The sequence below is a fragment of the Amycolatopsis sp. NPDC059235 genome, from assembly GCF_042754125.1.
Classification (GTDB): Bacteria; Actinomycetota; Actinomycetes; order Mycobacteriales; family Pseudonocardiaceae; genus Amycolatopsis; species Amycolatopsis albidoflava.
The window spans coordinates 1-42,882 of the sequence record NZ_JBHZAG010000082.1 but is presented as its reverse complement, the minus strand read 5'-3'; the positions used below and the strand labels follow the sequence as shown (position 1 = coordinate 42,882).

Here is a 42,882-nt window from a genome sequence, read left to right as displayed (position 1 = left end):
TGTCAAGGCATCTTTCCCGCCTTGACAAGCACCCCCAGACCGTCAGCACAATCAAGCTTCGGGGTGCCCCACGCAACCACCGTGCGCAATGTCGCCGCCAGGCGACGAGCCGTCACTCACCGCCCCCGCCGAGCCATCTCCTCGAGACGCCGAATCCGATCCTCAATAGGCGGATGAGTAGAAAACATCCGACTCAACCCGGCCCCAGGCCGGAACGGATTAGCAATCATCAAATGCGACTGCGAAACCACAGCCGGCTCAGGCGCGAGCGGAGCAGCCCGAGTCCCCCGCTCCAACTTCCGCAACGCCGAAGCCAAAGCCAACGGATCCCCAGTCAACTCGGCCCCAGAAGCATCCGCCTGATACTCCCGAGACCGGCTCACCGCCATCTTCACCACCCCAGCCGCGATCGGCCCGATCAACACCAACAACAGCGACATGAACGGATTACCCTCGCGATCATTCCCCCCAAAAAAGAACGCGATATTCGCCAACACACTGACCACACTGGCCAACGCCCCAGCCACACAAGAGATCAAAATGTCCCGGTTGTACACATGCGACAACTCATGCCCGAGCACCGCCCGCAACTCGCGCTCATCGAGCAACTCAAGAATCCCAGTAGTGCAACACACCGCAGCATGCTGCGGATTACGCCCAGTAGCGAACGCATTAGGCGCCGCAGTAGGACTCACATACAACGAAGGCATCGGCTGCCGAGCGGAAGTAGCCAGCTCCCGCACGATCCGGTACATCGCAGGCTGCTCGACCTCCGACACCGGCCGCGCGTGCATCGCGCGCAGGGCCATCTTCTCGGAGTTGAAGTACGCGTAGGCGTTCATCCCCAACGCCACGATCAGGCCGATCACCAGTGCCCCTCGGCCGAACAATCCGCTGATCCCGACGATGATCGCGGAGAGCAGACCGAGCAGCATCGCCGTCTTCAGCCCGTTGTGATGCTTGTGCACGCGCGCTCGCCTCCGTCCGCTCTGGCAGGTGCCGCAAGGTGGGTTACTCACTGGAAACAACGCGATCGGGGGACGCGAAGTTCCTTCGCCTGATCCTGGTCCGAGTTAGGGTCAGCGGGCAACCCAACCGACCGGGGCAGGTGAGCGATGCACGGTTCCCAGTTCTCCCGGCGAGGGCTGTTTACCCTGGTCAGCGCGAGTGCGGCGGTGCTGCTCGGCGGTACCGCCGCGGCGACCGGGCGGGTCAGCACCGTGCAGGTCGGCGGGACGATTTCGGCGATCGCGGTGAGTCCGGTCACCGGGCTCGTGTACGCGGCCGACCAGGCATCCGGCGCGGTTCTCGTGGTCGATCCGGACGCGGGGCGGGTCGTGTCCGCGCTCGCGGTCGGCGGGGAGCCGAGCGACGTCGTGGTGGACACCGACCGGATCTACGTCGCCAATCCGCCGGGCGGCACGGTGCTCGCCTTCGACAGCCAGACGCACCGGTTGCTGAGCGTCGTCGGCGCGGGGGCGGGCGCGTCGGCGGTCGCGATCGATCCGCAGGCCAACCTCGTGTACGCGGTGAGCGGCAAGACCGGCACGTTCGCGGTGCTCGACAGCATCAGTCTCACTCAGCAGGACCTGCTGCCCGCGCCGAAGCCGGGCCTCGCCGGGATCGCGCTCGACCGCGGCCGGCGGCGCGCGTATTGCACCAGCCCGACCACGAACTCGGTCGAGATCTGCGACCTCGACCAGGGGGCGTTCACCGCGAGCGTGCCGGTGGGCGCCTCTCCGACCGGGATCGGCGTGCACGAGCTGAGCGGCACGGTGTTCGTGGCGAATTCGGCGATCCATCACATGTCCATTGTGGACGGATCGGCGCGGGCGCAGGTCAAGACCGTGCTGCTGCGCAGCGAGGCGTCGTCGCTCGCGGTGCATCAGGCCAGCGACGTCGTGTACACCAACGGCGGGCAAAATGGACTGTCCCGTGTGGACGGACGAACGGAAACCCTTACCGGTGAGCTTGGTCTCGGCGTGAATCCGGGCGACGTGGCGGTGGATCAGCGCACGCGCACGGTGTACGTGACCGATCCGCTGCACGGCACGATTACCGTCGTGCGCGATTTCTGACCGCACACATGAAGTTACTCCAGGTATACGGTGTCGGATATGGAACTTGGTCTCCAGGTCCCCGACTTCACCCTGCCGGGAGGGACTGCCGCACTGGGCGGGAAGCTGGCCGACGCGGCGCGGGCGGCGGACGACGCCGGGTTCGCGTATCTCGCGGTGATGGACCACTTCTTCCAGATTCCCAGCGTCGGCCCGAGCGATCGCCCGATGCTTGAGGCGTACACCACGCTCGGCTATTTCGCCACGCACACCCGGCGCGCGGAACTGTTCACCTACGTCACTGGCGCGATTTACCGGCATCCCGGCCTGCTCGCGAAGGCGGTCACCACGCTCGACGTGCTGTCCGGCGGACGCGCCATGCTCGGCATCGGGGCCGGGTGGAACAAAAGAAGCCCGCGGACTCGGCTTTCCGTTTCCCTCCAGTTCGGGACCACAACCCGAGATCGCGCTGGTTTCTGGACTGAGCGATTTCGACGGCCCCCGGGCCGGCGAAATCGGGAGGGAAGAAACCAGCTTCCCGGCGATCTCGGCGCCACGGCGAAGCCGGGGCAATCAAACACAGCAAGCTCGACGTGCTCAAGCGGCACTGCGAAGCCGAGGGCCGCGACTACGCCGAGATCACCAAGACGGTTTACCACTACCTGGACATCGGCGCGTCCGGGGAGAAAACCGGCGAATTTCTCGCCGAGGCGCGAAGGTTGCACCGGCTCGGCGTCCAGGCAATGATCGGCCCGCTGCCCGGCGGCGCGGACCGGCGACGCATGGAGATTTTCGCGCAAGACATCATTCCGGCGCTTAAGGAGTTGGCATGAAACTCGGGTTGCATCTCGCTCAGCAGACCTGGCCGAACGGCCCGGCGGCGCTCGGCTCGGACCTGGCGCGGGTGGCCCGGACCGCGGACGAGGCCGGGTTCGAATATCTGTCGGTGATGGACCATTTCTTCCAGATTTCCGGCTACGGCCCGCCCGAGCACGAGATGCTGGAAGCCTGGACGACGCTCGGCTTCCTGGCCGCGCACACCGAACGGGTCAAACTGCTCACTCTCGTCACCGGCGTCATTTACCGGCACCCCGGGCTGCTCGCGAAAGCGGCCACGACGCTCGACGTGCTGTCCGGCGGGCGGGCGATCCTCGGCATCGGGGCCGGCTGGAACGAGGAGGAGTCCCGCGCGCTCGGGTTCCGGTTCCCGCCGATGAAGGAACGGTTCGAGCAACTCGAGGACGCGCTCCGGTACGTCCACCAGATGTGGGCCGAGGGCGACGAACCCTTTACTGGCACGCACGTCAGCGCCGAACGGTTGCTCAACAGCCCGCCGCCGATCCAGCGTCCGCACCCGCCGATCATGATCGGGGGCAGCGGCGAGAAGAAGACGCTGCGGTTCGTCGCGCAGTACGGCGACATCTGCAATTTGCTGCCCAACGCGGACCTTCCGCGCAAACTGGAAGTCCTGCGGCAGCACTGCGAGGACGTCGGCCGCGACTACTCCGAGATCACGAAAACCGCTTCGCTGCGGCTCGATACCGGTGAAAACGGCGAGAAAACCGGGCAACTGCTGGATGAACTGGGCCGGCTGTCGGAACTCGGTTTCAGCGTCGCGACCGGCTGGGCGCACGGCGTTCCGGACCCGGCGGTGCTCGAGCGGTTCGCCACCGAAGTGATCCCGGCGGCGGAAAAGCTGTGATCCGCTGACGAACGGGTGACGGCTGCGCCATCCGGTGCCAGCCGGTCACCCGTTCGTCACAGCACATGCCGCATTCCGCTGCGGTCATTGTCTCGGTTCCGAATCGACTCCGGTGAGCTTCCCGGCGCGCTGTAACGACGGCCGGGCGCGGATCGACCTGCCCTACGCAGATCGCGTCGCTACCGGAGGAGCCTGGTACATGACCACATGTCGACTCTGTGGTTCGGAAAGAACCGCCAGCGTGGTCGACCTCGGCGCGACCCCGCCGTGCGAGCGGTTCCTGACCGCCGCCCAGCTGGCCGAGCCCGAACCGACTTTCCCGCTGCATCTCGAAGTGTGCACGGAATGCTGGCTCGCGCAGCTCCCGCCGCTGCTCGACCCGGCCGACACTTTCACCGATTACGCGTATTTCTCGTCTTTTTCCACCTCGTGGGTCGAGCACGCGAAACGGTTCACCGACGCCGCCGTCGAACGGCTCGGGCTGACCGACCGGTCTTTCGTCGTCGAGGTCGCCAGCAACGACGGATACCTCCTGAAGCACGTCGTGGAACGCGGAATCCGTTGTCTCGGCGTGGAACCCTCGGTCAACGTCGGGCAAGCCGCGCGCGAGGCGGGGGTGCCGACGCACACCGCGTTCCTCTCCGAAGAGACCGGCCGGGAGGTGCGGGCCGAGCACGGTCCGGCCGACCTGGTCGTGGCGAACAACGTCTACGCCCACATTCCGGACATCCGCGGGTTCACCCACGGGCTGCGCGCGCTCGTCGCGAACGACGGCTGGGTGTCGATCGAGGTGCAGCATCTGCTCACGCTGATCGAAAAGAACCAGTACGACACGATCTACCACGAGCACTTCCAGTACTACACCGTCGAATCCGCGCGGCAGGCGCTGGCGACCGGCGGCCTGACCCTGGTCGACGTCGAACTCCTGCCGACGCACGGCGGGTCGATCCGGCTCTGGGCACGCCCGGCTGAAGCGGCCGGGGAGCCGAGCGCCCGGATGACCGACGTGCTGGCCCGGGAGAAGGCGGCCGGGCTGCACGAACTGTCCGGCTACACCGAATTCGCCGACCGGGTCACCCGCGTCCGGCTCGAATTGCTCGAATTTCTTCTCGCCGCCCGGAAAGCCGGGAAAACGGTCGTCGGGTACGGCGCGCCCGGCAAGGGCAACACCCTGCTCAACCACTGCGGCATCCGGCCGGACCTGCTGGCCTACACGGTGGACCGCAATCCGTACAAGCACGGCCGGTTCACGCCGGGCACCCGGATCCCGGTCGTGGAGCCGGACCGGATCGCGGCCGACCGGCCGGACTACGTGCTCGTCCTGCCCTGGAACCTGCGGGACGAGCTGACCGAGCAGCTTTCCTACGTCGGCGCGTGGGGCGGCAAGCTCGTCTTCCCGATTCCGCGCCTGGAAATCGTCGAGGTGGCAGTGAAGTGAAGGTCGTTCTGTTCTGCGGCGGTTACGGAATGCGGATGCGCAGCAGCGAGGCGTCCGACGTGCCCAAGCCGATGGCGATGGTCGGTCCCCGGCCGCTGATCTGGCACGTGATGCGCTACTACGCGCATTTCGGGCACACCGAGTTCGTGCTGTGCCTCGGCTACGGCGCGCACCACATCAAGGACTTCTTCCTGCACTACGAGGAAACGACGTCCAACGATTTCGTGCTGCGCGGCGGGAAGCCGGAACTGCTGTCCACCGACATCGCCGACTGGACGATCTCCTTCGTGCAGACCGGCATCGAATCGCCGATCGGCGAGCGGCTCCGCCGGGTGCGCGACCATCTCGACGGCGACGAGATGTTCCTCGCCAACTACGCCGACGTCCTCACCGACGCGCCGCTGGACGCCATCGTCGAGCGATTCGCGAACACCGACGCGGGCGCGTCGATGCTCGTCGTGCCGCCGCAGTCGTCGTTCCACTGCGTCGAGATGGACGAGGGCGGCCTGATCGGCGCGATCACGCCGGTCAGCGAACTCCCGCTGTGGGAGAACGGCGGCTATTTCGTGCTGCGGCAGGAGATCTTCGACCACATCCCGGAGAACGGCGACCTGGTCGCCGACGGCTGCGGCGAGCTCGCCAAGCGCGGCCGGCTGCTCGCCTACCCCTATCGCGGGTTCTGGAAGCCGACCGACACGGTCAAGGAACGCTACGCACTCGACGCCGCTTACACGCACGGCGACCGGCCGTGGGCGTTGTGGGAACACGAAAAGGTGCACTCGTGATCCGCCTCGGCGCCGAGCTGAAGAGCATCGTCGTGCTCGGCGCGCATTGCGACGACATCGCCATCGGGGCAGGCGGCACGCTCCTCGAGATCTGCGGACAGCGTCCCGGGCTTCAGGTCGACGCGCTGGTGCTGTCCGGCGGCGGCACCGACCGCGAGACCGAGGAACGCGCCGCGCTGGCCGCGTTCTGCCCGGGCGCCGAGCTGAACGTCACGGTGCTCAAGCTGCCCGACGGCCGCCTCCCCTCGCATTGGGAGGAAGCCAAGAACGCGCTCGAAGACCTCCGCCGCCGCACCGATCCGGACGTCGTGTTCGCGCCGCGCACCATCGACGCGCACCAGGACCACCGCGGGCTCGCCCAGCTCGTGCCCACGGTGTTCCGCGGTCATCTGACGCTGGGCTACGAGATCGTCAAATGGGACGGGGACCTCGGACGGCTGCCCGCCTACGCGCCGCTGTCCGACGACGTGATGCAGCGCAAGATCGAACTGCTGCACGAGCATTACGGCTCCCAGCAGCACCGGCCGTGGTACGACCGCGAAGCCTTCCTTGGCCTCGCGCGGATCCGTGGAATCGAATGCCAAGAACGCTATGCCGAGGCGTTCGAGGCGAACAAACTCGTCATCGACCTAAGGGGCTGAAGGCATGCGCGTGCTGCTCACGGGGCACACGGGATATCTGGGCACGGTGATGGCGCCGGTGCTCGCCGCGGCGGGACACGAGGTCATCGGCCTCGACTCGGGCTTGTTCGCCGCTTGTGTGCTCGGCCCGGCCCCGCAGGACCCGGTCGGGCTGGCCGTCGACCTGCGGGACGTGAAAGCTCAGCACCTGCAGGGTTTCGACGCGGTGATCCACCTCGCCGCGCTGTCCAACGACCCGCTCGGCTCGCTCGCGCCCGAACTGACCTACGACATCAACCACCACGCGTCGGTCAAGCTCGCGCAGCTCGCGAAAGACGCCGGGGTCTCCCGGTTCCTCTACGCCTCGACCTGCTCTGTCTACGGCGCTTCCGGCGGCAGCGGCCTGGTCGACGAGGACGCGCCGCTGCGGCCGGTCACGCCGTACGCGGAGTCGAAGGTCCGGGTGGAGGACGAGGTTTCGAAACTGGCCGACGAAGGCTTCACGCCGGTGTACATGCGCAACGCCACCGCGTTCGGCTTCTCGCCGCGGCTGCGCGCCGACATCGTGCTGAACAACCTGGTCGGCCACGCTTACCTGTCCGGCGAGGTCCTCGTGCTCTCCGACGGGACGCCGTGGCGGCCGCTGGTGCACGCCGACGACATCGCCCACGCCTTCACCGCCGCCCTCGAAGCGCCGCGCGAAGCCGTGCACAACCAGGCGTTCAACATCGGCACCGAGCGCAACAACGTGACGGTCGCCGAGATCGCCGAAGAGGTCGTCGCGGTGGTGCCCGGTTCCAAGCTGCGGATCACCGGCGAGGCCGGGGCCGACCCGCGCTCCTACCGCGTCGATTTCTCCCGGTTCCGCGAGGCGGTCCCGTCCTTCGACTGCAAGTGGGGCGTGAAAGACGGGGCGCTGCAACTGTTCGACGCCTACCGCCGCAACAGCCTCACCCAGGAACAGTTCCAGCGCCGCTTCACCCGGCTGAACTGGTTGAGCGACCGGCAGGCCGCCGGCGCGGTCGACGCCACCCTGCGGCACGCCTGATGCGCACGGGGCCCGAGATGCACGCTCTGGTGGAACGGTTGTACCCGTTCTGCCGGAGCATCACCGGCGACGGCGTACGGCAGACCCTTGCCGTCATCGGCGAGCACCTCCCGCTCGACCGGTACGAGGTGCCCAGCGGCACCGAGGTGCTGGACTGGACCGTGCCCGCGGAGTGGAACATCCGCGACGCCTTCGTCGCGGATTCCTCCGGGCGGCGGGTGATCGACTTCCGGAAGTCGAACCTGCACGTGGTCGGCTACAGCGTCCCGGTCGACCGGGTGGTCAGCCTGACCGAACTGCGCACGCACCTGCACACGCTGCCGGAGCAGCCGTCGTTGATCCCGTACCGCACCAGTTACTACTCCCCCACCTGGGGGTTTTGCCTCGCCCAGGACGTGCTCGACACGCTGCCCGAAGGCGATTACCACGTCAAAATCGACTCGACGCTCGCCGACGGACACCTCACCTACGCCGAGCACGTCGTGCCGGGCGAGGTGTCCGACGAGGTGCTCGTCTCGTGCCACCTCTGCCATCCCTCGCTGGCCAACGACAACCTCGCCGGCATCGCGGTCGCCGTCGCGCTCGCGCAGGCGCTGGCCGAGGAGAAGCCGTACTACACCTACCGCTTCCTGTTCATGCCCGGCACGATCGGCGCGATCACCTGGCTGGCGCGCAATTCCGAACGCATCGAGCAGGTCAAGCACGGCGTCGTGCTGGCCTGCGCCGGCGATCGGGGCTCGCTGACCTACAAGCGCAGCCGGCGCGGGGACGCCGATATCGACCGCGTCTTCGCGCACATCCTCAAGGACAAACCGCACGAGATCCGCGATTTCTCCCCGTACGGCTACGACGAGCGCCAGTTCTGCTCCCCCGGCTTCAACCTCGGCGTCGGTTCGCTCACGCGCACGCCGTACGCGGGCTACCCGGAGTACCACACCTCGGCGGACAACCCGTCTTTCGTCGACCCGGACTCGATGGCCGACACCCTCGACACACTGCGGACAGCGTTTTCCGTGCTGGACCGCAACCGGCGCTACGTGAACCTCAGCCCGTACGGCGAACCGCAGCTCGGCAAGCGCGGACTGTACGACTCGCTCGGCGGGCGCAGCGACGCGAAACAAGCCCAGCTGGCCATGCTGTGGGTGCTCAGCCTCTCCGACGGCGACCACAGCCTCCTCGACATCGCCGAACGGGCGGACCTGCCGTTCGGTGCCGTAGCCGCGGCGGCCGATGCCCTCCAGGCCGCCGGACTGCTGAAGGAGTGAGGCCGTGCCGTCGATCCTGCGTTCGCGAGCCGTCCGCGCGATGGCGGGACGGCTCAGCTGGGGCCTTGGGGACCAGGCCGTTTCGAGCCTGACCAACTTCGTGGTCGGGCTCTACGTCGCGCGCTCGCTCGGCGCGACGGCGTTCGGCCTGTTCAGCATCGCGTGGGTGACGTACGGCGTCATTCTCAACATCTCGCGCGGCCTCGCCACCGACCCGCTGATGGTGCGCTTCTCCGGCGTCGCCAGGGCGAGCTGGCGGACCGCGGTGGGCCAGGCGGTCGGGACCGCTCTCGTAGTGGGTGTCGCTTCCGGGTTGGTGAGTGTCCTTTTCGGACTCGTGGTCGGCGGTTCGCTCGGGGCCGCGTTCGTCGCGCTCGGGGTGGTGCTGCCGTTCCTGCTGGTGCAGGACGCCTGGCGGTTCGGGTTCTTCGCACAGGGCACTGGGCACAAGGCGTTCCTCAACGACGGGATCCAAGCCGTCGCGTTGTTCCCGGCGCTGGTTTTGGCCGCGCGCTACGACACAGTGGTCGCGTTCCTGCTGGCCTGGGGCTGTTCAGCCGGGGTCGCCGCCGCGTTCGGCTGGGTCCAGACGAGCGTGCTGCCGCGGCTCGGCGGCGTGCGCGCGTGGCTGCGGGATCACCGCGACCTTGGCGTGCGGTACCTCGTGGAGAACGTCAGCAACAGCGGTTCGTCGCAGCTGCGGGCGTACGGGCTGGGCGCGATTTCCGGGCTGGCCGCGGTCGGCACGGTGCGCGGCGCGGAACAGCTGCTCGGGCCGTTTCTCGCGCTGCTCATGGGACTTTCCCTCGTCACTGTCGCCGAGGGGGCGCGGGTGCTCCGGCAGTCGCCGCATCGGTTGTGGCACTTCTGCGTGGTGCTCGGCGCCGCACAGGCGGCCGCTGCCTTGATCTGGGGACTCGGACTGTGGTTCTTCGTTCCCGAAGACGCCGGACGCTTCGTGCTCGGCTCGCTGTGGGACAGCTCGTCGCTGCTGGTCCCGGCGGTCACGATGGCGGTCGTCGGCGCGAGCTTCACCACCGGCGCGACGGCCGGGCTCCGCGCGCTCGGGATGGCGCGGCGGAGCTTGCGGTCCCAGCTGATCGCGTCCGCCTGCTACGTCGTGTTCGGCCTGATCGGGGCCGGGCTCGGCGGTGCGGCCGGCTCGGAGTGGGGCGTCGCGGCCGCCACGCTCACCGGTTCGGCCGTGTGGTGGTGGCAGCTGCGCAGCGCGCTGCGCGACCACTTCGCGGCGGTGCCGGAGTTTCCCGCCGCGTCAGGTTCATTCAGCCAAGCAGAACTCCATTCGGCTTCCGAGGAGATGAAACCGGCATGAGCACGGCGCCCCGGCTGACCATCGGTCTGCCCGTCTACAACGGAGAGGAATTCCTCAGCGAAGCACTCGACGCGCTGCTCGGGCAGACCTACGAGGACTTCGAACTGATCATCTCCGACAACGCGTCGCAGGACGGCACGGAAGAGATCGCCCGGAAGTACGCGCAGGAGGACTCGCGGATCCGGTACCTGCGCCAGCAGCGCAACATCGGCGCGACCCCGAACCACAACATCCTGCTCGACCAGGCGCGCGGCGAGCTGTTCAAGTGGGCGTCGCACGACGATCTCTACGGCCGGGACCTGCTGGCGAAGTGCGTCGAAGCGCTCGACGCGCGGCCGGAGATGATCCTCGCGCACTCGCACCAGGCGATCATCGACGAGAACGGCGCGGTGACGGTGCCGCTGGATTACCGGCACAAGACGGATGCGCCGCGACCGTCGGTGCGGTTCAAGAGCCTGCTGTTCGAGCCGGGCGGCGACGATTTCTACGGCGTAATGCGCACGGCGGTGCTGCGTCGCGTCACCCCAATGGACAGCTACCACCACGCGGATCGCACCTACGTGGCGGAGCTGGCGCTGCACGGGCCGTTCTATCAAGTGCCTGAGCTGCTGTATTTCCGGCGCGACCACCCGGACCGGGCCGAGCGCGCGAACCCGAGCAAGCGCTCCCGGTGCGCGAACCTCGATCCGAAGCGCGGCAACGCGATCTTGAACCCGACCGCTCGGCTGCTCGCCGAGTACGTCTGGGGTTTCGTGCACGGGATCCGCTCCGCGCCGCTGTCGTCCGGCGAACGCCGCGCCTGCTACCTCGCGCTGGTGGAATGGTTCGCCAGCCGGGCCCGGCCCGGCGGAGGCGGGGAACGCGTCGAGGACCGGGCTCCGGTGCACGCGGCCGAGCTCAACCTCACTGTCGACCGCGTGGTCGCCGGGCGCGAACGGCGGGTGCCGTGACCGTTCGGGTCGGGGTCTTCGGACTTCTCGGTTCAGGCAACCTCGGCAACGACGGCTCGCTGGAGGCGGTACTCGGCTTCCTGCGGGCTGAACATCCGTACGCGAAGGTGTCCGCGTTCTGTGGTGGGGCGGACACCATTCGCGCGCGGTACGGGATCCCCGCGGTGCGGCTGAACTGGTACAGCGGCGAGTACCGGCACGCGTCCGGGCTGCGGTCGATCGCGACCAAGGCCCTCGGGAAGGTCGTCGACGTCTTCCGCACGGCCTGGTGGGTGCGGCGGCAGAACGTGGTGATCGTTCCCGGGATGGGCGTGCTGGAGGCGACGCTTCCGTTGCGGCCGTGGGGATTCCCGTACGCGCTGTTCCTGCTTTCGCTGTGCGGACGGCTGGGTCGCACGAAGGTCGCGCTGGTGAGTGTCGGAGCTGATCGGATCCGGGTGCCAGCGACGCGGTTTCTGGTGCGGTATGCGTCCCAGCTCGCGGCCTATCGGTCCTTCCGCGATGAACTCTCGCGTTCGGCGATGGCGGACATGGGCGTGCGGGTCACGAATGACCGCGTTTATCCCGATCTTGCTTTCGCCTTGCCGACTCCGGCCGCGATCGAGAATCCGCGGGCGGTGGGCATCGGCGTGATGGCGTATTACGGCAGCAACGACGATCGTGCGCGCGGCGACGAGATTTACCGGGCGTACGTGGACGCGATGACCGAATTCGTGCGGTATCTGGTCCGCCAGGAGCGTCCGGTCCGGCTCTTCATCGGGGATCGGATGGACCTCGAAGTGGTGGATGAGATCGTCGAAACGGTCGACTCGCCGCTGCTCTCCGCGGCCGTTCCCGGCACCCTCGACGAGCTGATGCGCTCGATGGCCGAAGTGGGCACAGTCGTAGCCACGCGGTACCACAATGTGTTGTGCGCCTTGAAGGTTGGGAGGCCGACGGTCGCGATCGGATACGCGAAGAAGAACGACGTGCTGATGGCCGAAATGGGGCTCGGCGAGTTTTGCCAGGAGGCCCGCGCGGTCGACGTGCCGCGGCTGATCAAACAGTTCGAGGAATTGCAGCGGCGAGCGCCGGAGCTCAAGGCGGAACTCGCCGCCCGCAACGAGGAATGCACCCAGCAGTTGAAGGACCAGTTCACCCTGTTGTCGAGGTCGCTCATTCCCGTGGAGGTGTCGTGAAAGCCGTTCCCGTGCCGTCGATTTCCGGCGTGTGGCTGTTCCGGCCGACGCCGCACCGAGACGATCGCGGCTTCTTCTCGCGGACCTTCGACGCCGAGGTCGCCCGGTCGGCCGGCATCGATCCGGACGGATTCGCGCAGGACAGCGTGTCCCGCTCGGTCCGCGGCGTGGTGCGCGGGATGCACCTGCGGTCCGGGGCCGGCGAGGCGAAACTGGTGCGCTGCTCGTTCGGCGAGGTGTTCGACGTCGTGGTCGACCTGCGCCGGGACTCGCCGACTTTTCTTTCCAGGGAAACGTTTCACCTCTCCGGCGACACCCAGGAGAGCATCTACATCCCGGCCGGATGCGCACACGGTTTCCAGGCGCTCAGCGACGTCGCCGACGTGTCGTACCGGATCGACCGCGCGCACGACCCGTCCGAGGACGTCGCCATCGCGCACGACGACCCGGAGCTCGCCATCCCGTGGCCGCTGCCCGCGGCTTTGCTGTCCGAACGCGACGCGTCGGCCCCTTCACTGGCCGATGCCTTGAGGTGACCCGTCATGGACCTGCCACTCTCCCGAATCGCGAACGAACGCCTGCATCGCGCTATCCCCGGCGGTGCGCACACCTACGCCAAAGGCGAGGACCAATACCCCGAACATCTCGCACCAGTCATTTCGCACGGCCGCGGCGCGTACGTCTGGGACGTCGACGGCAACCGCTACCTCGAGTACGGCTCCGGCCTGCGCGCGGTCAGCCTCGGTCACGCGCATCCACGCGTGACCGCCGCCGTGCGCGACGTGCTGGAACGGGGCAACAACTTCGTCCGACCGTCCATTGTGGAGCTTGAAGCGGCGGAGCAGTTCCTGGCGACGGTGCCGACCGCGGACATGGTGAAGTTCGCGAAGAACGGCTCCGACGCGACGACCGCCGCCGTCCGGCTCGCCCGCGCCGCTACGGGACGGCCGCTGGTCGCCCAATGCGCCGACCACGCGTTCTTCTCCACCGACGACTGGTTCATCGGCACGACCCCGATGTCGGCCGGGATTCCCGCCGCGACCATGGCGATGACCGTGCCCTTCCCGTACGGCGACCTCCCGGCGACCGAGCAAATGCTGCGCCAGTTCGGCGGGCAGGTGGCGTGCCTGATCCTGGAGCCGACCAAGGGCGTGGCTCCGCCGGACGGCTATCTCGCCGGACTGCTCGACCTCGCGCATCAGCACGGCGCGCTGGTGATCTTCGACGAGATGATCACCGGATTCCGGTACTCCGAGCACGGCGCGCAGGGCTTGTACGGCGTGACGCCGGATCTCTCGACGTTCGGCAAAGCGCTCGGCAACGGCTTCGCGGTCTCCGCGCTGGCCGGTCGACGGGATCTGATGGAACTGGGCGGCCTGCGCGATTCGCGGGACCGGGTGTTCCTGCTGTCGACGACCCACGGCGCGGAGACCCCGTCGCTGGCCGCGGCAATGGCGGTGATGGACGCCTACGCGGCGGAGGACGTGACTGCTCGGCTGCATGCGCTCGGTGCCCGGCTGGCTGCTGGTGTGACCGAGGTGGCGGCCGCGCACGGGGTCGGCGAGCAAGTGCTGGTGCGGGGGCGGTACAGCAATTTGGTGTTCGCGACCCTCGACGGGGATGGTCAGCCGTCGCAGGAGTACCGGACGCTGTTCCTGCGGTGCCTGCTGGAGAACGGGATTCTTGGGCCGTCCTTTGTGGTCAGTGCGGCGATGACGGAAGAGGACATCGACCGGACTGTGGAGGCGGTCGCTTCGGCGTGCGTGGTGTACCGGAAGGCGCTTGAGGCTGGAGATCCGTCGCCGTGGCTGGGCGGGCGGCCGGTGAAGCCGGTGTTTCGCCGGAAGGCTTAGCGGTCGGCGATCCGGTCGATCCAGTACCCCGTGACCGGCACGATCGCCAGCGCGGCCGCGAAGCCGCCGATCGTGTCGGTCGGGTAGTGCGCGCCTAGCCCGACCTCGGCCCAGGCCATCAGGAAGCCAGCCACCAACGCGAGACCCAGCAGCCACGCCACCGCAGCGAACCGGCTTAACCGGCCGGCCAGGACGTAAGCGCCGGTCAGTGCCAAGGCGGTCGCGAAGGCGGTGTGGCCGCTGGGGAACGACAGGTAACTGCCGTGAATAGTCCGGCCGGTCAGCGGTTTCAGCACCGAGGTCACCCCGACCGTGAGGCTGCAGCCGACCACGGCCAGTACCGCCGTTCGCGGGCGGTGGGTCAGCAGGCAGCCGCCGATGACCAGGAGCAGGATCAGCACCGCGCCCAAGGGTTCGCCGCAGAAGTCGATCGCGGTCGCGAAGTACCACCATGGGTCGGGAATGAGGTCCGGGCCGGGCAGGAGCGGGGCGTCGAACGCGCTCGGCACCGAGTGTCCGGCGAAGCGGACGCCCAGCGCGATCAGCGCCACGAGCCCGAGCACGGCCAGGACCAGCGACGGCGTGCGCAGAACGATCGGAAGCGCCAGGGGCGAGGTCTTCAGTCGGTCGCGCACACCGTCCTTCATACCGCTGAAATCGCTTCCTCGTAGCCGTCGAGCAGCCGTTTCAGCCCGACTTCCGGAGTGAAGTCCGCGTCGTACCGCTGCCGCGCGGCCTCGCCCATCTTCTGGTTCAGCTCGGCGTCGGCCACCTCGCACAAAGCTGAGGCCAGCGCCGCCGCGTCGCCGGGAGTGTGCAGCAAGCCGGTGACGCCGTCGGTGACCAGCTCCTCGAACGCACCGTGCGCGGGCGCGACCGTCGGCACCCCGGCGGCCATCGCCTCCACCACCACGAGACCGAATGCCTCAAGCCACGTGGACGGCACCACGACCGCCGCCGCGCGGGCGATCAGTTCCTGGCACGAAGCCCGGTCCTGGAGCCCGACGTACGACACGTTGTCCCGACCGGCAGCCCAAGCCGCGACGTCGTCGGACAGCGGCCCGGTCCCGGCGATCAGCAACGGCAGCTTCCCGGAGTACTGCTCCCACGCCGCTTTGAGCAGCGGGATGCCTTTCTCCTCGGTGAGCCGTCCCAGGAACAGGAGGTGCTCGCCTTCGCCGACGCGACGCCGTCCCTCGTCCGGGACGAAGTTGTGCTTCACGGTCATCCGCGCGGCTGGCATCCCCGCGTCCACGAGCAAGCGGCGCTGGGCGTCGGAAATGCAGAAGAACCGCGTCACGCCGGTCCGCCAGCGGTCACGGTTGACCAGCAGATTCACCGCTATCGGCACAGTCGCGGCGGCCGAATCGCGGTAGCAGCCGTGCCGGACCGCGGGGACGGGCAGGCCGCCGACGCAATCGGTGCAGATCCGGCCGTCGCGGTAGAGCGTGCCGGGCGGGCAGACGAGGCCGTAGTTGTGCAGCGTCGCGACCACCGGCACGCGCGCGTCGGCGCACGCGGCCAGCACCGACGGGGACAGCAGCGGGAAGGTGTTGTGGACGTGCACGACGTCCGGCCGCTCGACCTCCAGGCGTGCCCGCAGCTCTGTCCGCGACGCTCGGTTCCACGGCACTTGCAGCGGCACCAACGCCTTGCGTGCCAACGGCATCGAGGCGATGTCGTCACTGTGCCGCTCGAACCGCTGGACATCGATCCCGGCCGAGGACAGCAGTGCGACCTCGGCGTCGACCACGTTGTTCTCGCCGCTCGGCTGCTCGGACCGATAGCGGTTGTGCACCACCAGAACCTTCACGCCAGCCTCTCCCTCGCTGGAGCCTCGCCCGCGGCCAGCAACGACGCCGCCACCGCCAGATGCAGCAGATACGGCGACGCGTCGCCGAGCCCGGCCTCGGTGTAGGACGCGGAAATCACGTAAGCGATCAGGAAAATCGCGGACGCCCTCGCCACCGACGGCGGCCGCAGCACCGCGATCGCGACCAGCACCAGCAGCATCGCGGCGACGATCCCGATCCCGACGAAGCCCTGCTCGTGGTAGATCGCGAGCCAGCTGTTGTCGATCGGCAGGCCGTCGTAGGACTTGTCGGTGAGGCCGACGCCGAAGATGTACTCGAATCCGGTCCGCGGCGCGGACAGCAGCGCGTCCCACACCTTCGCGCGGCCGGTCAGGCTGGAGAAATCGTCGGTGCTCTGCCCGCGCAGGAACCACGCCTGCAGCAGGCCGCCCAGCACCACCGCGGCGAAGCCGGCCACGAGCACGATCCCGGCGAACACCTTCCGCGCCCGCGCGCTGACCAGCCCCAGCGACAGCAGCGCGACGATCAGCCCGGCGACGAGCCCGAGCGTCGCGGTGCGGGTGTGCGTGAGCAGCAGCAGCCCGAGCGACGGCACGACGACGATCAACGCGCTCTTGGCGTCCGTCTTCTTGCCGAGCCACATCAGCACCGCGAGCCCGGCGATGACCGCCGCGTACTGCCCGACCTGCGGCGGCGTCAGCGGCCACACCGCCCCGGAAAGCCGGCCGCCGTAGATGTCCGGCATCGCCTTGCCCGGCGCGATCGCCAGGCCGAGCACGACCGAGGCCAGCACCGCGCCGAACATCCGGATGTGCGCCCGCACGAACGCGAACGACCCGTCCCACCAGCCGCTGAGCAGCCAGAGCGTCGCGACGAACACCGAGAACCGGAAGCACCGGAACAGCGAGCCGTACCCGGATTCCAGGTGCACGCTGGCCACGATGCTCGTGAGCAGCAAGAAGGTCAGGAGCAGCAGATACGCGCTCGGCCGGATCCGGATCCGCAGGTTCAGCACCAGCGCGAGCAGGAACGCGGTCATCAGCGCGCCCATGGTGACCAGCTGGATCACCGTGCGCGGCAACGGGATCACCGTCTGCGCGCCGGTCGAGCCGAGCGTGTTGAGGACGAGCAACGCCCAGGCCGCGCCGACCGCTTTCGGCGCCGATTTCGTTACGGCGGGCAGCGTGGCGGTCAATTCGGCCATGTCAGCCCCCGTTCGGCTTGTAGCTCGAATTCGCGTCCTGGTGGTACGGCGCGCTCTGCCATTCGCCGATGCCGACGATGTTGCTCATTTCCTTGGCGACGAACGTCCACGGACCGGCGTACGCGTTGTCGTGCCAGGAATTGTCCTGCTGGAACGTGATCGCCTGCTGGATCACCGCGCCCTGGTACGGCGACCAGTTCGGATAGCTGCCGAAATTGGACAGCACGCCCATCCGGCCGCACACCTCCTCGCAGCCGAGCGCCTTCGAGTTGAGGGTGAACTGGTTGTGCTGCACCACGACCCGCTGGGTCTTCCATCGGCAGTCGCTGTACAGCGGTTTCTTCGCGATCGCCGGCGCGGAACAGGTCGCGACGTTCGGCACGAGCTTCGTGCACGAGCCGCTGGAGGTGTTGGCCGGGCTGTTGCAGAACCGGTCGGCGTTCTCCCACAGGATGATGCCGTTCCAGTTGTCCTGCAGCACGTTTCCGGAGATTTCGAGATTGCTCGTGCGGGCCTTCAGCCGCGGTTCGCCGCCGGACTCGGAAACGTAGATCGTGGCGGCCGGGAACGGGTCGCCGCGGTCGGCATGCGCACGGCCGTCGAGCAGGTTGTTGCGGCGGATCGTGTTGTTGCGGATGATCGCGTTGTAGCTGGTTTCGTAAATGATCGCGGCACTGTCGTTGTTCTCGATCAGGTTGCCCTCGATCAGGAAATCGTTGTTGTTCGTGTCGGCCCACAACCCGGTGCCGCGGTTGTCGTGCACCCAGTTGCCGACGACGTCCGCGCCGTCCACCGCCCAGAACTTCATGCCGCCGGTGCAGCCGCACTCCGGGACCTTGGACTCCCAGTTCCCGGTGTTGTTGCCGGTGATCTCGGTTCCGCGCAGCACCAGCCCGGTCACCACGGCGTTGCCGGAGTAGGCGTTCAGGCCGTACTGGCCGTTGCGCCGCAGGCAGCTGTCGAGGATCTGCTGCTTGGGCCCGGCCATCAGCCCGGCCCCGTCGTTGTCCTGCACGGTCAGGTGCTGGATGACCCAGCCCGGGCCCGAATCGTGGTTGACCACGCCCTCGTCGCGCGGCGCGGTGAAGCCCTGCACGGTGAACGATTCGAGCCGGACGTCCTTGGCCGGGCCGGCGAAGGCGTACCGGTTCTTCTTGCGCCCGTCGAACACCGCGCCGGGAGCGCCGAGGTAGACGTCGCCGTCCTTGGGCTGCACCTGGGCGTACTCGTCGTCGGTGAGCCGGTGCGTGCCGGGCGCGAGCCAGAACGTGGTGCCCGCCGGGGAGTTCTTCGTCTTGGCCGACAAGTCGTCCACCACAGCCGGATCCACCTGGACGGCCCCGGCCGGCGCGGTCGCCGGGCCGGGCGGCACGTGATCGCAGACCGCGGCGACCGGGCCCTGCGGCGTAGTCGATCCGGTGACCGGAGCTGGCGCGGCTCCGGACGAGCTGCACGAAGCCAGGGCGAGCGGGAGCAACGCTCCCAGCAGCGGCACCAAAATCCTTCGCACGGTGGATCCTCTCGACATCAGGGCAGGCGGAGCACGGTGGTCAGCGGCCCGGTGACGGGACCGGAGCCGACGAGCGTCGTGGCGGGTTCGCGGCGGCCGAAGCCGGGCGAATACCAGCCCAGCGGCGGATTCGTCTCGCCTCGGTGCGCGGTCCAGGCGAGTTGCGGCGGCAGTTCCAGCGTCGCGGTGCGGCCGGGCCAGGTGAGCTGCGCGGTGTTTCCGTCCAGCTCGGCCGACAGCAGCGGCCCGAGGTGGAAGGCGAGTTTGGCGGGTCCGCCGCCGGTTACCTCGTCGACCACGGTCAGCGTCCGGCCGGACAGCTCGACGGTGCGGCGGTGCAGCGCCGGGGCGTAACCGTCGTGTTCGGCCTGCCATTGGGTGGGCGTCGCGGCGAGGGTGCGCGAGTTGGCGTGCCGCGTCCACAGGAACGGGCCGCCGGAAGTCGACTGGTCGACCCCGCCGAACTGCAGCGTGTTGTGGCCGAGCGTGGAGCGGAAGTACGCCCGCCACTCGGGTTCGCCGTGGTAGCAGTACGTTCCCGGGTCGGCGAGGATGTCAACGCCGTCGTGCCGGACCTCAATGGACAACGCGTCGGCGTGCGCGTGCGCGGCGATGGCGAGGAAGCCGTGTGGACCGCTGTCGCAGCGACACCAGATCTCCGGGCCGTTGTCGCTGCGCAGAATGGTCATGCCCGCGTCGGAGAAGACCGGGCGCTCGCGGGAGTTGTCCAGCTGCGGAACTCGGGAGCGCAGCGCTGCGAACAACGCCGTGCGCACGTCGTCGTCGGGCAGCTTCGGCCACCACTCCGCGCGGCCGAACAGCGCGTCGCCGGTGGCGAGCAGCGAATGCCAGCGGTCCGTCTCCGGTCCGTCCACGATCAGGCCGAAGCCGTCGTCGGCGTCGCCTTGGCGCGGCGGGCGTCCGGCACAGTCCACAATGGCCGCGAGGGCGTCGCACATCGCTCGCAGTTCCAGCCAGGTCGAGCGCGGCAGTCGCGGTCCGGCCTCCAGCGCGGCGGCGAGGCCCAGCTCCAGCACGAGACCGTGGTACTCCGTGGCCAGCTCGCGGTTCAAGCCGGAGGTGAAGGTGTTGGCCCGTAAATGCGAGTCCAGCGAGCGAATCGCGTCGGATCGCCAGCCGGCGGACTCCGGGTACCAGTCGAACGCGCACGACGCCGCCAGCTGCCCGGCAGCCTCGGCGAGGACGTGGTTGTTGGCCGAAGTGCCCCGGCTCGGGAACGCCGCCAGCCACCGCTGGTGGTGCCAGATCTGCCGCAACGCCTCGGGGTTGTCCTCGAACAGCCCGGGCGCGCCGGACCAGCCGTCCAGCAGCCGGCGCACCCACACCCACGACAGCAGCCGGATCCCCAGCTCGATCCCGCTCAGCCAGTGCACGCCGCGCATCGGCGGATTGGCCGCCCACCACGACTTCAGGTGATCAGCCACGCGGTGCGCGTAACGATCGTCGCCGGTCACCTGGTACGCCGCGGCCAGCACGGTCAGGTGCTGATGCCGCGAGGGTTCCCAGATCTGCTTGATGTCGCCGATCGCGTTCTCGTCGCGGTACGGGATCTCGAAGGAATACCGGTCCCCCGGCGCGCGACGGCGGGTCTTCGGATCGAACGCCCAATCCGGCGCGACGAGGTCGTCCCGTGCGACGCCGAAATACTCGGCGTGCCCGTCCATCAGCCGATCCGCTGCCGCGACCAGCCTTTCCCGGCCGGTCGCGGGCACCTCCGGCTCGGCGGGCCAGGCCGGGAACGTCCGGGTCGCCGCCCAGGTCGGCTGCCGCTGGGATTCGCCGCGCCAGCGCTGCTTGCGCACGACGTCGCCGACCCGGCCGACGATCTCCGCCGGCCCCATCGCGGACAGCCGGCGCAGGTACCAGGACGGGTCCATCACCGCTCCAACCGCACCGGCGCGCCGGTCTCCAGGCTCCGGTGCACGGCCAGCGTCGCCAGCGTCGTGGACACGAGCGAGTCGAGGCTGATCGGCATCGCGACGCCGGTCTTCAGCGCGGTGATGAACGTGTCCAGTTCGGCCTGCTGGCCCTTGTCGCGGGCCTTCGGCAGCCGCGAACTGGTCCAGCGCTTGCGCCCGAACACCGAGGCGCGGACGAAATCGTCGAATTTCAGCACTTTCCCGTCGGCGAGCACCTCAAGCGTTTCCTTGGGGAACGCGGTGCTGCCGCTGGTGATGTAGCTGATCGACGCCGTCGAGCCGTCGGCGTAGCGCAGCAGCACCTGCAGGTCGTGGTTTCCGGGGGTGCCGGTGGCGTACACCGAAACCGGGTCGCTGCCGAGGAACCAGCTGACCGTGTCGATGAAGTGCCCGCCCTCGCCGACAAACCGGCTGCCCTCGGAATCGGCCTGGTTGTACCAGCTGTTCGCGTCGAGGCGGCCCGCGTTGACCAGGTACCGCACCGAAGCCGGGCCGACCCGCGGGCCGAACTGGTTCTTGGCCTCGACCAGCAGCGGCGCGAACCGCCGGTTGAACCCGACCTGCAGCCGGTCGTTGCCCGATTCCGCGACCGCGTCCACGATGCCGCGCAGTTCCTTCTCCGACAACGCGAGCGGCTTCTCCACGAAGACCGCCTTACCCGCCAGGAGCGCCCGCCGCGTCAGCTCAGCGTGCGAACTGTGCCTGGTCACCACGAAGACCGTGCTGACCTGGTCGTCCTCCAGCAACGCGTCGACGTCGGTGCTCGCGGAGACGAAACCGAACTTGCGCTTCGCGTTGGTCCCGGAGAGCGCGGAGGTGGTGACGACGTCGGTGAGCAGCACGCGTTCGTCCCCGGCCAGGTGCGGCAGGATCATCGACGACGCGTAGTTGCCCGCACCGATGAACCCGATCCGCAAGTCCCGCAACGGGTCCGGCCGCTTGTCGACGGCCGGGGCCGCCGGAACCGTGGACACCACGCTTTCGTCCTCGGCAGGCGGCGCGTCCGGGTAGCGGAACAGCACCGCGACCGCCTTCAGCTCGCCCTCGTTGAGCGCCCGGTAGGTCTCGACCGCTTTCGCGAAGTCCGCGGTGTGGCTGATCAGCGGCGACACGTCGAGTTTGCCCCGCGCGGCCAGGTCGAGGAAGCACTCGAGGTTGCGCCGTTCCGTCCAGCGCACATAGCCGATCGGGTAGTCCCGGCCCTCCAGCTCGTAGGACGGGTCGTAACGGCCGGGCCCGTAGGAGCGGGAGAACCGGACGTCGAGTTCCTTTTCGTAGTAAGCGTTCCACGGCAGGTTCAGCGAGATCTTGCCGATGTCCACCACCCGGCCGCGGTCGCGCGCGAGCCGCGCGGCCAGCTCCACCGGATCGTTCGACGCCCCGCCCGCGGCGAGATACACCTGGTCGACGCCGTGTCCGCCGGACAGCTCGGCCACCGCCTGGTCGATCTCGCCGGACGCCGGATGCCCGCAGGCCAGCGCGCCCAGCTCCCGCGCTAGTTCGCAGCGCTGCGCGTCCGGGTCCACGCCGACGACGCGCGCGCCGGTCGCCACCAGCAACTGCACCACCAGCTGCCCGATCAGGCCGAGCCCGATCACCAGCGCGAGGTCGCCGAGCTGCGGTTCGCCGCGCCGGACGCCCTGCATCGCGATCGCGCCGACCGTCGCGAACGCCGCCTGCCGCGGCGAAAGCCCGGCCGGCACCTTCGCGTACAGATTCTTCGGCACCCAGTTCAGCTCGCTGTGCAGCGCGTGCTCGTTCCCGGCGCACGCCACGAGGTCGCCGACCACGACGTCGTCGATGCCCTCGCCGACCTGCTCGACCACGCCGCACAGCGAATAGCCCAGCGGCGTATAGGAATCGAGCTTCCCGGACACCTTCCGATACGTCGCGGCGAGGCCGTTCGTCGCGACGCTCTGCATGACCTTCGCGACCTGGTCCGGCCGCGACCGGGCCTTGCCCAGCAACGACATTCCCGCCTCGGACACCTTCATCATCTCGGTGCCGGTCGAGATCAGCGAGTACTGGCTGCGGACCAGCACGCCGCCCGGTTTGCACGCCGGCACCGGGACGTCGAGCAGGGCCAGCTCGCCGCTCTTGTAGTTCTGCACTACCTGTTTCACTGGACTCCTAGCCGCTCGCCGCGGAGGGCCCCGCGGTACCAGTACTCGAGGGTCAGCACGTGCCAAAGATGTTTCGCGCGGTCCTCGCGCCCGGCGGCGTCCTCGGCCACCAGCTTGCGCAAGGCGTCGCGCTGCAGGAAACCGGACTCGACCAGGACGCCGTCCTCGATGACCTCGCGCACCAGCGGCGCGAGATCCCGGCTCATCCACGCCCGCAGCGGAGCGCTGAACAGGCCCTTCGGCCGGTACACGATTTCGTCGGGCAGGATCGCGGTGGCTGCCTTCTTCAACGCCACCTTGCCTTGGCGTCCGGCGATCTTCTCCCGGCCCGGCACTCGGAACGCGGCCCGGACCACTTCAATGTCCACAAAGGGCGTTCGCACCTCGGTGGACACGGCCATGGTGGACCGGTCGGTGTAGGTGAGATTCAAGCCCGGCAGGAACATTCGCGCGTCGGCGAGGCACATCCGGTTGACCTGGTCGGTCAGCTTCGTGTCGTAGTAGATGTCCGCGTGTTCGGTGAGTACATCGTCCACTTCGGACTGAAGATCCGGCGAGACCAGGTCGAGCAGCTCGGCCCGGTCGTACATGGTGTAGCTGCGCCGGAACGCCGTTTCCTCCGGAAGGTCCGCAAAGGACAGAAACCGCTTCGCGAACCGCACCGACCGGTAACCGCGCGTGGACGACGCGACCGGCAGCCGGTCGACCGCCGCCCCGATCGCCCGGCGGGCCACGCCCGGCACCCGCCGATACCGCAACGCGAGCAGGTTCGCCAAATGCTTCCGGTACCCGGCGAACAGCTCGTCCGCGCCCATCCCGGACAGCAGCACCTTCACGCCGGCCTCGCGGGCGGCCGAGCAGATCAGGTACGAGTTGATCGCCGCCGGGTCGCCGATCGGCTCGTCCAGGTGGTGGGTCATCCGCGGCAGCAGATCCTGGACGTCCGGCGCGATCTCGATCTCGTGCAGGTCCACGCCGAACTGGCGGGCGACGATCCGGGCGTAGCGCAGGTCGTCCGGCATTGCCTCGAATTTCGCGTCCTCCGGACGGAAACCGATCGTGTAAGCCGAAATCCCCGGCTGCTCGCGCGCGGCCAGCGCGGTGAGGTAGCTGGAGTCGAGGCCGCCGGAGAGGAAGGTCGCCACCGGGACGTCGGACAGCAGGTGCTTGCGGGTGGAATCCTCGACGACCGCGTGCAGGTCGACCTCGCCGCGATACTCCGCGCCTTCCTCGGCGACTTCGCGCAGCGACCAGTAAGCGCCGGTGTCCGTGCTGCCGTCCGGCCGGAACCGCAGCCAAGTGCCCGGCGACAGTTTCTCCGCCTCGCGGTAAGCGCACCGGCTGTCCGGGACCCAGTAGTAGAGCAGCGACGCGATCATCGCGGCCTGGTCCACGTTCAAGGTGTCGCCGAGTTCGCGAGCCAGCGCCTTCAGCTCCGACGCGAACACGACCCCGCCGCCGCGACGCACGAAGAACAGCGGCTTGATGCCCAACTGGTCCCGCACGAGCACCAGCTCACCGGTGCGTTCGTCGTACACCGCGAAGGCGAACATCCCGCGCAGCCGCGGCAGGCAGTCCGTTCCCCACTCCCGCCAGGCCCGCAGCAGCACCTCGGTGTCGGAGGTGCCGCGGAAGCGGACCCCGGCGGCTTCGAGTTCGGCCCGCAGCTCCGGCGCGTTGTACAGCTCGCCGTTGTAGGTCAGGGCAAGGCCCTCGGCCGTCATCGGCTGCGCGCCGGTTTCCGACAGGTCCACGATGGACAGCCGACGATGTCCTAAGTGGACTTCCCGGTGGTCGTAGCGGCCGTCGCCGTCCGGCCCCCGGTGCGCGAGGCACTGGGTGAGCCGGTCGGTGAGCGGGCCGCCGTCCGGCCAGCTGTACGCGCCCGCGATGCCGCACATGCGCTTGGTCCCCCTAGCTTTCCTGTACGGGTTTGAGCCGCCTCGTCGGTGCGTCCGGATCCACCGGCGAGGGCGGACGAGTCCGGTCGAGCGGACGGCGCCTGCGCTCGGTGTCGCGTTTCCCCGGCCATTCGATCGGCTTGGTTTCCTCGCGCAGTTCCAGCTCGACCGCGTCTTCCTGTTTCTTCGCGACCACGGCCGCCCGCCCGCGCAACGCCGTGTGCAGCCCGTCCCAGAGCGTGCCGTCGGTGCGGTCCTTCGGATCCGGATCGACCAGCACCACGCCCAGAATCGGGACGCCGCAGTCGGCGAGCTGCCGCGCGACGGTGTGCAGCCACTGCGTGTTCGCGAACCCGGCGCGCACCACCAGCACCGCCTCCGCGCCGAGCGCCGACAGATCGGTCCACGCCGTGCCCGGAGCGGCCGTGCCGACCCCGACCCGCCGCACCGCGCGCGCCACCGCCGGGTCGCCAGCCTCGACGACCTGGACGTTTCCTTCCACCGGCAGCCGCGACACTTCCTTGCCCGGCAGGTCGTCCACGAGCACCACCGGGCCGTCCTCGGCCAGCGAACGACCGAGTTCCACCGCCAGCTCCGCCGCGGTCGAGGCCGCACCGATTTCCAGCAGCGACAGCGAAGCCCGGTCCTCCCGCGCCGCCCGCGCGAGCGTGAGCGCGACCCGGCTGGATTCAGTAACCGCCTTCGAGCGCCGCCACAGCTTCGCCGGGCCGATCGGCTTCACGCCCACCTGCGCGATGACCGACGCCCCGAGGTGCTGCGAAATTTCGCGACGCAAGACCGGCCGGTCCCGGACCAACGCGGACACCGCGGCGAAAGCGAGCCCGAGCGCGAGACCCAAGGCCAGCCCGACGCCGCCGTCCGTGCCATAGGTCTTCAGCTTCGACACCGGCTGGACCGCCGGCGCGTCCACGATCTGCGTCCCGGCGATGACTTCCGGCGACCCGATCCCGGCCTGCTGCGCCTGGTTCTGCAAATCGGCGATCTTCGACACCAGGTTCGCGCGCTGCGTGTACAGCTGCTCCAGCGCGCCAGCGTTGGAATTGCGCCCCTTCGCGACCTCAGCCGCGGCCTGGTTGTCGATGTCCGCCAACTGCGCCTGCGACTGATCCCGCTGCTGCAGCAAAGCCTTCGAGCGACCGGTCGCCGCGGCTTGGGTACGCGCCGTGTGGTCGGCGATGAACGCGTCCGCGAGCGCCTTCGCCTTCGCGACCGCCTCGTCCTTCGTCTTCCCCTTGACCGTCACCTGCATGACGTTGTTGGTAAGGCCGAGCCCGGCGTAGTCCTTCAGGAAATCCGACGGCGATTCGGTGTTGTTGATCCGTTTCAGCGCGGCGGCCGCCATGTTCGCCGTCGAAAGCACGGCGACGTCGGTGCGCATCAGCGTGCCGCTGTCGGTCGGCGAATCGTCCGGGTGGATCACCATGATCTTCGTGACCGCGGTAGGCGGCGCGGGCAGCAGGATCGCCACCGCACAGCCGAGAATCAGCCCGGCCAGCGCGGTCGTCAGCCAGAACCGCCGCTTGCGCCGCAGCGCGACCACCAGCCGCTGAAGATCCACCAGCGGCTGGGCCTGCCCGGCGCTCATCGCGCACCAGCCAGTTCATCGGTCCGGGGTTTGGCGACCGGCTTCTGCTTCGGTCCGCCGGCGACGTGCACTTCCCGCGCCAGCACGGCGCCGAGAATTTCGTGCCCCGAGTCCGCGCAAGCCTCCGCGATCGAAACCAGTTCCCACGCGTTGCGCGAGCCGAGCGAGATCACCACGAGCACCCCTGCCGTTCCGTCCGGCACGATCGGCTGCGCCCCGGGTACCACCTCGATTTCGGTCACCGTGACCTCGACGCGGATGCGGTCGCCGCGAGCCGTGCCGGCGAACTGCTCCGCGACGTTCCGTGCCGAGGCGTCCCCGCTCGGAACCAGAATGAGCAGCCGCAACACTCCGTCGCGATCCGCACCCAGCCGCGCGAGCACGCGGCGGTACCGCACCTCCCGGGCCGCGTCGTCCGCGGACGCCGGCACCTCGGGCAGATTCCACGGCCGGTCGTTCCCGACGGCCTTCCGCCACCACTTCGCCGGCGCGTGCGAGGTCGCCGGAGTGTCGATGCTCGCCAGCACCGGAGCGCCCAGTGCCGAGCCGATTTCGCCTTCGCTGCGCGGCCTCCGGTCGGTCCGCGCGCCGAACAGATAGGCCAGGATCCCGAGCACGAAGAACAGCACCGCGCCGCCGACCGTCAACTGCAGGAAGGTTGGTGCGGACGGCGAGGACGGCCGTTCGGACGGGCCGAGCACGACCATGTTGCCCGCGCCGGTCGCCGCGTCCGCCGCGTTGAGGTTGTTGACCGCCTGCTCCAGCGCGGTCCGCAAGCCCTGCAGCGTCGTGCGCGCCTGCACGCCCTCGACGGTGTCGCCGTTCGCCACGGACTTCGACAGGTCGAGGATCCGCTGGTTGGTCTGCACGATCTGCTGGCGCAGCGATTCCTTCTGCTGTTGCGCGAGTTGCGCGGCCTGGTCCGCGGAATTTCCGAGCAATTGCGTCGAATACTTCACGAACTCGCCCGCGACCTGGTCGGCCAGCTGCTGCGAGCGCTCCGGAGTGGAGCCTTTCGCGGTAATCGTCACGACATTGCCCTGCGCCACGGACGCGGCGACCGATTTCTGCAGATCCGTCCCGCGGACCCCGAGCCCCAGCGCCGCGGACGCCCGGTCGAGCACCACCGAACTCGTCGCCACCTGCGCTTCGGTCAGCAGCTCGTCCGGCTGCCTTGGTCCCTGCAGCAACACGCTGGACTGCGCCTCGTATCCCGGCGACAGCACCGCGGAAGCCCCGGCCCCGGCACCCGCGCCGATGACCGCGAGCAGCAGCAACGCTCGCCATCGCCGGCGCACCACCTTCCCCACGACAGAGAGGCGTACTGTTTCGTCACTCAAAACCAGGTCTCCCCTCACGGGCCGACGCACGGGTCATTGACCCCGTCGCGGCACCGCACCGGTTGGTTACACCATCCGGCCGAACCTTGTTCGAAACGCGACCCGGCTCAACCCAGCGCACGCTCGTACGCCTTGATCAACGCCGCCTGGGAATTGCCCCAGGCGAGCGGTCCGCGCACGCGCTGCTTGCCGAGCTGTCCCATCCGTTCCCGCTGCTCCGGGTCGTCCAGGAGCACGGAGACGAGCTTCGCGAACTCCGCGATGTCGTTGGCCGGGGCGTAAAGCGCCGCGTCGCCCGCCGACACCCGCGCCTCGCGCAGCTCGAACGACACCATCGGTTTGCCCATGGCCATGTATTCCATGACCTTGTTCATCGTCGACACGTCGTTGAGCGGGTTGAGCGGATCCGGCGAAAGGCACACGTCGGCCGCGGACAAATACCGCAGCAGATCCTCGTCGGACACCCGGCCGGTGAATTCCACCTGTCCGGACAATCCGAGCTGATGCGACAACGCGACCATCTCGTCGAACGTGTCGCCCGCGCCGACGAACACCGCGTGCCAGTCGTCGCGGCCCACCTCGTCACGCAGCGACGCGAGCGCGCGCAGGGCGTAGTCCACGCCGTCCTGCGGGCCCATCACGCCGAGGTAGCAGAGCAGATTCGGCTTGCCGCGCTTGAGTTCCGGCTCCACCGGCACCTCGTGGAACCGCTCCACGACCGGCGCGCTGCGGACCACGAACACGTCCTCGGGCGCCTTGCCGCCGCGGATCCGCGCGACCTGGCGGTAGCTCTCGTTGGTGGACAGCACGACGTCCGCCGCGCGATAGGTGGAACGTTCCAACGCACAAACGCCGCGGTAAAGGAAATCCTGTCCGCGGTCGAAGCGGGACAAATACAGTTCCGGCACCAGGTCGTGCTGATCGAAAATGAACTTCGCGCCGCGTCTTCGCAGCATCCGGGCGACGAGGAACAGCAGATCCGGCGGGTTGCAGGCGTGCACGACGTCGACCCGGCCGATCTTGCGCGCGAGCCGGAACGTGTGCCACAGCGCGGATCCGTACTCGCGCGCGTACCCGGCCGGCCCGCCGGTCGCCGCCTGCAGCGGGTACCGGTGGATGTGCACGCCGTCGAGCACGACTTCGGCCTCGGTGTCCCGTTTGGTGCCCTGCGGGCAGATCACGTGCACCGTCATCCCGGCGTCGCGCAGCGTCTGGCATTCCTGCCACACGCGCCGGTCGAACGGCACCGACAGATTCTCGACGAGAATCAGCGCGACCCGGTTCCGCAGGATTTCGTTTTCGGAAAAGCCTTCACCAGGCAAGGCCGACGTACCCCTCTTCCGCCCGGCGCGCGGCGGCGTCCGGGACGCGGACCAGATCGACCAGCACCGGCCCGCTGCCGTGCGGCAGGGCGGCCAGCACCTCCGGGTCCGAGGTGCCGATCAAGCACACCTCGGAGTGGTCGAGCACCTCTTGCACCGACCCGGCGAGCAGTTGCCCGAGGTGCGGCAGCCTGCTTTCGATGTACTCGCGGTTGGCCCCCATCAGCCGCGACAGGCTGACGTTGGCGTCGTGGATCTTGAGGTCGTATCCCTTGCCGAGCAAGCGTTCGGCAAGTTCGACCAGCGGGCTCTCGCGCAGATCGTCGGTGCCCGGTTTGAAGGAAAGCCCGAACAGCCCGATCTTGCGTTTCCCGGTCCGCGCGACCAATTCGAACGCCCGGTGCAGATGTTCGGCGTTCGACGGCAGCACGTGCGCGAGCAACGGCACCGAGATGTCCGCCTGCCGCGCGGCGTAGACCAGCCCGCGCAGGTCCTTCGGCAGGCAGGAGCCGCCGAAGGCGAACCCGGGCCGCAGGTACGCCGGGCTGATGTTGAGCTTGCGGTCGGCCAGGAACACGTCCATCACCTGATGCGAATCGAGCCCGAGCGCACGGCAGATCGCGCCGAGTTCGTTCGCGAAACCGATCTTCACGCCGTGGAAAGCGTTGTCCGCGTACTTCGTCATCTCCGCGACCGGGATCGGCACGCGGAACACGTCGCCGGGCAGCCCCTCGTACAGCTTCGCCACGACGTCGCCGCTGCCCGGATCGAACTCGCCGATCACCGTTTTCGGCGGCTGGAAGAAGTCGCGGACGCTGGTGCCCTCGCGCAGGAATTCCGGGTTCACCGCGACGCCGAAGTCGACCCCCGCGGTACCGCCGCTGTGCTTTTCCAAGATCGGCACGAGCAGCCCGAGGCAGGTGCCCGGCAGCATCGTGCTCCGGAACACCACCGTGTGCCGATTCTCGTTGTTCCCCAAAGCTTTTCGTTCTTTCAACGCATCGCCGATCTGCTCGGCGACCCGCTGCAGGTACTCGGTGGAAAGGCTCCCGTTGGGCGCGGACGGCGTACCGACGCACACCAGGGAAACGTCCGTCGCGAGGATCGCCTCGGCCACCTCGGTCGTCGCCCGCAATGCCCCGGAGGCGACCACTTCCGCGGTCAATTCCCCGATCCGTTCCTCGACCACCGGCGCCTTGCCGGCCGTCACCAGGTCCACCTTCGCCGGATTGACGTCTACTCCGACGACCTCGTGCCCTTGTCCCGCCAGGCAAGCCGCGGACACGCACCCGACGTATCCCAGCCCGAAGACGCTGATCTTCACAACGAAACCTCCGCCCGACCGCTCGCTGCTCATTGGTCGGAGCGCGGACGGGCTTCGTTACCGGTTCCGCATAACAAGGCGGGAACCCGTGTCCTCGCACGGATTCCCGCCTTGCGCCGCCCACCGGACCGGCGGTTACCCCATCCGGCCGCATCGCCCGGGGAATTTGCCCACCGTTGTCCGGAAAGGGCAGTGAATGCCTTCCGAAGCTTCGGAAAATTCAGTTTCCGCCCACGAACGCCGACGCCAGCTTTTCCCCGGTGCCCGTCGCGGCCGAGTGGTCCTCGATCGGGTCCACCGCGGAGTTCTTGAAGCAGACATAGGTCACGCCGGAGTCGACGCCGCCGTTCTTCGGGTCCGGGTTGATGCCGAGATCCTTGGCCGTCGCGTACGACGCCTCGCCGATGATCTTGTTCGGCCCGGTGTCTCCGATGACCGCGTACTCGACCTTGCCGTTGTAAATGACCGCACAGGAACCGCCGCCGCGGAGGCCGGAGTTTTCGTAGTTCCAGATGCTGCTCGAAGACGGGACCACGATGTACGGGAGTTTGGCGGCGTTGAGCGCTTTGCCGTCGGATTGCGGGAAGGCGGTGTCGGGCTGGAAGCAGCAGTCGGTGTTCTCGTTGCACTCGGTGGTGCGCTGGCCGTCGCAGTCGATGTCCATGTCGGCTTTCCAGAAGACCGCTTTGCCCGCGTCGCACACCGGGACGGTCGCGCTGCCGGAGTCTTCGTCGGTTTTGTACTTGCCGTTGGAGATCTGCTTGCAGGAGGCGACCTTGGCGAGGATCTGGTCCGCGGTCGGGCCCGCCTGAACCGCTTCGGCGGCCGGGTTCGCGGCCGGATTCGCGGCTCGGGTCGCGGCGGAGGCGAGCGCGGCGGGCAGGACGGCGGCGGCTATCGCCAAAATCGCGAGCAGGACGAGTTTCCGCATCGACGCTCCCTGTTTATTAGGAAACTTTCCTTACGGCGGCGCGCGCTCAGGATGCCGCCGAACGGATGCGGTCACAACCCGCCAAAAGAGGGTGTTTTTTCCCACCGAACCGAGCAACCCGCAAAGAAACCCCAAGCTGCGCGCCCCCGCCACCCCGACAGACGTGCGTGAGGGGAACCCTGAGGGACTCTGAGTCCCTCAGGGTTCCCCTCACGGACATCCCGCGCGCAGTCGCAGGGCCGTTTTAGGGCCCTGGCATGGGAATCAAAGTGCGTGAAGGAGGCCTTCGCGGATCGCGAGTTACCGGCCTGGCCGAGAAGCCCAGCGGGCCGGGAATCGGCGCGGACGGCGGCTCACTGCCTCGGCCCAGCGCGAGCTCAGGTCCGACCGGATCTCCGTCCGCGACCGCACCAGCGCCGCCCCGCGGACCCCGCCGACGTTCGCGTACACGCGGGTCGCCCCGGCCTCGCGCAGATGCGTCAGCACCCGCCGGTCAAACCGCCCCTCCGGCAGCGAAAACCGCCGCACCGGGGTGCCGCTCAGCCGCTCCAGCAACCGCGGTGCCTCGTCCAGCTCCCGGCGCACCGCGAACGACCCGTCGAGGCGCCGCCAGTCCAGCCGGTCCCACCCGTGCGATCCGACGTGCATCCCCGCGTCCACCAGCTGCCGCAGCCCGTCGCGGTCGATGTACCCGCGCTCGCCGACCCGGCCGGCCAGCGGGAAGAACTCGGCGTAAAGCCCACGCTCAACAAGCCGCGGCAAGGCGATCTCGACGTCCGACGAGTTCCCGTCGTCGAAGGTGAGCTGTGCGCCCGTCCCCGAGACGACGTCCAGCAGCGCGTCGAACTGCTCCACGGTGATCCACCGCTCGTCCTCTCCCGGGTCGAGGGCTCGCTGGGGTTTGCCAATGCCGTGCACCGCAAAGGTGATCATCGCGCCTCCCGTCCGAAGTACCGTACCCGATTAATCGGATTAGCAAACGGAGTAGTTACCGACGCTGATCCCATGGTCAACAGGGGACTTCTGGGGTGGAGAAAACACTCCCGCAGGAAAATCGGAATATGTCCACACTTGTAGACAGCCCTCATCTTCACACGTTTGGGTGAAGATTCAATGATTGCGCTGATAGTGCCGCCGAGCCTTCTCCCGGTTCCCGCACGCCGCCATCGAACACCAGCGCGCACGGTTCGCCCGGCTGCGGTCGAGCAGGAACAACTGGCACTCGTCGTTGGCGCAGGCCCGCAACCGGCCGGGAAGATCCTTTTCGAGCGCCGCCCAGTCCAGCACCGCCCCGGCCGCCAGCCGGGCATGCGGCGGCGTCTCCACTGACCAGCGAAGGCCGCCGGCGGAAATCTCCGGAACCTGGCGCACCCCGTCGAGCAGCGGACGCAACACGACCGGCGAACTGTCCCCGCGCACGACGTCCCGCAGGAGATCCCGCGCACGAATCAGCAGCTCCAGCTCCGCGGCACTCCCGTCGCCACCGTGCTCCCGCGCCCACTGCCGGTCGAGCGCGTCCTGTTCCTCGCCGTTGACCAGCGGCCTGCTGTTGAGCAGGTCGAGCAGCGCGTCCATCGAAGCTCCCTAACCAGACTGAACCCTTTGACAGGTTAGCTCGACCATGCTTCCCTGGCGAGTACCTAACCGGATTAAGACCTTAAAGGAGTTAGTCATGATCCAGCACCGGACGACCGTCGTCGACGGCCAAGAGCTCTTCTACCGCGAGGCCGGTCCCGCCGACGCGCCCGCGATCGTCCTGCTGCACGGGTATCCGACCAGCTCGTTCATGTTCCGGAACCTCATCCCGCTGCTGGCCGGCCGCTACCGCGTGATCGCGCCGGACCACCTCGGCTTCGGCTACTCCGCCGCCCCCAGCACCGACGAGTTCGATTACACCTTCGACGCACTGGCCGACCTCACCTCCGGCCTGCTCGACCAGCTAGGCCTGGACCGCTACGCGGTTTACGTCCAGGACTACGGCGCCCCGATCGCCTGGCGGCTCGCGCTCAAGCACCCCGACCGGATCTCCGCGATCGTCACGCAGAACGGCAACGGTTACGAGGAAGGCTTCGTCGACTCGTTCTGGACCGGCCTCTGGGCCTACGGCGCGAACCCGGGCCCGGACACCGAACCGGCCGTCCGCACCGCGCTGAGCTACGACGCCATCCGCTGGCAGTACCTGCACGGCGTCCCCGACCCGAGCCTGGTCAGCCCGGACACCTGGGAGCACGACCACGCCCGCGTTTCCCGCCCCGGCAACGACGAAATCCAGCTCGCGCTGTTCCGCGACTACCAGCACAACCGCCCGCTTTACCCGCGGCTGCACGAGTTCCTGCGCACCCACGACGTCCCGGTGCTCGCCGTCTGGGGCCGCAACGACGAGATCTTCGGCCCAGCCGGCGCGGAAGCCTTCGCCCGCGACGCCAAGGACGCCGAGGTGCACCTGATCGACGGCGGTCACTTCCTGCTGGAGAGCCACCTCGACGTGGTCGCGGGCTACCTGCGCGGCTTCCTCGGCCGGGTCCTGGAGTAAGCCGGGGTTGGCAAAACTGCCGATCGGAAACCGCACTGACCTACTTGCGGATCTCCAGCGTGCAGCACTTCGGCCCGCCGCCGGCCTTCCGCAGCTCCGAAATATCCACGTAGACCGGCTCGTAGCCTCGCTCAGCCAGTCGCGCACCAAGGTCCGTCGCCTCGACCGGCAGCACGACGTTCCGCCCGTCGGACACCCCGTTCAGCCCGAAGCACTCAGCATCAGCCGCGGTAGCGAGAACAGCGTCCGGGAACATCCGCCGCAACACGCGCTGCGAACCAGGCGAGAACGCCTCCGGGTAGTAGACGACCTGCGCGGTCGCCGTGTCGGTCGCCTCGGCCAGCACGAACAGCGCGGTGTCCAGGTGGTAATAACGCGGGTCGATCAGCTGCAGCGACACGACCGGGACGCCGAGCACCTCCTGCGCCTCGGCGTGCGCGGCCGGGTCGGTGCGGAAGCCGGTGCCGGCCAGCAGCAGCTTTCCGGTCCAGGCGAAATCGCCCTCGGCCTCGTTGATCTTCTCCGGCATGGTCAGGTCGCGGTAGCCGTGTTCGAGGAACCAGCGGCGGAAGTGCTCCGCCTCGGCGGCGCGCTGCGGGGCACGGAACCGCGAGCCGAGCACGCGCCCGTCCACGACGGTGCCCGAGTTGGCCGCGAACACCATGTCCGGAAGGCCGGGTTGCGGGTCGATTTCCTCGACGGTGTGGCCGAGGCGGCGATAGGTGTCGCGCAGCTCGGTCCACTGCGCGACGGCGACGTCCGCGCTGACCGGCTTGGAGGGGTCCATCCAGGGGTTGATCGCGTAGTCGACGGCGAAATAACGCGGCGGGCACATCAGGTAACGGCGGGGCGTGGGCACCCGCGGCGGCACAGCCTCTCCCTGCATGCAACCAGGCTAAGGTGGACCTAATCTCGCAATCAATCGCTGTTCACTGCGCACCTGCGTGCTAAACATTGCGTGTGAACACCATCGACCAGCGAATCGTTTCCTGCCTGGTGGCCAACGCCCGCTCCAGCTACGCGGAGATCGGCAAGGTGGTCGGGCTGTCCGCCCCCGCGGTGAAACGGCGCGTGGACCGGCTGCTGGAAACGGGCGTGCTGCGCGGCTTCACCGCGGTCGTCGACCCGGAGGCGCTCGGCTGGGGCACCGAGGCGTTCGTCGAGGTGCACTGCCAGGGCAACGTCACGCCCGGCCGGATCCGCGCCCGGCTCGAGCCGTTGACCGAGGTCGTCGCCGCGTACACGGTCTCCGGCGCGGCGGACGCGATCGTGCACCTGCGCGCCGCCGACATCCACCACCTGGAGACCGCGCTCGAACGGCTGCGCGGGCTGGAAATCATCGATCGCACCGTGTCGACAGTCGTGTTGTCCCGGCTGCTGGAGCGCCCGCCGACGCCCTCCTGAGATGCTCGCGGCATGACCGACCGCATTCACAGCGAGCACGACCAAGGCGTCGCGCTGCTCACCGTCGACGCCCCGAAGAGCCGCAACGCGCTCACTCTCGACCTCTCCGCCGAGCTGGCCGCAGCGGTCGCGCGCGCCGAAGCCGACGAGAACGTGCACGCAGTGATCGTTACTGGCGCACCGCCAGCGTTCTGTGCGGGCGCGGATCTCACCGCGCTCGGCAAGGCCGACGCCGAAGGGCTGCGCTCGGTGTACGCGGGGTTCCTCGCTGTCGCCGGATGCAGCCTGCCGACGATCGCCGCGGTCGGCGGGGCCGCTGTCGGCGCTGGTCTGAACCTCGCGCTGGCCGCCGACGTCCGCCTCGTGGGGCCGCACGCCAAATTCATCCCGCGGTTCCTCGAACTGGGCCTGCACCCCGGCGGCGGCATGACCTGGATGTCGCAGCGAATCCTCGGTCCGCAGCAGGCGTCCGCGATGGCGTTGTTCGGCGAAACCCTTACCGCGGAATCCGCAGTCAAGGTCGGGTTCGCACTGCGCTTTGTGGACGGCGACCACGACGCATTGGTCCAGGCCGCCCGCGACCTCGCCGCCCCGACGGTCGCCGCGCCGCGCGAGGTCGTGCTGTCCACCAAGCGGACTATGCGGCACACGAGCGGCCTGACCGACCACGCCGCGGCGGTCGACGCCGAGCTCGTTCCGCAGCTGGAATCGCTGGCCGCACCGGCATTCGCCGAGCGGCTGGCGGCGATGAAGGCGCGCATCAGCGGCCGCTGACCAGCACCGCGCACAAATTCCCACATTCCGGGAACCCTCAACCTGGAGCAAACTGCTGGTCAGTGCCGCGCGGTCGGCAAGAGACGCGCGTCACTCCGGACGAGGGCCCGATTCGCCCTACGATCGAGGGCACCCTGGCGGGCATCTGGTCTGGCCACCCCACACTTGACCGCACTCGGGCCGCGGCCAGGGGCGCGGCGAGTAACCTCGGAAGCAGGCCTCGGCGGGCTCCCCGGGGAGCCGACCCTGGCCCGCAGCACGCCGGGAGAGAGGGATTCCCTGACCCATGAGCACCAGTGCGAACGGCAGCGCGGCCGGGAACGGGCAAGGCGCGCTGACCGCGTCCCGCTCCACCGAGGTGAACAAGCTGGACCGGGTGGTCATCCGGTTTGCCGGCGACTCGGGCGACGGGATGCAGCTGACCGGCGACCGGTTCACCTCGGAGGCGGCGGCTTTCGGGAACGACCTGTCGACCATGCCGAACTTCCCGGCCGAGATCCGGGCGCCACAGGGCACCATCCCCGGCGTCTCGTCCTTCCAGGTGCACTTCGCCGACTACGACATCCTCACGCCGGGCGACCGGCCGGACGTGCTCGTCGCGATGAACCCCGCCGCGCTCAAGGCGAACGTCCGCGACGTCCCGCACGGCGGGACGATCATCCTCAACACCGACGAGTTCTCCAAGCGGAACCTGGTGAAGGTCGGCTACGAGACCGACCCGCTCGACGACGATTCGCTGTCGCCGTTCCAGGTGCACCGGGTCGCCATGTCGACCCTGACCCAGGGCGCGCTCGCCGACACCGGCCTCGGCAAGAAGGACGCCGAACGCTGCAAGAACATGTTCGCGCTCGGCCTGCTGTCGTGGATGTACCACCGGCCGACCGAGGGCACCGAGCGCTTCCTGCGCGAGAAGTTCGCGAAGAAGCCGGACATCGCCGAGGCGAACATCCTTGCCTTCCGGGCAGGCTGGAACTACGGCGAAACCACTGAATCGTTCGCGACCACCTTCGAGGTCGCGCCCGCGAAGCTGGACAAGGGCACCTACCGGCAGATCACCGGGAACACCGCGCTGGCGTACGGGATCGTGGCCGCCGGACAGCAGTCCGGGCTGCAGATCCTGCTCGGCACGTACCCGATCACCCCGGCCTCGGACGTTTTGCACGAGCTGTCCAAGCACAAGAACTACGGCATCATCACCTTCCAGGCGGAGGACGAGATCGCCGGCATCGGGGCCGCGCTCGGCGCGTCCTACGGCGGGGCGCTGGGCATCACCTCCACGTCCGGCCCGGGCGTCGCGCTGAAGTCGGAGACCATCGGCCTCGGCGTGATGACCGAACTGCCGCTGGTGATCATCGACGTGCAGCGCGGCGGGCCGTCCACCGGCCTGCCGACCAAGACCGAGCAGGCCGACCTGCTGCAGGCGATGTACGGCCGCAACGGCGAATCACCGGTGCCGATCGTCGCGCCGCTCTCGCCCGCCGACTGTTTCGACGCGGCGATCGAGGCCACCCGGATCGCGCTGAAGTACCGCACGCCGGTGCTGCTGCTGTCCGACGGCGCGATCGCCAACGGTTCCGAGCCGTGGCTGGTCCCGAATGTCGAGGACCTGCCGGATCTGCGCGTGGAATTCGCGGCGGAACCCAACTCCGACAACGGATCCGGCGAATTCTGGCCGTACGTGCGCGACCCGGAGACGCTCGCGCGGGCGTGGGCGATCCCGGGCACTCCCGGGCTGCAGCACCGCATCGGCGGGCTGGAGAAGGCCGACGGCACCGGCCACATCTCTTACGACCCGGACAACCACGACAAGATGGTGCGGCTGCGCCAGGCGAAGATCGACGGCATCGACGTGCCGGACCTGGAGGTCGACGACCCGTCCGGCGAGGCGCGCGTGCTGGCGCTGGGCTGGGGTTCGTCCTACGGCCCGATCGGCGCGGCCTGCCGTCGCGTGCGCAAGCTCGGGATGCCGATCGCGCAGGCGCACCTGCGCCACCTCAACCCGTTGCCGCACAACCTCGGCGAGGTGCTCGCGCGCTACGACCGGGTCGTGGTCCCGGAGATGAACCTCGGCCAGCTCGCGCTGTTGCTGCGGGCGAAGTTCCTGGTGGACGTGCACTCGTACACGAAGGTCGCCGGCCTGCCGTTCAAGGCCGAGGAACTGCAGAACGTGTTCTCCGACATCATCGCCAACCTCGTTCCGGAGGGCGTCAAGTGACCGCCATCGATCTCGGGCTGCCGCAATTGGGCGGCATCGACCTGGTGCCGACCACCGACGAACCGCAGAAGGCCAAGGACTACAAGTCCGACCAGGAAGTGCGCTGGTGTCCCGGCTGCGGCGACTACGTGGTGCTCAACGCCGTGCAGTCGTTCCTGCCGACGCTCGGGCTCAAGCGCGAGAACATCGTCTTCATCTCGGGCATCGGCTGCTCGTCGCGGTTCCCGTACTACCTCAACACCTACGGCATGCACTCGATCCACGGCCGCGCGCCGTCGATCGCGACCGGTCTCGCCACGACGCGCCCGGACCTGTCGGTGTGGGTCGTGACCGGAGACGGCGACGCGCTGTCCATCGGCGGCAACCACCTGATCCATGCGTTGCGGCGCAACGTGAACATCAAGATCCTGCTCTTCAACAACCGGATCTACGGGCTCACGAAGGGCCAGTACTCGCCGACGTCCGGCCAGGGCATGGTCACGAAGTCGACGCCGATGGGTTCGCTGGACACGCCGTTCAACCCGCTGTCGCTGGCGATCGGCGCGGAGGCGTCGTTCGTCGGCCGCGCGATGGACTCCGACCGCAAGGGCCTCACCGAAGTCCTTGAGGCGGCGGCGAAACACCGCGGTTCGGCGCTGGTGGAGATCTACCAGAACTGCCCGATCTTCAACGACGGCGCGTTCGATGTCTTGAAGGACAAGGACGAAGCCGCCTCCCGGCTGATCCCGCTCCGCACGGGCGAGCCGATCCGCTTCGGTTCGGAAGGCGAATACGGCGTCCGCCGCGGCGATTGGGGCGGCCTGGATGTCGGCAAGGTCGCCGAGATCGGCGAGGAAAACCTGGTGGTGCACGATCCGTCCATCGCGGACACCTCGTACGCCTTCGCGCTTTCCCGCCTCGGCGACCAGAACCTGAACCACGTCCCGATGGGAATCCTGCGCCAGGTCGAGCGTCCTACGTACGACGATGCGGCGCGGGCCCAGGTCGAGCAGGCGCGTGAGGCTCGGAAGCCGGACCTGCAGGGATTGCTGCGGGGCAAGGACACCTGGACTGTCGTTTAGGTTTTAGTCCACTTACGACAGAGGCCGCCACCCCCTCGGGGATGGCGGCCTCTGTCGCATGTGGACTCAGTGCAGGGGACGGAACCCGACCCGCTCGGCATCAGCCGCGCTGCGGAACCACACCTCGGCGACCATCTTCGGGAACTGCGGCGAATCCTCCCCGCAATACCGCAACGCCGTCACGCTCGCCTTCACCGTGAAACCATCCGCCGGACGGCCACCGCCCGGACGCGGCATCGCCGACCCCGGGCCGAACGGCCCCGGCGGCACCGCGTCGTCAGCAGTCTGGCGCGCGGGCGGCGGTTCCGGAGCAGCCATCGCGGACTGGTTCGGCTGCACGGACGGCTCGAACAGCGAACCGCTGTGCCCGCCGGCGAGATCCGGTTCGCGGCGCTCCACCGGGCGCATCGACGGCTGGATCGGTTGCGGCGCGTCGAAACCGCCGCGCGGGGATTCACGGCGCTGCCGCTTCGGCAAGCCCTGGCCACCCGCAGCGTCAACAGCGTCCGCAGTGTCCTCTGTGGACACTGCGGCCTCTGCGGCGGGCTCGACATTCGGGATCAGGTGATCGGTCGTCGACTCCTCTTCGAGGTGACCGACAGCCGATTCGACCGGTTCGGCGGGTTCTTCGAACGCCGACCGCTGCGGCGCGTCCGTCTGGTTGAACCAGTCCGGCTCCGGCTCGGCCGCGCGGCCCGGGCCCGGGCGGAACAGCGAGACCGGCTCGGGCTCCGAAGCGGTGCTGTCCAACGGATTCGGGTCGAGTCGCCGCTCCAAAGAGGACAGACCGTCGGCCGGTTCGGCCAGGTGATGGCTCTGCTCCTGCTCAGCGGGACTGTCCGCCTCGGAGTAGTCCGCCGCCGGAACGTCGACCGGGTCCGGAATCCGGTGGTAGCCGCTGTCGTGCGCGTCCGCCGGTTCCGCGATGCGGTGGTAGCCGCTGTCGTGGTCCTCGGCCGGCTCGGCGATGCGGTGCGAACCGGTGTCGCGGTCGACCGGCTGCAGGTACTCGGTGGCCGCGGCGCGGTAAGCCGAGCCGGAGTCCTCCGGAGCGCTCTCGGCCGGCGCGCTGTCGAAAAGACCGTTCGCCGCATGGTGTTCGCGGGCCTCGGCCTGAGCGAACGCCTCGTCGACGTCGTCCTCCGGAGACTCCGCAGTGTCCACAGAGGCCGCGGCGGCCGCCGGTTCCGGAGCCGTGCGGTATTCCGCGTCGTACTCGGCTTCCGGCTCGAAAGCGCTCGTCGCCTGGATGACTTCCGTCGGAGCGTGCTCGCGGCGGTCTCTGGTCCAGTCCTCCGCGGGCGGCAGCACCGCGGTGCGCGCGGGCGTGCTGGCCGCGGCGCGCGCAGTGTCCGCGTGCGCGCTCGCCAGTTCCGCTTCCAGTTCGCGTACCCGCTTGCGTGCCGGACGCGCCAGCACCAGCCAGGCGATGACCGCGCCGACGATGAAGGCCAGCAGGCTCCAGAGCCACACCTGCCCGAAAATGGACATCTTCCGCCCCTTTTAGAACGTTCGCGCGACCAGGTAGTCGGCGACCGACTCGCAAGCGTCGCGCGCAGGGGAAGCGGGCAGCGAGGCGAGCTCGGCACGTGCTCGGGAAGCGTAGTCGGAAAGAGTTTCGCGCGCGCGTTCGAGGCCGCTGGAACGGCGCAGCAGCTCGAGCGCCTCGGCCACCAGCTCGTCGTCGGTGATCGGCCCGGCGAGCAGCTCGACGAGCCGCGGGTCGGTGCCCGGATCGGCCAGCGCGTACAGCATCGGCAGCGTGCGAACGCCTTCCCGCAGGTCAGTGCCCTGCGCCTTGCCGAGCTCGACCGAGGGCGACGCGATGTCGATGACGTCGTCGGAGATCTGGAAGGCCGCCCCGATGATGTCGCCGAAGCGGCGCAGCGCCTGGATGTGCTCCTCGGCCGCGCCGGACATCATGCCGCCGAAGCGCCCCGACGTCGCGATCAGCGAACCGGTCTTCTGCGCGATCACGGTGAGGTAGTGCTCGACCGGATCGTCGCCAGGCCCAGGCCCGACCGTCTCCCGCATCTGCCCGCTGACCAGCTCGCCGAACGTCTCGGCGATGATCCGCGCGGCGTCCGTGCCGAGGTCGGCGACGAGCCGCGAAGCGTGCGCGAAGAGGTAGTCGCCGGTGAGGATCGCGACGGTGTTGTCCCAGCGCGAGTTGACGCTCTCCGCGCCGCGGCGCATGGTCGCCTCGTCCATGACGTCGTCGTGATACAGCGTCGCCAGGTGCACCAGCTCGACCGCGGCAGCCGCGATCAGCACCTGCTCGCCCTGCTTCGGCCCGAACTGCGCGGACAGCAGCGTGAACAGCGGACGAAAACGTTTGCCCCCCGCCTCGACCAGGTGCAACGCCGCGTCGTGCACAGCGGGCACGTCGCTCTTCACGACGTCCCGCAGCATCGTCTCGACGTCCGCCAGCCCGCCCGCGATCGCGCGCAGCAAGGGCTCGTCCTGGATCTGCAGCCCGACGGTCGCGCGCAGGTCCTCTACAGCGCCATCCCGGGCCGCCCCCGGAGGTGGTGAAGACACAGACACGTCGGCTCCGCTCTCTCGTGGCGCTCGTCGCCAGTCGGTTACCCCCTTCAGGGTAGTGGTTGCCCCGCGGCCTGCCTTTACCCGCTGTCCTGCGGAAACGGTGACGAACGCGACACTGCCGCCCCAGCTGAGCGCTGGGCCACGAACGGGTTGATCCGCGATCCCGGACGGGTGATCGCCGCCCGAGGGCGCAACGGGCGATTCGGACCTGCGGATAGACCTTTGAGCAGCATCAGCAGCGAGGAGACGAGACATGATCATCAAGCGCGCCAAACTGGCCGGAGCACTGACCGCCGCCGGCCTGCTCGCCGCTGCCGGCACCGCCGCCGCGGACAGCCCCGCCGGAATCGCCGACACCGGCAACGCGAACTTCACCAAGGCCGGCACCACGATCTCCATCCCGACCCAGGCCCCGTGCGCCGTAGAAGGCCCGACCAGCGGTTCCGCACCCGCAGTGTCCAAGCCCGGCGTCACATTCGGCGGCGGCACGTCAAGCTGCACCACCGAAGTCGTCGACCCCGCGAACGACGTCACCACCACGACGTCGACCGCCACCGGCAACAACTTCGAACTGTCAGCCCTGGTAAGCGCGGGAGGCAAACGCATCCGCATCTCGTCGTACACAGTGACCTGCAAGGCAACCCAAAGCGGCACCAACGCGAACTGGACCCTGAGCGGCCTCACCGGAATCAGCGGCCTGCCTTCACCCATCCCCGCGAACTACACCAAGCCCCTGACGAAGAGCGATGGAACCGTACTGGCGAACGCGGTCTTCAACATCCAAACGCTCCCAGGCGACGGAAGCATGACCCTGACCATGCTCCGCATCGACTTCGCCCCCGCCTCCGGCGCAACAGGCTCAGTCACCGTAGGCCACACCGCCTGCGCCCCCACCCCCTGAAGTCCGTGAGGGGAACCTTCACGAACTCAGAGTCCCTCAGGGTTCCCCTCACGCCCCCAACCGGTCCGCCGCGACGCGCCCCAATGTGGCATTGGGTGCATGCGACGCACCGAACGCCACATTGGGTGCATCTGACGCACCCAATGCCACATTGGGGCGCAAGCCCCCACCCCCCCCCAACCCAGGATCGTATAAAAAAAAGA

37 protein-coding genes and 1 pseudogene are annotated in these 42,882 nt (G+C 68.7%); 20 read left to right on the top strand and 18 right to left on the bottom strand.

Annotated features, from left to right (window positions below; translation table 11 throughout):
• Positions 1-116: 116 nt before the first annotated feature.
• Complete coding sequence (gene htpX / locus ACFXI3_RS37100) at positions 117-968, bottom strand: zinc metalloprotease HtpX (RefSeq protein ID WP_344269906.1); 852 nt, start codon at positions 966-968, stop codon at positions 117-119.
• Between the two features lie 147 nt (positions 969-1,115).
• Between htpX and ACFXI3_RS37095 the strand changes: the two genes are divergently transcribed.
• The 14 genes and pseudogenes from ACFXI3_RS37095 (at position 1,116) to ACFXI3_RS37030 (ending at position 14,229) form a co-directional block, all read left to right on the top strand.
• Positions 1,116-2,078 carry a YncE family protein gene (locus ACFXI3_RS37095; protein WP_378405978.1) on the top strand — a complete coding sequence of 321 codons (963 nt, stop codon included), beginning with the start codon at positions 1,116-1,118 and terminating at the stop codon, positions 2,076-2,078.
• Positions 2,079-2,117: 39 nt separating this feature from the next.
• Positions 2,118-2,405, top strand: a pseudogene (locus ACFXI3_RS37090) (LLM class flavin-dependent oxidoreductase); the annotation flags it as partial.
• Between the two features lie 245 nt (positions 2,406-2,650).
• On the top strand, positions 2,651-2,890 hold the full coding sequence (locus ACFXI3_RS37085; RefSeq protein WP_378405986.1) for a hypothetical protein: 240 nt from the start codon (positions 2,651-2,653) through the stop codon (positions 2,888-2,890).
• Positions 2,887-3,759 (top strand): LLM class F420-dependent oxidoreductase, encoded by an 873-nt coding sequence (locus ACFXI3_RS37080; RefSeq protein ID WP_378405976.1) that lies wholly within the window; start codon positions 2,887-2,889, stop codon positions 3,757-3,759. The genes ACFXI3_RS37085 and ACFXI3_RS37080 overlap by 4 nt, the downstream gene beginning before the upstream one ends.
• 199 nt (positions 3,760-3,958) lie before the next feature.
• A complete protein-coding gene (locus ACFXI3_RS37075; RefSeq protein WP_378405974.1) occupies positions 3,959-5,197 on the top strand; it encodes a methyltransferase domain-containing protein in 1,239 nt (412 codons plus the stop codon).
• Positions 5,194-5,982, top strand: a complete 789-nt coding sequence (locus ACFXI3_RS37070) for a glucose-1-phosphate cytidylyltransferase (protein WP_344269895.1) — start codon at positions 5,194-5,196, stop codon at positions 5,980-5,982. Before ACFXI3_RS37075 ends, ACFXI3_RS37070 begins: the two co-directional genes overlap by 4 nt.
• Complete coding sequence (locus ACFXI3_RS37065) at positions 5,979-6,623, top strand: PIG-L deacetylase family protein (protein WP_344269893.1); 645 nt, start codon at positions 5,979-5,981, stop codon at positions 6,621-6,623. Before ACFXI3_RS37070 ends, ACFXI3_RS37065 begins: the two co-directional genes overlap by 4 nt.
• Before the next feature lie 4 nt (positions 6,624-6,627).
• Positions 6,628-7,650, top strand: coding sequence for an NAD(P)-dependent oxidoreductase (locus ACFXI3_RS37060; protein ID WP_344269891.1), 1,023 nt, complete (start codon positions 6,628-6,630; stop codon positions 7,648-7,650).
• Positions 7,650-8,915 (top strand): DUF4910 domain-containing protein, encoded by a 1,266-nt coding sequence (locus tag ACFXI3_RS37055; RefSeq protein WP_344269888.1) that lies wholly within the window; start codon positions 7,650-7,652, stop codon positions 8,913-8,915. The genes ACFXI3_RS37060 and ACFXI3_RS37055 overlap by 1 nt, the downstream gene beginning before the upstream one ends.
• A gap of 40 nt (positions 8,916-8,955) precedes the next feature.
• On the top strand, positions 8,956-10,248 hold the full coding sequence (locus ACFXI3_RS37050) for a hypothetical protein (protein ID WP_344270717.1): 1,293 nt from the start codon (positions 8,956-8,958) through the stop codon (positions 10,246-10,248).
• Positions 10,245-11,198 carry a glycosyltransferase family 2 protein gene (locus ACFXI3_RS37045; RefSeq protein ID WP_378405971.1) on the top strand — a complete coding sequence of 318 codons (954 nt, stop codon included), beginning with the start codon at positions 10,245-10,247 and terminating at the stop codon, positions 11,196-11,198. The genes ACFXI3_RS37050 and ACFXI3_RS37045 overlap by 4 nt, the downstream gene beginning before the upstream one ends.
• A complete protein-coding gene (locus ACFXI3_RS37040) occupies positions 11,195-12,376 on the top strand; it encodes a polysaccharide pyruvyl transferase family protein (protein ID WP_378405969.1) in 1,182 nt (393 codons plus the stop codon). Before ACFXI3_RS37045 ends, ACFXI3_RS37040 begins: the two co-directional genes overlap by 4 nt.
• Positions 12,373-12,912 (top strand): dTDP-4-dehydrorhamnose 3,5-epimerase family protein, encoded by a 540-nt coding sequence (locus tag ACFXI3_RS37035; protein WP_344269881.1) that lies wholly within the window; start codon positions 12,373-12,375, stop codon positions 12,910-12,912. The genes ACFXI3_RS37040 and ACFXI3_RS37035 overlap by 4 nt, the downstream gene beginning before the upstream one ends.
• Before the next feature lie 6 nt (positions 12,913-12,918).
• Complete coding sequence (locus ACFXI3_RS37030) at positions 12,919-14,229, top strand: glutamate-1-semialdehyde 2,1-aminomutase (protein ID WP_378405967.1); 1,311 nt, start codon at positions 12,919-12,921, stop codon at positions 14,227-14,229.
• Here the strand turns inward: ACFXI3_RS37030 and ACFXI3_RS37025 are convergent.
• The 14 genes from ACFXI3_RS37025 to ACFXI3_RS36960 all read right to left on the bottom strand — a co-directional run bounded on the left by ACFXI3_RS37025 (position 14,226) and on the right by ACFXI3_RS36960 (position 32,819).
• A complete protein-coding gene (locus ACFXI3_RS37025) occupies positions 14,226-14,864 on the bottom strand; it encodes a phosphatase PAP2 family protein (RefSeq protein ID WP_344269875.1) in 639 nt (212 codons plus the stop codon). The genes ACFXI3_RS37030 and ACFXI3_RS37025 overlap by 4 nt on opposite strands.
• Positions 14,865-14,872: 8 nt before the next feature.
• The gene (locus ACFXI3_RS37020; protein WP_378405965.1) at positions 14,873-16,042 is read right to left on the bottom strand and encodes a glycosyltransferase family 4 protein; all 1,170 of its coding nucleotides are present in this window, start codon (positions 16,040-16,042) and stop codon (positions 14,873-14,875) included.
• The gene (locus tag ACFXI3_RS37015) at positions 16,039-17,247 is read right to left on the bottom strand and encodes an O-antigen ligase family protein (RefSeq protein WP_378405963.1); all 1,209 of its coding nucleotides are present in this window, start codon (positions 17,245-17,247) and stop codon (positions 16,039-16,041) included. Before ACFXI3_RS37015 ends, ACFXI3_RS37020 begins: the two co-directional genes overlap by 4 nt.
• Before the next feature lies 1 nt (position 17,248).
• Positions 17,249-18,778 (bottom strand): right-handed parallel beta-helix repeat-containing protein, encoded by a 1,530-nt coding sequence (locus ACFXI3_RS37010; RefSeq protein ID WP_378405984.1) that lies wholly within the window; start codon positions 18,776-18,778, stop codon positions 17,249-17,251.
• On the bottom strand, positions 18,775-20,655 hold the full coding sequence (locus tag ACFXI3_RS37005; RefSeq protein WP_378405961.1) for an alginate lyase family protein: 1,881 nt from the start codon (positions 20,653-20,655) through the stop codon (positions 18,775-18,777). The genes ACFXI3_RS37010 and ACFXI3_RS37005 overlap by 4 nt, the downstream gene beginning before the upstream one ends.
• Positions 20,655-22,820, bottom strand: a complete 2,166-nt coding sequence (locus tag ACFXI3_RS37000; protein WP_378405959.1) for a bi-domain-containing oxidoreductase — start codon at positions 22,818-22,820, stop codon at positions 20,655-20,657. Before ACFXI3_RS37000 ends, ACFXI3_RS37005 begins: the two co-directional genes overlap by 1 nt.
• Positions 22,817-24,721 (bottom strand): asparagine synthase (glutamine-hydrolyzing), encoded by a 1,905-nt coding sequence (gene asnB / locus ACFXI3_RS36995; RefSeq protein ID WP_378405957.1) that lies wholly within the window; start codon positions 24,719-24,721, stop codon positions 22,817-22,819. Before asnB ends, ACFXI3_RS37000 begins: the two co-directional genes overlap by 4 nt.
• Positions 24,722-24,734: 13 nt before the next feature.
• Positions 24,735-26,327, bottom strand: coding sequence for a Wzz/FepE/Etk N-terminal domain-containing protein (locus ACFXI3_RS36990; RefSeq protein ID WP_344269854.1), 1,593 nt, complete (start codon positions 26,325-26,327; stop codon positions 24,735-24,737).
• The gene (locus ACFXI3_RS36985; RefSeq protein ID WP_378405955.1) at positions 26,324-27,667 is read right to left on the bottom strand and encodes an exopolysaccharide biosynthesis protein; all 1,344 of its coding nucleotides are present in this window, start codon (positions 27,665-27,667) and stop codon (positions 26,324-26,326) included. Before ACFXI3_RS36985 ends, ACFXI3_RS36990 begins: the two co-directional genes overlap by 4 nt.
• A gap of 107 nt (positions 27,668-27,774) precedes the next feature.
• Positions 27,775-28,848: a glycosyltransferase family 4 protein gene (locus ACFXI3_RS36980; protein ID WP_378405982.1), complete on the bottom strand. Its 1,074-nt coding sequence runs from the start codon at positions 28,846-28,848 to the stop codon at positions 27,775-27,777.
• 130 nt (positions 28,849-28,978) lie between these two features.
• Entirely contained in the window at positions 28,979-30,313 is a 1,335-nt protein-coding gene (locus ACFXI3_RS36975) for a nucleotide sugar dehydrogenase (protein ID WP_378405953.1), read from the bottom strand.
• Between the two features lie 220 nt (positions 30,314-30,533).
• Entirely contained in the window at positions 30,534-31,244 is a 711-nt protein-coding gene (locus ACFXI3_RS36970) for a glycoside hydrolase family 75 protein (RefSeq protein ID WP_378405951.1), read from the bottom strand.
• Between the two features lie 300 nt (positions 31,245-31,544).
• The gene (locus ACFXI3_RS36965; protein WP_344269844.1) at positions 31,545-32,177 is read right to left on the bottom strand and encodes a polysaccharide deacetylase family protein; all 633 of its coding nucleotides are present in this window, start codon (positions 32,175-32,177) and stop codon (positions 31,545-31,547) included.
• Positions 32,178-32,354: 177 nt separating this feature from the next.
• Positions 32,355-32,819, bottom strand: a complete 465-nt coding sequence (locus ACFXI3_RS36960) for a CGNR zinc finger domain-containing protein (protein WP_378405949.1) — start codon at positions 32,817-32,819, stop codon at positions 32,355-32,357.
• Positions 32,820-32,916: 97 nt separating this feature from the next.
• Between ACFXI3_RS36960 and ACFXI3_RS36955 the strand changes: the two genes are divergently transcribed.
• A complete protein-coding gene (locus ACFXI3_RS36955; protein WP_378405947.1) occupies positions 32,917-33,777 on the top strand; it encodes an alpha/beta fold hydrolase in 861 nt (286 codons plus the stop codon).
• Positions 33,778-33,817: 40 nt separating this feature from the next.
• Here the strand turns inward: ACFXI3_RS36955 and ddaH are convergent, their stop codons facing one another.
• On the bottom strand, positions 33,818-34,663 hold the full coding sequence (gene ddaH, locus ACFXI3_RS36950; protein WP_344269835.1) for a dimethylargininase: 846 nt from the start codon (positions 34,661-34,663) through the stop codon (positions 33,818-33,820).
• A gap of 74 nt (positions 34,664-34,737) precedes the next feature.
• On the opposite strand from ddaH, the gene ACFXI3_RS36945 reads away from it, so the two are divergent.
• The 4 genes from ACFXI3_RS36945 (at position 34,738) to ACFXI3_RS36930 (ending at position 39,231) form a co-directional block, all read left to right on the top strand.
• Positions 34,738-35,181 carry an Lrp/AsnC family transcriptional regulator gene (locus ACFXI3_RS36945; RefSeq protein ID WP_037712217.1) on the top strand — a complete coding sequence of 148 codons (444 nt, stop codon included), beginning with the start codon at positions 34,738-34,740 and terminating at the stop codon, positions 35,179-35,181.
• Positions 35,182-35,193: 12 nt separating this feature from the next.
• Positions 35,194-35,955 (top strand): enoyl-CoA hydratase, encoded by a 762-nt coding sequence (locus ACFXI3_RS36940; protein WP_378405945.1) that lies wholly within the window; start codon positions 35,194-35,196, stop codon positions 35,953-35,955.
• A gap of 286 nt (positions 35,956-36,241) precedes the next feature.
• Entirely contained in the window at positions 36,242-38,170 is a 1,929-nt protein-coding gene (locus ACFXI3_RS36935) for a 2-oxoacid:acceptor oxidoreductase subunit alpha (protein WP_378405943.1), read from the top strand.
• A complete protein-coding gene (locus tag ACFXI3_RS36930) occupies positions 38,167-39,231 on the top strand; it encodes a 2-oxoacid:ferredoxin oxidoreductase subunit beta (RefSeq protein WP_344269818.1) in 1,065 nt (354 codons plus the stop codon). The genes ACFXI3_RS36935 and ACFXI3_RS36930 overlap by 4 nt, the downstream gene beginning before the upstream one ends.
• 66 nt (positions 39,232-39,297) lie before the next feature.
• On the opposite strand, the gene ACFXI3_RS36925 is transcribed toward ACFXI3_RS36930, so the two are convergent.
• Positions 39,298-40,722 (bottom strand): hypothetical protein, encoded by a 1,425-nt coding sequence (locus tag ACFXI3_RS36925; RefSeq protein WP_378405941.1) that lies wholly within the window; start codon positions 40,720-40,722, stop codon positions 39,298-39,300.
• Between the two features lie 12 nt (positions 40,723-40,734).
• Positions 40,735-41,772: a polyprenyl synthetase family protein gene (locus ACFXI3_RS36920; RefSeq protein WP_378405980.1), complete on the bottom strand. Its 1,038-nt coding sequence runs from the start codon at positions 41,770-41,772 to the stop codon at positions 40,735-40,737.
• A 259-nt stretch (positions 41,773-42,031) separates the two neighbouring features.
• Here ACFXI3_RS36920 and ACFXI3_RS36915 point away from each other — a divergent pair, with 259 nt between their 5' ends.
• On the top strand, positions 42,032-42,679 hold the full coding sequence (locus ACFXI3_RS36915; RefSeq protein WP_378405939.1) for a hypothetical protein: 648 nt from the start codon (positions 42,032-42,034) through the stop codon (positions 42,677-42,679).
• Positions 42,680-42,882: the final 203 nt, after the last annotated feature.

What these genes read in the sequence shown, in the direction of transcription:
- ACFXI3_RS37095 (WP_378405978.1), top strand. Translation starts at nt 1,116, where the DNA reads ATGCACGGTTCCCAGTTCTCCCGGCGAGGGCTGTTTACCCTGGTCAGC.
- ACFXI3_RS37080 (WP_378405976.1), top strand. Translation starts at nt 2,887, where the DNA reads ATGAAACTCGGGTTGCATCTCGCTCAGCAGACCTGGCCGAACGGCCCG.
- ACFXI3_RS37075 (WP_378405974.1), top strand. Translation starts at nt 3,959, where the DNA reads ATGACCACATGTCGACTCTGTGGTTCGGAAAGAACCGCCAGCGTGGTC.
- ACFXI3_RS37060 (WP_344269891.1), top strand. Translation starts at nt 6,628, where the DNA reads ATGCGCGTGCTGCTCACGGGGCACACGGGATATCTGGGCACGGTGATG.
- ACFXI3_RS37055 (WP_344269888.1), top strand. Translation starts at nt 7,650, where the DNA reads ATGCGCACGGGGCCCGAGATGCACGCTCTGGTGGAACGGTTGTACCCG.
- ACFXI3_RS37050 (WP_344270717.1), top strand. Translation starts at nt 8,956, where the DNA reads ATGGCGGGACGGCTCAGCTGGGGCCTTGGGGACCAGGCCGTTTCGAGC.
- ACFXI3_RS37045 (WP_378405971.1), top strand. Translation starts at nt 10,245, where the DNA reads ATGAGCACGGCGCCCCGGCTGACCATCGGTCTGCCCGTCTACAACGGA.
- ACFXI3_RS37030 (WP_378405967.1), top strand. Translation starts at nt 12,919, where the DNA reads ATGGACCTGCCACTCTCCCGAATCGCGAACGAACGCCTGCATCGCGCT.
- ACFXI3_RS37015 (WP_378405963.1), bottom strand. Translation starts at nt 17,247, where the DNA reads ATGGCCGAATTGACCGCCACGCTGCCCGCCGTAACGAAATCGGCGCCG.
- ACFXI3_RS37005 (WP_378405961.1), bottom strand. Translation starts at nt 20,655, where the DNA reads ATGGACCCGTCCTGGTACCTGCGCCGGCTGTCCGCGATGGGGCCGGCG.
- asnB (WP_378405957.1), bottom strand. Translation starts at nt 24,721, where the DNA reads ATGTGCGGCATCGCGGGCGCGTACAGCTGGCCGGACGGCGGCCCGCTC.
- ACFXI3_RS36990 (WP_344269854.1), bottom strand. Translation starts at nt 26,327, where the DNA reads ATGAGCGCCGGGCAGGCCCAGCCGCTGGTGGATCTTCAGCGGCTGGTG.
- ACFXI3_RS36970 (WP_378405951.1), bottom strand. Translation starts at nt 31,244, where the DNA reads ATGCGGAAACTCGTCCTGCTCGCGATTTTGGCGATAGCCGCCGCCGTC.
- ACFXI3_RS36965 (WP_344269844.1), bottom strand. Translation starts at nt 32,177, where the DNA reads ATGATCACCTTTGCGGTGCACGGCATTGGCAAACCCCAGCGAGCCCTC.
- ACFXI3_RS36960 (WP_378405949.1), bottom strand. Translation starts at nt 32,819, where the DNA reads ATGGACGCGCTGCTCGACCTGCTCAACAGCAGGCCGCTGGTCAACGGC.
- ACFXI3_RS36955 (WP_378405947.1), top strand. Translation starts at nt 32,917, where the DNA reads ATGATCCAGCACCGGACGACCGTCGTCGACGGCCAAGAGCTCTTCTAC.
- ddaH (WP_344269835.1), bottom strand. Translation starts at nt 34,663, where the DNA reads ATGCAGGGAGAGGCTGTGCCGCCGCGGGTGCCCACGCCCCGCCGTTAC.
- ACFXI3_RS36940 (WP_378405945.1), top strand. Translation starts at nt 35,194, where the DNA reads ATGACCGACCGCATTCACAGCGAGCACGACCAAGGCGTCGCGCTGCTC.
- ACFXI3_RS36935 (WP_378405943.1), top strand. Translation starts at nt 36,242, where the DNA reads ATGAGCACCAGTGCGAACGGCAGCGCGGCCGGGAACGGGCAAGGCGCG.
- ACFXI3_RS36925 (WP_378405941.1), bottom strand. Translation starts at nt 40,722, where the DNA reads ATGTCCATTTTCGGGCAGGTGTGGCTCTGGAGCCTGCTGGCCTTCATC.
- ACFXI3_RS36915 (WP_378405939.1), top strand. Translation starts at nt 42,032, where the DNA reads ATGATCATCAAGCGCGCCAAACTGGCCGGAGCACTGACCGCCGCCGGC.